Below are 56,847 nucleotides of genomic sequence, written 5' to 3'. Positions count from 1 at the left end.
CGTAGAAGTCGACGTAGCGCTTGCCGTCCGCGTCGTACACCACCGCGCCCGCGCCGCGGGTCAGCGCGACCTTCGGCGTGCCGTAGTTGTTCATCATCGCGGCGGACCACCGCTGCTGCAGGTCTTCGACGTTGTTCATTGTTTCGTTCCGTTCAGCGAGCCGTCGCCTGTCGGCGCGGGCGTCACCATCGTTCCGATTCCTTCTCCGGTGAACAGTTCCAGCAGGACCGCGTGCGGGACGCGGCCATCGATCACGTGTGCGGTCGGCACCCCCGACTGCACGGCGCGCAGGCATGCCTCCATCTTCGGCACCATGCCCGCGTCGAGGCGCGGCAACAGCTTTGCCAGCTCATCGGTGTCGATCCTGGTGGTCAGCGACGCGCGATCCGGCCAATTCGTGTACAGGCCTTCGACATCGGTGAGCACCACCAGTTTCTCCGCCCCGATGCCCTCGGCGAGCGCGGCCGCGGCGGTATCGGCGTTGATGTTGTGCACCACACCGTCCGCGTCAGGGGCGATGGTCGAGACCACCGGAATCCGGCCCGCGCCGATCAGATCGAGCACGGCTTCGGGCCGCACCTCGGTGACATCGCCGACCAGGCCGATATCGGTCGGTTCGCCGTCCACGTCGACGGTGCGGCGGGTGGCGGTGAACAGGTGCGCGTCCTCACCCGAGATGCCGACCGCGTACGGGCCGTGCGCGTTGATCAGCCCGACCAGCTCGCGCCCGACCTGACCGAACAGCACCATGCGCACCACGTCCATCACCTCGGGCGTGGTGACGCGGAAGCCGCCGCGGAATTCGCCTTCCAGGCCGAGCTTTTTCAGCATCGCGCTGATCTGCGGTCCACCGCCGTGCACGACCACCGGATGCACGCCGACGGTGCGCAGGAACGCCATATCGGCGGCGAAGGCGCGCTTGAGCCCCTCGTCGACCATCGCGTTGCCGCCGTACTTCACCACGACGATCTTGTCGCGGAACTTCTGCAGCCACGGCAGCGCGCCGGCGAGCACATGCGCCTTGTCCAGCGCCGAAAGGCCTTGGACCGCCTCGCTCGTCATGAGCTGTATGCCGAATTCTCTTCGACGTAGCCATGAGAGAGGTCGGTGGTGCGGATGGTCGCCGACGCGGCACCGACATTCAGCTCGATCAGCACGTCGATATCGCCGCCGGACAGGTCGACGTCACGGGCGCCCGGCGCACCGACGCTGTCCACGCAGACCGGATTTCCGTTGAACGACACCGAGATCCGGTTAGGGTCCAGGGTGACCGGCGCCATGCCGACCGCGGCGAGCACCCGGCCCCAGTTCGGGTCCGAACCGAACAGCGCGGTCTTGACCAGGCTGTCGCGGGCCACGCAGCGCGCCGCGGCGACCGCCTCCTCCTCGCTCACCGCGCCTGCCACGGTGACCCGCACCCGCTTGGTGACGCCCTCCGCGTCGGCCATCAGCTGCGCGGCCAGGTCGTCGCAGACCGCGAGCACGGCGGCGTCCAGTTCCTCCTGCGACGGGGTGACCTCGCTGGCGCCGTTGGCCAGCAGCAGCACCGTGTCGTTGGTGGAGCAGGAGCCGTCGACATCGAGCCGGTCGAAGGTCTTGCCGGTGGCGTTGCGCAGCGCCTGATCCAGCTGCTCGGCGGTGACCGCGGCGTCGGTGGTGAGCACGACGAGCATGGTGGCCAGCGAGGGGGCCATCATGCCCGCACCCTTGGCCATGCCGCCGACGTTCCACTTGTCGCGGTGATGGAAGGCCGCTTCCTTGGGCACGGTGTCGGTGGTCATGATCGCGTGCGCCGCGTCGAGCCCGCCGGACAGACCGCCGCCCATCTCGTGCACGATCTCGGTGACGGCGGGCAGCACCTTGTCCATCGGCAGCCGATCGCCGATGAGACCCGTTGAGCACACCGCGATTTCACCGGCGCCGGTCTCGGTACCCCAGTTGCTCAGCGCCTTCGCCAGTTCCTCGGCGGTGGCGTGGGTGTCCTGGAAGCCGAGCGGGCCGGTACAGGCGTTCGCGCCACCGGAATTGAGGATGACCGCGCGCAGGCGCTTGCCGGTCAGCACCTGCTGCGACCACAGCACCGGCGCGGCCTTCACCTTGTTGCTGGTGAACACGCCGGCCGCGGCGTACTCCGGGCCCTCGTTGAAAACCAGTGCGAGATCCGGCTTTCCGCTCTTCTTGATGCCCGCGGCGATACCCGCCGCGCGGAAGCCGAGCGGTGCGGTCACGCCCTGGGTCCGAACCAGCTTGCCGGCGGTCTCGATTGTCGTCACGGTGCCACTCCTACAGTGGAAAGTCCTGCGGTCTCGTCGAAGCCGACGGCCAGATTCATGGATTGCACCGCGGCGCCCGCGGTGCCCTTGGTCAAGTTGTCGATCGCGCCGATCACCACGAGCAGGCCCGCGGCGGCGTCCACCGCGACCTGCAGGGTGACGGCGTTGGAGCCGAGCACCGAACCGGTCTGCGGCAGTTGGCCTTCCGGCAGCAGGTGCACGAACGGCTCATCGGCATAGGCCTTTTCGTATACGGCGCGCGCCTGCGCGGCGTCCACCCGGACCGATGCGGTGCAGGTGGCCAGGATGCCGCGCGGCATCGGCGCGAGCACCGGAGTGAAGGACACGGCGACATCGACGCCGCCAGCGGCCTTCAGGTTCTGCGCGATCTCCGGGGTGTGCCGGTGCGCGCCCGCGATGTTGTAGGCGCGCGCCGAGCCCATCACCTCCGAGCCGAGCAGGCCGATATCGAGCTTGCGGCCCGCACCCGAAGTACCGCTCACCGCAACGACATTCACCGCGGGCTCGATGATGCCCGCGGCGATCGCGGGGGCGAGCGCGAGGCTGGCCACCGTCGGATAGCAGCCGGGCACCGCGATCCGCCGGGCACCGCGCAGTTCGTCGCGGCCGCCGGGTAGCTCGGGCAGGCCGTACGGCCAGCTGCCCGCGTGCTCGGTGCCGTAGTACTTCTGCCACGCCTGCGGATCGGTCAGCCGGAAGTCGGCGCCGCAGTCGATGATCACCGTCGACTCGGGCAGCGCGGTGGCGATGGCCGCGGACTGGCCGTGCGGCAGCCCGAGGAACACCACATCGTGCCCGGCGAGTTCCTCGACCGTGGTCGGCGCGAGCACTCGATCGGCCAGCGGCAGCAGATGCGGCTGGAGTTCACCGAGCGTGGTTCCGGCGTTCGACCCGGCGGTCAGCGCCCCGATGACGAGGCGCCCGGCTCGATACGCCGGATGGTTCAGCAACAGACGCAGCACCTCGCCGCCCGCGTACCCGCTCGCACCGGCCACCGCGACCCGTACGACGGGCCCGCCAGAGGAATCAACCATGTGATGATTATGCACGACCATGCAAGCTCATTCACTATCGGGCTACCGCGATCCGGCGGGAACGGAATTCACCTGCACATATAGCGCCACGGTCAGTGGTGTTACCCGGAACCTACCGAGTCATGCATGCCGCCGCAGACTCCGGCACGATCATCACACGGCCCCGCGTCCCGGCACGCACCGGTCATGAAGCCGGTTGCCCCAGCAAGACACCACGATCGCGGCCATTCGAGCGAACGAGTGCGCGTCACCCGGTGAGACACACCACTACAGGTGGCCCCCGCGACCAGCGCCGCCCCCGAACAAGTCCGGCACCAGCGCGAGTGCCGATCGCCCCGCACTGCCACGACGGAAGAAGACGCTGCACCTCGGCCGGTGACCGGTACCGCCCTGCATCGGCACGCCTCGAGCGATCGCTGACCTCGCCGCCCAACAGCCTGCCGATCGACGCGACAGGTGAATCTCCCGGGGCGGCAAGCCCGGCGGCCGCGCGACTGGTCGATCACCTGAGCGCGGCAGGTTCCATACCGAGCAGATCATGGAGGCCGGTCTCCCCTTGCGGAGTGACGCGCATGGCACGGCCGGTACCGACTCGGCGGATCCAGTCGAGGTCCTGGAGGCGGCGGCAGAGGTGGGCGCCCGCGGCGCCGCCGAGATGGGTGCGGCGTTCGGTCCAGTCGAGGCAGGGGCGGGCGATCGGGCGGCGGGTGGTGCGCAGGGCCGCCGGATCGATGCCGAGCGGGCCGGTGAGCCAGGACATGCCCGCCTCGGTGAGGGCGAAGCCGGTGTCCAGGTCGAGCAGGTCGCGGTCGGTCATGGCGTCGGTGATCGCGACGCCGAGGCGGCCCGCGAGATGGTCGTAGCAGGTGCGGCCGCGGGCCAGTGCGGCGGCGACGGTGGCCGAGCGCAGCGTCGACGCCCCGGTGCCCGGCGGGCCCACGTGGGTGACCATCGCCTCCAGCAGTTCGGCGACACGCGAATTCGCCAGCTGCACATAGCGATGCCTGCCCTGGCGGCGCTCCACCAGCAGGCCGCCGTCGAGCAGGCGGTTCAGGTGTTCGGTCGCGGTGGACGGCGCGACCCCGGTGTGGCGCGCCAATTCACCCGCCGTCCAGGCGCGGCCGTCGATCAGGGCCAGGCACATGTCGGCGCGGGTCCGGTCGGCCAGCAGCGCGGCCAGCCCGGCGAGGTCTGCCGCTCGGGGATGCACCACCCAAGCATCGCCCCGGATCATTTCGGCGGCCACCGAAACGTCCCGAGGCTACCGTCACCACATGGATCGGACGCTCCCCCTCGACCAGCCGGCACCGCACGATCAGTCGCTGCGGCTGATCACCAACCCCGACCGGGTCCGCGATGCGCTGTTGCACGCGGCGATGCCCGCGGTACCCGCGGCGGACCCGCCCGCCGGTATCGCGTGGTTGCGGGCGCAGGTGCCCCGGTTCTGCGACGGTGACGCGCACGAACGGCGGCGGGCGTTGGTGGTGGAGGAGTTGGCTCGGCTGTCTCCCGCCGCGTTGCGTGCGCGGGCGCGGGACGTCGACGGGCCGCTCGCACACGTTCAGGTGCTCGCGGAAGCCATTGGACTGCCGGATATTTCGCTGCCCGCCGTGGCGTTGGCCGCCGCTCACTATCAACCGTATGAACCGGACAACCCGGCGGCGGACGCGGCGGTCGCCGAATTGGTGGCGGCCTGCGGTGGGGTTGCCGATGAGCGGACGGCGGCGCGGATCTGCCTGCTCGTTCAATCCTGTACGGCGACAAGCGCGCTCGTCGCCAACGCGCGCGACATCACCGGCGCCACGACCGCCGGGGAGCGGGTCGCGCGCACCATGGACGAGAATCCGCCGCTGCGCGCGACCCGCCGGATCGTCGACGGTGAACTCGTCGAGCTCGATATGCGCCATCCAGGACTGGGTTTCGGTGCGGGTCCGCACGCGTGCCCCGGCCGGGAACATGCCATCGCCCTCGCCACCGGAATCATCGAAGGATCCTGATGACCAAGACGACGATCTTCCACGCGCTGCACCACGCCGAGCGGCCGCTGATCCTGCCCAATGCCTGGGATTTCGGCTCGGCCGCGCTGCTCGCCGCCGCCGGATTCCCCGCGATCGGGACCACCAGCCTCGGCGTCGCCGTCGCGGCCGGTCTGCCCGACGGCACCGGGGTGACGCGCGCGGAAACACGCACGGTGGCAACGCGACTCGCACGGCTCGAGGTACCGGTCACCGTCGATGTCGAGGGCGGATTCAGCGAGGATCCGGCCGAGGTCGCCGAATTCGTCGGGCAGCTGGCCGAATTGGGGATCGCCGGGGTGAATCTCGAAGACGGACGCGGCGACAGCACACTCGCCGAGCCGGGCCATCAGGCCGAACTCATCGCGGCGATCAAGGCGCGCGCACCCGAGGTCTTCGTCAATGCCCGCGTCGATACGTATTGGCTGAAGCGCGACCAGGATTCGACGCTGGCCAGGGCACAGCGCTACGCGGCGGCCGGGGCCGACGGCCTGTTCGTGCCGGGGATGACCGGCACGACCGAGATCGGAAAGTTCGTCGCCGCGGTGCCTGTGCCGGTCAACATGCTGTTCCAGGCGACCGGCCCCTCGATCGCGACGCTCGCCGACCTCGGTGTGCGCCGAGTCAGCACGGGCTCGCTGCTCTACCGGGCAGCGCTCGGCGCGGCCGTCGAGATCGCGGATGCGGTGCGCGAGGGCAGGCCGATCACCGCCGATATCGCGAACTACCGCCAGATTTCGGCCTTGACCGAGGCACCGGCGGAGCAGTGACCTCTGCTGAGCGGCCCGGCGAGAAGGCCCTCATCGTGGTGAGCCGGGTCGTCGCGGTGGCCTAAATCGACTGTGCGGCAGCGGCACTCACTGCGCCGGACACTATCGAGCTGCCGGATCAGAACCCCACCGGGCCATTCGCACCGATCCGCTGCGCCGGTTCGGGCGGACCGGCGAGGCCAACGGCGCGGCCATCGCGCGCACGGACAACGTCGCCGAACAACGCTTCCTCGCGCGGCGGTGGGCGCAGGCGCGTCCGTAGCGCAAACCAGGAACCGCGCGGTGTTTCCTCGCTACCATCGAAGATGGGCCCGCACGTCCGGATGGCAAAGGGGGTACCCGATGTTCGAAAGGTTCACCGATCGAGCCAGGCGCGTGATCGTGCGCTCCCAAGAAGAGGCGCGGCGACTCCGGCACGACTACATCGGCACCGAACATCTGCTGATCGCCGTCTTCCACGAAGCCGAAAACGACACCGAGTCGCCGACGGCGCTGTTGCTCGTGCAGCGCGGGATAGCGCCTGCGGAGGCGATCGCCCGCGTCGGCTTGACCCCGGGCCCCGAACAGCCTGCCGACGCGCACATTCCGTTCACCAAATCGGCGAAGTCCGCGCTGGAGGGCTCGCTGCGTGAGCTGATCGCGCTCGGCGGCACCGATATCACCCCCGCCCACCTGTTGCTCGGCATCATCCGCGCGGAAGCGGACACCCCGGAGTCCGTCACAGGCACCGCGCTCAACGCGCTCGGCATCCGAGCCGACAGCCTGCGCCTGCTCCTCGGCGCCCGCATCGGCATGTCGTCGGCGTTCCACAAGACCGTCAGCTATGCCAGCCTCGAGGCCCGCCGCCTCGACAGACCGTTGGTCGGCAACGAACACCTGCTCCTCGGCATCCTCGCCACCGACCCCGAACTGGCCGCCCAGATATTCGGCCCACTGGGAGTCACCGCCGACCAGATCACCGAGCGAGTACTCGCGGTCATCGCCGAACGCACCTGAACCCGCGGACATCCAGCGCGGCAAGCCCAGAGCGCAGGAGCTCCATGCGGCCGATGGCGATCATGCACGGGTCAGCAGGCCCGGATGTCGAGCGCAGTCGAATGGCCCTGCCCAACGGCGTGTCGCACGGCCATTCGACTGCGCTCGGTGAATTCGTGTTGCCGGGAGGTGGGGCGGGGGTCAGGAGAGTTGGGTGGCTATGGCGGTGGGGAGGGGGATGCCGCGGCGGTGGAGGTCGGCTTCGAAGCGTTGGAGCAGTGGGTCGTTCGGGGTGGTGGTGAGGCAGACGATGTCGCGGTGTCGGCGGGGGCGGAGGCTGCGGACGGCGCCCGGGAAGGTGGCGGGGAGGGCGGTGGTGGGGACCAGGGCGATGCCGAGGCCCGCGGCGGCCAGTTGGGCGGCGGTGGTGGCCTGGCGGGTGCGGGTCGCGGCGGTGAGGGTGACGCCGTGCGCGGCGGCGGTCTCGTCGAGCCAGGCCGCGAGGCCGTTGTCCGGGTGGTAGTGCACTATCGGGTGTTCGGCGATCTTTGCGAATGTCAGTGCGGCACTCGATGGTTCTGGTGCGGACGGCAGCACCGCGACGATTTCCTCCTGCCCGATCACGCTCGCGTATCCGGTCCAGCGCGACGGTCGCGGCCCGATCGCGAGGTCGACCTGACCGGAGGCGGTGAGCTCCGCGAGCGCGTCGGCACTGGACGATTCGGTGAGCGTCAGGTGCACACCGGCGTGTTTGCGATGCCAGGCGCGCAGTACCGGCGCGAGCAATCCGGCGGTCATGCTCTCCGCACAGCCGATGCGCAGTTGCCCCGCGCTGCCGCCCGCGACCGCGCGACCGGTCGTCACCACGCGCTCCGCGGCGGCAAGTGCGGCGCGCGCGTCCGCGACGATCGCCCGGCCCGCCGCCGTCGGCCGCACCCCGCGCGGCAGCCGTTCGAGCACCGGTGCGCCGATCTCCCGCTCCAATGCCGCGATCTGATGGGACAGCGCGGGCTGTGACAGATGCAGGCGGGCGGCCGCCTCGGTCACCGATCCACAATCCAGCACCGCGACAAGACATTCCAGCGCCCGCAGAGTTGCCATTAGGAGATTTTATCGGAACACCAGAAAACATTCATAGCGCGACGGGATGGGCGCCGGACGCAGGCGCGTTCGAACACGGTGCAAGACAGCGACAACCGAGGAGACACCCCATGACACACCCGTTGCACGGCAAGAAGCTCGTCATCGTCGGCGGCGCATCCGGCATTGCCCGCCGGCTCGCCGCCGACGCCATCGCGGCCGGAGCCACCGTCGTCCTGGCAGGCCGCGATCACCAAAAGCTGACCGCGGCAGCAGCAGCTACCAACGCAACCACGACTCCGGCCCTAGGCGCAGTTGCGGCTTCGGTCGCGACCACGACTGATGCCGCAACAATCGTGGGCCGAACGGGTGACGCCGCGACGATCGGCATCGCTCGGGTCGATCTCGGCGCCGAAGACTCCATTCGCGAACTGGCTGAACAAGTCGGCGAGTTCGACTACCTCGTGTCTCTGGCCGCCAACCACGCCAACGGGCCGGTTGCCGAGCTGGAGCGGGCAGCCATCACCCGTGCCTTCGATGCCAAGGTGGTCGGGCCGATCCTGCTCGCGAAGCACCTGGCGCCGAATCTGCGGGAGGGCGGGGCGATTCTGCTGTTCTCGGGGTTCGCGGCGTGGCGGCCCGCGCCCGGCCGCACCGTGATGGCGACGACCAACGGTGCGGTGAGCTTCCTCGCTCAGGCGCTCGCCGTGGAGCTCGCCCCGATCCGGGTGAATGCCCTCTCCCCCGGGATCGTCGATTCCGGCGTCTGGGATGGCATGGGCGACAACAAGTCCCGCTTCTTCGCCGATATCGCCGCCGCCAATCCGGCACGCCGGGTCGGCACCGCGGCCGATATCGCGGGCGCCGCGCTGCTCGCACTCACCAATCCGTTCCTGACCGGCACGACCCTGCATGTCGACGGCGGCGGGCGACTCGCGTCATGAGGCCGGGAAGTGCTGCCTCAGGAATTCGGCGAAGACGGTGCGTGACATCTGGGTGCCCCAGTCGCCCCAGGTGAAGTCGTAGGCGTGCTCGCCGAACGGGATCGACAGCAGCTGGTGTTCGACGCGGACGGCTTGGAGCCGGGCGGCCAGTTCGGTGGACTGGCCGATCGGGACGACGTGGTCGCGCGCACCGTGCAGCAGCAGCGTCGGCGGCAGGCCCTGGCGCACATAGGTGGTCGGCGAGGCGGCGGCGTAGCGGTCGGGTACTTCGTCCGGCGAGCCACCGAGGTAGTCCCGCATGGCTTTTCGGCCGTATTCGGGGGCGCCGGTGTCGCGCCAGGCACTGACCAGTTCGGTGGGCGGATAGAAGGCGGCGACCGCGCGCACCGAGGTATCGCCGACCGCGCAACTGGGCGGCACGCGATCGTCGGCGTAGGCGCCCATCAGCGCGAGGTTGCCGCCCGCCGAGCCGCCCGCGACCATGACCCGCTCCGGATCGACGCCGAACTGGCCCGCCTGCTGCTTCACCCACCCGATCGCGCATTTGATATCGGCGGGCGCCTGATTCCAGCGCGCGGGCGGCGCCAGCCGGTATTCGATCGAGAACACCGCATATCCCTTGTCGTTCAACCACCTGTGCCATTTCGGCCCCTCGCCGCGATCGCCCTCGCTCCACCCGCCGCCGTGCACCCAGACCACCGCGGGCCGCTTGGTATCCGACGGATGCGCGGGCAGTTTGGCATCGAGCAGCAGATCGGTGCCGTCGACCGTCGCGTACTTGATGCTCGTCGCCGTGACCGGTTTGCCGGTATTCGATCCGCCGATGACGTAGTCGAACACCGAAAGCCGCGCGTCATGCTCCCCGGCCGTGCGCCACGAGGCGACCAGCGGAACGCACGCCGCCACCATCGCGATCGCGCAGACGAACCCGACGAGCAGGCCGATCCTGCGCAGCACCACATTGATTCGCCGCTGCACGAGGATCAGCGCGATCCCCAACCCCAGCAAACCCACGGGCAACAGGTAGAGCCCGTAGTTGCTCACCGCCGCCGACAGCGGGATGAACGACTCGGGAATCCGTGCCGAGGCGATCACGAAGGTGATCGTCCCCAGCACGGCAGCCACCACCACACCGAGCAGGGCAACAACCCAGCGAATGACCATGGCGCCCATTAACCCACGCCGAACCGCCGGTCACCGCCCGGCACGCCGTCACCGATCCGTCAGTGCTTGTTGACGACGCGCTCGCCCTTACCCGGCTTCCAGATGGTGATGTTCAGGTGGTCGCCGTCCACCTCGACGGTGGACGCGCTGCTGAGATCCGCGACGTAGAAGTGGTCGAATTCCTGGCCGCGGATGTCGAACCCGTTTTCCTCGAACAGGTCCTGGGCGAACCGTGCGTGCACCTCGCGATCCGTCACATCGGTGACGGTGCCGAACAGCTTCGCGTCACCGTCGCCGACCTGGGTGTCGACGGTGGCGGTGTGCAGGCAGAACCGCGGATCGCGGCCGAGGTCCTTGAACTTTGTGGTGTTCGGCATGCCCGCGAGCACGAGCATGCCCTCGAAGATCCGCGGTTCGATCGGGCTGATCCGCGGCGCCCCGTCGGCGCGCAGGGTGGCGAGCATGCAGAGGTTTCCGGTGGCTTTGTGCCTGCGGGTGAAGACGGCGGAGATGTGCGGCGCTTCTTCGGTGAACTGGCTCCAAGTGGTCATGACACAGAAGATTACGACATAAACTTGACACCCTCTGTCAGGGTTTCTGGTTAGTCTGACACTCATGCGGGCGAGTCGATTGGTGCAGCTGTTGTTGCTACTGCAAACCCGCGGCCGATCGACGGCCACGCAGCTGGCCGGGGAGCTGGAAGTCTCGGTGCGCACCGTCTACCGCGATATCGAGGCGCTGTCCGAGGCGGGCGTGCCGATCTTCTGCGAGCAGGGCCGAGGGGGCGGCGTCCAGCTGGTCGACGGTTACCGCACCCGCCTGACCGGACTGACCACCGATGAGGCCGACGCCGTGCTGCTGGCCGGATTGCCGGGCGCCGCAGCCGATCTCGGGCTCGGCACGGTGCTGGCCACCGCGCAGCTGAAGGTGCTCGCCGCGCTACCGCCCGAATTGCGCGGGCGCGCCACCCGCATCGCGGACCGGGTGCACATCGACGCGCCGGGCTGGTTCCACCGCCCCGATGAAACCCCCACTCTCGCAACGATTGCCGATGCGCTCTGGCACGACCGCAGGCTGCGGGTGCGCTACGGCCGCAAGGACCACGAGGTGGTGCGCACACTGGACCCGCTCGGCCTGGTGCTCAAGGCGGGCACCTGGTACCTGGTCGCCCGGCATCGCGCCGATATCCGCTCCTACCGCGTCGGCCGCATCATCTCGGCCACGCAGACCGGCGAATCCTTCACCAGGACGGACGATTTCGATCTCGTCGCGCACTGGGCCGAGGCCGCGGAAGGCTTCGCGAAATCGATGCTGCGCGTGCGCGCCCGCTGCCGCGTCGAGGCCGCGCACCTGCGCTTCCTGCGGCTCGGCTTCGAACCCGCCGCCGTCACCGAGGCATTGGCGGGCGCCACCGCACCGGATGCCGGCGGCTGGGTCGAGCTGACCCTCGCGGCGGAGTCGTATCCCGTTCTCGCGCACGGCATCCTGCCGCTCGGCGCGCACGCCGAGGTACTCGGCCCGCCCGAGCTCCGCGCGGAGCTGGCCGAGACCGCCGCCGCGATGCACGCCCGCTACCACCCTTAGGAATGAACCTGTCCTAAGCAGGTGGCATGCTCGACAGCGTGTTGGAAACCTCGGCGCGACTGCTGAAGCTGCTCGCCCTGCTGCAGACCCACCGCGACTGGACGGGCACCGACCTCGCCGAACGCCTCGGCGTCACCGGCCGCACGATCCGCCGCGATGTGGAGCGGCTGCGCGAGCTCGGCTATCCGGTGCACGCCACCCAGGGCACCGCGGGCTACCGGCTCGGCGCGGGCGCGTCGCTGCCGCCGCTGCTGCTCGACGACGAGGAGGCGGTGGCGGTGGCCGTCGGACTGCGCAGCGCCTCGGACGGCACGGTGGCCGGTATCGAGGAGGCCTCGCTGCGCGCGCTCACCAAATTGGAGCAGGTGCTGCCGCCGCGGCTGCGGCATCGGGTTCGCACGCTGCGCGCGTCCACCGTTCGGGTCGGCACGCCGGGCGGCGCGGTGGCGCCCGACACCCTGATGGCCGTCGCCGAGGCGATCCAGCGTAAAGAACGCCTGCGCTTCGACTATCGCGCCCACGACGGCCGCACCGGCGGCCGCGCGGTGGAACCGCACCACCTCGTCCATTTCAGCCGCCGGTGGTACCTGGTCGGCTGGGATGTGGACCGCGGCGACTGGCGCACCTTCCGCGCCGACCGGATGACACCGAAGATCCCCACCGGCCCGCGGTTCACGCCACGGGAGGTCCCCGAAGGCGATGTGGCGAAATATCTTTCGCGCCAACTGTCCACCAACGCGTGGCCGTACCAGGCCACCGTCCTCCTGCACCGGTCCGCCGAATACGCCGCCGAGCGGATCTGGCCGGGCATGGGCGTCGTCGAAGCCGTCGACGAGCACACCTGCCACTTCCACGTCGGTAGCGAAACCCCCGAGGCGCTCGTCTGGATGATCACCTCGACCGACCTCGACTTCACCCTCCTCACCGGCCCGCCAGAACTCACCGCGGCCCTGCACGCCCAGTCGCTCCGCTGCGCCCGCGCCTTACAGCCGCACACCAATTGATTTCCCGCACACCGATTCGCCTGCGATTCGGTGTGCGGGAAATCAAACGGTGTGCGGTAGGTCAGGTGCGCGGCGATCAGATCCGTGCGGCCACCGGAGGGAGCGGCCGCACGAGAGGTGTGCTCAGCGAGTGGGCGGATGCCAATCCAATACCGGGGCAAGGGCATTCGCCTGCGCAGTGGACGGCGTCAAGCGCAGGACGGCGTTGCGCAGCGCCACCAAGGGGGCCGCCGAGAGCTGGGCGATGGCGCCGATGCGGCGCGAACGGGTGACGATCATCTGGGTACGCGGTCGGCGCTCGGCGTCGTAGCGGGTGAGATCGCCGTCCCTGGTGGCGACTTCGGCGAGAACGACCGCGTCTTCGATGGCCTGGCACGCACCCTGGCCGAGGTTGGGGGTCATGGCGTGCGCGGCGTCGCCGACGAGCGCGATGCGGCCCGCGACATAGGTTTTCAGCGCGGGGAGGTCGTAGAGGTCATGCTTGAGCAATGCGCCTTCGTCGGCGGCGGCGAGCAGCCCCGGGATCGGCGCGTGCCACGTCCCGAAGCGGCGGCGCAGTTCGGCCAGGCCGCCGCCAGCGGTGCCCGCGGGCATGTTCCCGGTGGCGAAGCAGTAGACCCGGCCGTCGGCGAGCGCGGCGTAGCCGAATCGCTCACCGCGGCCCCAGCTTTCGCCCAGATCGCCCATCGGCTCGGTCGGGGTGACCACCACCCGCCACGCGGTGTATCCGCTGTAGCGCGGCGCCACCTCGCCGCAGACCGCACGGCGCACCACGCTGCGGATACCGTCCGCGCCGACGACCACGTCACCGGTGGAGGTGCCCGCCGAATGCACGACGGTACCGTCAGTGCGCGCCTCGCTGACCGTAATGCCGGTGCGCAGTGCGGATTCCGGGATCGCCGCGCGCAGGATGTCGAACAGGTCGGCGCGGTGCATCATGATCGGCAGCCTGTACCTGGCGCGCAGCAGGTCGGTATCGGAGCGGGACAGCCAGGTGCCCTTGCTGTCCCGGATGCCCGCGGCGCCCTCCTCCGTGGCGCGCGCCCTGACCTCGGCGCCGACGCCGAGCGCGTCCAGTGCGCGAAGGGCGTTGGGCCACACCGAAAGACCCGCCCCGACCTCGGCGATCGTCGTGGCCCGCTCCAGTACCTCGACGTCCCATCCCTTGCGCAGGAACGCGATCGCGGTGGCCAGGCCGCCGATACCGCCGCCGACGATGATCGCTGTGGACATGACGAACTCCTCATCTCTCGACGCATCCACCCATCGGATGCGCGGCGCCTGCGGCCGAACTCCGGCGGCGCCTTCGAGAACAAAGTTACTACATCCGTAGTATCGAGCACTACCAATGTAGTGCACATCACTACCGATGTAGTATCACCGCATGCCCACGAAGCGCGAACAACTCCTCGATGCCGCCATCGACCTGCTCGGATCCCGCGGGCTGCGCGCACTCACCCATCGCGCGGTGGACGACAACGCGGGCATGCCCGCGGGATCGGCCTCCAACTACTTCCGCACCCGTGAGGCGCTGCTCGGCGGTATCTCGGACCGGCTGGAGCAGCGCGACTACGCCGACTGGGAGGCGCTGACCACGCGGCCGATGCCGAGCACGGTCGATCAGGTCATCGACGGCGCGACCGCGCTCATCGCACACTCGGTCACCGACGATCGCACTCGGACCCTGGCGAGATACGCGCTCTTCGTGGAGGCACAGCACATGCCCGCGCTGCAACAAACCGTGCAGCGCGGGCATGAGCGGTTGACCGCATGGGTCGCGGATATGGTGCGCCCCTTCGGGGCGGGGCCGGAGGTGGCGAAGATGCTCGTCGACTACTTCGACGGCATGATCCTGCACCAATTGACCAGCCCGGTACCGGATTTCGAGCCGCGCGCGGCGGTGGACCGGCTGGTCCGCGCGCTGCTCACCTGATCAGCTGACGATCGCGAACAACACCGCCGCCACCGCGAAACTCACCACGGACAGCACGGTTTCCAGCACCGTCCAGGTCTGCAGCGTCTGCTTGACGGTGAGGTTGAAGTACTTCGCGATGATCCAGAAGCCGCCGTCGTTGACGTGGCTCAGGATGATCGAGCCCGCCGCGACGGCCATGGCGATCAGCGCGATCGACATCTGCGAGTAGCCGTGCCCGGCGACCAGCGGCGCGACGATGCCGCCGGTGGTCACAATCGCGACGGTGGCCGAGCCCTGGGCGATGCGCAGGCCGCAGCTGATGATGTAGGCGAGCACGATCACCGGCAGGCCCGCCGCGGACATGGTGTTGGCCAGCGCCGTGCCGATTCCGGTGGCGGAGATGACCTTTCCGAAGAACGCGCCCGCGCCGACGACGAGCAGCAGCATGCCGACCGGCCGCAGCGATTCCGCGGTGAGCGCGCTGAGTTCCTGCACGCTGGAGCCGCGGCGGATGCCGAGCACGTAGAACGCGATGAGCACGGCAATGAGCAGCGCGACGGCCGGTGTGCCGAGGAAGGTCAGCACCTGCAGCAGTTTCGAGGATTTGTCGAGCAGCTGGGTGCCGAAGGTGGCGCCGAGAATCAGCACCAGCGGGATGGCGATGATCGCGCCGATCAGGCCGACCGAGGGCGGTGCCTTCGCGATGGTGCGGGTCGCGCCGGGATCGGTCGCGGTACCGGGACCTTCGCCCTCGGCATCCTTGCGCACCAGGAATTCCTCGGGCACCTCGACGATGACCCGCTTACCGATGTAGGTGCCCCACACCAGACCGGCGGCGATGAATCCCGGGATACCGCAGACGAATCCCATCAGGATCAGCCAGCCGAGACTGACCTCCAGCAGGCCGCCGAGCGCCACCGGACCTGGATGCGGCGGCAGGAACGCGTGCGTCATCGACAGACCGGCGAGCATGGGCATGGCGTAGAGCACCAGCGAACGGCCGCCGCGCTTGGCCGCCACATAGATCAGCGGCGCGAGCACGAAGATGCCGATGTCGAAGAACACCGGAATGCCGAAGATGAGCCCGAGCAGGCCCATCGCGATCGGAGCGCCCTTCTGCCCGAACACATTCAGCAGCTTGCTGGTCAGCACATCGGCGCCGCCGGAACGTTCGAGGATCGCGCCGAGCACGGTGCCGAGGCCGATGATCACGGCGATATGGCCGAGGATCCCGCCGAAGCCGGTCTCCAGCAAGGAGTCTCCGGCCTTGATCGCGGTACCGACGATCTTGTTCACCGGCAGGCCCGCCGCGAGCGCGAGCCCGAGACCGGTCAGCAGCAGCGCGATGAACGGCTCCAGCTTGACCTTGATGATGGCGACCAGCAGCACGGCAATCGACAGACCGCAGAGCAGCAGCAGCCCAGGGGTACTGGTGCGCAACCAGTCGACCGCGGCGCTCATGCGCGTGCCTCGCCAGCGCTCGGCACGAGCATGCGCGACAGCGCACTGTGTTGACTTGTTCGCTCGCTACGCTCGCTCACGGGGATACCTCTCACTTCATGGAACTAACAAAAGCTGCCGCGCGGGCGGCGATTTCGGGCCAGCGGCCCGCGGCCACATCGCCGGGTGCGACGACATCGGTCCCCGCGGTGACCGCGACGGCGCCCGCGGCGAGGAATTCGGCGGCATTGCCCGCGTTGACCCCGCCCGAGGGGATGAGCGCCACGTCGGGGAACGGTCCGCGCAGATCTTTCAGATAGCCGGGGCCGAGCGCGCGGGCGGGGAAGATCTTCACCGCGGCCGCGCCGAGATCGAGCGCTTGCAGCACCTCGCTGGGCGTGAAGGCACCCATGATCACCGGAATGCCCTGTGCCGCAGCGACATCGGCCACATCGGTGCGAATGCCGGGAGTGACGAGGAAGCGGGCGCCGTGGTCGATCGCCGCCGCGGCCTGCTCACCGGTGAGCACGGTGCCGACACCGAGCACCGCCCCCTCGGCGGCCGTGGCCTCGGCCAGGTAGCCGAGCACGCCCGGCGTGGTGAAGGTGAGCTCGAGCGCCCGGATGCCGGACTGCGCCAAGGCTTGTGCCAGCGCCACCGGATCCGGAATCTCGGGCGCGCGTACCACGCTGAGCACGCGGTCGGCGCGGATGATGTCCAGCGCCGTGGTGGCTCTGTCTGATTCGCGGCGCTCCCGGGGCCCTTCGTGGTGACGCTGCGCTGCCACCTCCGGGCCCGGCGCTCGCTCCGCAGGGGCGTTCAATAGGTCTCCTTCCGCGAGGCGTCCATGCGCAGCGCGCGACCGGCGAGTGTGCCGGTGGGCGCGCCGTTTTCGATGGCGAACTCGCCGTTGACGAGCACATGCGCGATACCGCGCGCCTGCTGTTTGGGGTTGTCGAATGTCGCGGTGTCTGTGATGGTCGCCGGATCGAAAAGCACCAGATCGGCGGCATATCCGGCGCGAACCAGTCCGCGTTCATGGAGCCGCAGCCGCGCGGCGGGCCTGCCGGTGAGGTGATGCACGCACTCCTCCAGGCCGAGCAGGCCGAGCTCACGCACGTAGTGGCCGAGATAGCGCGGGAAGGTGCCCCAGGCCCGCGGATGCGGGCGCGCCGGCGCGAGCAGCGCGTCGCTGCCGCCCATGTGCCCGGCGTGCACCATGATCGCGCGCACGTTCTCCTCGTGCCCGACGTGCTGCAAAATGCTGGTGGCCAACTGATCTCGGCGCAGCAGGTCGAAGAACACCTCGACCGGTTCGGCGCCGCGCTCGGCGGCCAGCTGTTCGACGGTCTTGCCGACGGCGTCGCTCAGCTCCGGATTGCCGACGCCGCTGATCTGGATGGTCTCCCATTCGACGGTCACGCCGTGGCAGCCGTCCGAGCCATGGACGTTGACGTCGGCGGTGATTCGCGCCCGCTCGGCCGGATCGTCGAGCCGGGCCAGCGCGGCATCGGGACCGCCGGACATCGCCCAGCTCGGCAGCAGCGCCGACAGCGTCGTCGAGCCGGGCAGATACGGGTAGGTATCCAGGGTGATATCGCTGCCGTCGGCGCGTGCCGCGTCGACGAGCGCGAGGAATTCCGGTGCGCGGCCGCGGTTCACGCCGAAGTTCATGGTGGCGTGGGTCAGGTGCAGCGCGCAGCCGGTGCGGCGGGCCAGCTCGATCATCTCGGCGTATGCCTCGAGCGCGCCCTTGCCGTAGGAGCGGGTGTGCGGGGCGTAGAAGCCGCCGTATTCGGCGACCACCTCGCACAGTGCCGCCAATTCGCCCGTGTCGGCGTACATTCCGGGCGTATAGGTCAGCCCGCTGGACATGCCGACCGCGCCTTCGGCGAGCCCCGTCGCGAGCAGCTCCTTCATCCGGGCGATCTCGTCCTTCGTCGCCGGGCGTTTGTCCGCGCCGACGACCAGCAGGCGCAGCGTGCCCTGCGGCACGAGGTAGGCGGCGTTCGGCGTGATACCGCGATCCAGCCGGTCCAGGTATTCCGCGACGCTGCGCCAGGAGAAGTCGAGATCGGCGGGATTGCCGTTCCACCCGGCGATCTGGCGGCGCACCACCGCGAGGGTGGCGTCGTCGATGGGCGCGTAGGACAGCCCGTCCTGCCCGAGCACCTCGGTGGTGATGCCCTGGCTGATCTTCGGGAAGTGCCCCGGCTCGGTGAGCAGGTGCAGATCCGAATGGGCGTGCATATCGATGAAGCCGGGCGCGAGTACCGTGCCCGGGTTCGTGTCGACGACCCGCGCGCCGGAAAGCGTACCGGGATCACCGATTTCGGCGATCCGGCCGCGGTCGACGCGGACATCGCCGCGGAAACGCGGTGCGCCGGTGCCGTCGACGATGTCGATATCGCGAATGAGTAAGTCGTTCATCACGGTCCGGCTCAGAAGAAGGTGTGCAGGAAGTCGACGACGCGCGGGGCGTCGGTGTGGGCGTCGTCGACGACCGGGACCAGGCGCCACTTGTCGAAGGCGGTGCACGGATGCGAAAGGCCCAGGCGCACTACCGAACCGATCGGCACCTCCGCCGCGGTGCTGCCCGGCAACCGCAGGAAGGTGTGCTGGTCGTTGAGCGCGCTCACCGTGGCGTCCGGGTTCAGCGCGATAACTTCCGGTCCCGCAACGCATTGCGGGACCGGAAGCCCCTCATCGAAGGGAAAGTCACGCTTGCCCGCGTCGAGCAGCGCGAGTTCGGGTTCGGGCCGGGACACGGTGCGGGCCCAGCCGTGCATGGCCGAGCGCAGCGGGCGTTCGCTGCGCGGCGCGGCCAGCGGCGAGATGCCCGCGTAGAAGCCGTCGTCGTGAATGATGTAGGCGCCCGAACGCAGGACGACGGTGGTCGGCACCCCGCGCGCGCCCTCCTCGTCGGCGAGCCCGGCCAGGCGTTCGACGACCAGGTCCGGATAGGCGCTGCCGCCCGCGGTGACGATCGCGGTATCGCGGTAGCGGCCCTCGACTTCGAGTTCGCGGTGCAGCCTTGCCAATTCGTCGAGGTAGTGGCGCACCGTGTCGATGGCGCTCGGTGCGCGGTCGTGCGCGAGCGCGCCCTCGTATCCGCCGACACCGGCCAGTTCGAGCCGCGCGGAATCGTCGACCGCCTTCGCGATGGCCAGCGCGTCCTCGACCCGGCGCGCGCCGGTACGGCCGTGCGGCCCACCGAGTTCCACTAGTACCCGCAACGGCCGGTCACCCGGCACCGCGCGCAGATGCTCGTCCATCCACGTGACCGTCTCGACGCTGTCCACCCAGCTCAGGAATTCGAATTTCGGGTCGCGCGTCAATTCGTCGGCGACCCAGCGCAATCCGATCGGCTCGACGAGCGCGTTGGCCAGCAGGATCCGCCGCACGCCGAACGAGCGCGCGACCTGCACCTGCCACGGCGTGGCGAGCGTGATGCCCCAGGCGCCCGCCGCCAGCTGCTGTGCCCACAGTTGCGGCGCCATGGTGGTCTTCCCGTGCGGGGCGAGGCGGACGCCCGCGGTGGCCGCCCAGTCCGCGAGCACCGCGACATTGGCCGCGACGGCCGCGCGGTCGATGGTCAGCAGCGGCGTCTCGAGGTGCGCCAACTCCGGTCCGGTAGCGAGGTATTCGCGCACCGTCAGGCCCCAGGACACGGGCGGCAGCCCCTTGTGCTGCGGCCCGAGCGTCCGGTCGCCCAGCGCTGCGACGGCATCCTCATTGATCGCCACGACGTTCCTCCCCGGGATTTCACACCCTTCGAGCAATAGCTTCTCGTGCAGAGTAATAGCTTTTCTGCATTGCATATTCTGCAATCACTGTTGCATACTGTGTTTGGTGTGGTTATTCTGCACGTGATGTCCGCATACCGCAAGCGAATGAAGGAGATACGTGTGACGCGGCCAACGTCGCCCCGTCCGCGGGCGGTCACCGTCGGCGAGGGCCTCGCCGTCCTGGTGGCCCATCCCGGACCGCTGGAGGAATCGGAGACCTTCGAACGCACCGCGGGCGGTGCGGAAGCGAATGTCGCGACCGTACTCGCCCAGCTCGGCGTCGACACCGCCTGGATCTCCCGGGTCGGCGACGACGGCTTCGGCCGCTACCTGGTCGGCCACCTCGCCGACCACGGTGTCGACGTCTCCGCGGTGGTCACCGATCCGACCAGGTCCACCGCCGTGTACGTCAAGGAACGCGGCAGTGGCTCCGGCCGGGCGACCGACCTCGCGGAGCGGGCGAGCCGAATGCTGTACTACCGCACCGGTTCCGCGGCCAGCGCGCTCTCCGCCGCCGATCTCAGCGCCGAGGTCGCCGCGGGATTGCTCGACCGGTGCGCGCTGGTGCACTTCAGCGGAATCACCACCGCGCTCTCGGAATCCGCCACCCAGCTGACCGAGGCGCTGGTCGCGCTGCCCCGCCGCGGCAGGCTGGTGAGCTTCGACCTGAACTTCCGGCCCGCGCTGTGGGCCCGGCGCATCGACGAAGCGGCACAGGTGCTCGCGCGCCACGTGCGCGGCTGCGACGTGGTGTTCCTCGGCGCCGACGAGGCGGGCGAGGTATTCGGCACCGCCGATCCGGACCGGTTGCGCGCGATGTTCCCCGAACCCGCGCACCTGATCGTCAAGGACGACGCGCACTCGGTGATCGGATTCTCCGGTGCCGAACGGGTTTCGGTGCCCGCGCTCGGGCTGGAGGTCACCGAGCGGATCGGCGCGGGCGACGCCTTCGCGGGCGGCTACCTCGCGGCGCTGCTGCAGGGCCGGGAACTGGCGCAGCGCTTGCGCTTCGGGCACCTGTGCGCCGCCGCCGCGCTCACCGGAACCGCCGACGTCGCGACACTCCCGCCGCTCGCCGTGCTGGAGAGTTTGGCAACAGTGGATGAAATCCAATGGGGGCGTATCGATTACGCGGCAGTGGTAGCGGAGGATGTGGCGTCATGAGGACTACTGAGCCGAGCGCCAGCGAGGCGGCGTCATGAGTGAGCGCAGCGAGCGAATCGACGACACAGCGTCCGTGACTATGACGCGGCCGAGCGCCAGCGAGGCGGCGTCATGAGTGAGCGCAGCGAGCGAATCGACAACACAGCGTCCGTGACTATGACGCGGCCGAGCGCCAGCGAGGCGGCGTCATGAGTCAGAGTTTGCTGCGGGCGTTGACCATTCTCGTCTCGCTCGGACAGGACACACAGTCGCTCGATCAACTGGCCGCCCAGCTGGGCGTGCACAAGTCGACGGTGCTGCGGCTGCTGCAGACCATGGAGTCCGAGCGGTTCGTCACCCACGACAGCCAGCACCGCTACGCGCTCGGCTCCCGGCTTTTCGAGCTGGCCAACCAGTCGCTGGAACACCGCGACGTGCGCGCACTGGCCCGCCCGCACCTGGCCGCGCTGAATGCCGAGACCAGGCAGACCATCCACCTGGCCACCTACGAATCCGGCGATGTCATCTACATCGATAAGCTCGACGCCATCCACAGCGTGCGCATGTACTCCCGGATCGGGCGGCCCGCGCCCCTGCACTGCACCGCGGTCGGGAAGGTGCTCGTCGCCGCCCAGCCGCGCACCGAATGGCGCGCGATCGCCGAGCGGATCGAATACCACCCGTTCACCGAGCGCACCATCCGCACGCCGGAGGGCTATCTCGCGGAGCTGGAAAGAGTTGCCGCGCAAGGGTACGCGGAGGATCACGAGGAGCACGAGACGTTCGTCAACTGCATCGGCGTCCCGGTGCGCAACGGCACCGGCGCCGTGGTCGCCGCGCTGTCGATGTCGGTGCCGGACATGCTCCTCGATCACGAACAGGTACTGGCCGCGCTGCCCCAGGTGCGCGCGGCCGCCGACGCCATCTCCACCGAACTCGGCTGGACGCCCAGCCGGATCTCCACCGCAACGAAAGGGCAGTAGTAATGAGTGAGAAGATCGCCGTCCGTACGCCGCACGCACCGGCGCCCGCGCACACGTTCTCCCAGGGCGTGCGCAAGGGCCCGTTCGTTCAGGTGTCCGGTCAGGGTCCGGTGGATCCCGACACCAACGAGTACCTGTTCCCCGGCGATGTCGCGGCCCAGACCATCCGGACGCTACAGAACGTGAAGGCGATCATCGACGCCAGCGGCGCCACCTTCGACGATGTGGTCATGCTGCGCGTCTACCTCACCACCCGCGACGATTTCGCCGCCATGAACGACGCCTACGGCGAATTCGTCTCCGCCCACACCACCGGCGACGTACTCCCAAGCCGCACCACGGTTTTCACCGGCCTGCCGCGCGCGGAAATGCTCGTCGAGATCGACGCCATCGCGATCGTCGCCTAGTAGTTCATTGCCGCAGCGCCATTGCGCCGGCGCTCCCCTGCCCCGGTCTCGCCGGGTGCAAGGGAGCGCGTTCGCGTGTGCCTATCCCGAGTTGCGCAGCGCGGTGGCCAGACCGTTCATGGTGAGCAGGATTCCGCGCTTGACCAGTTCCGAGTCGTCGCCCGCCCGCAACCGCCGCAGCAGTTCCACCTGCATCTGATTCAGCGGTTCCAGATACGGGAAGCGGTTGTGGATGGATTCGGCCAGTGACGGGTTGTCCGCGAGCAGGTGATCGTTGCCGGTGATCGCGGCGTGCATCCGGATGGTGCGCGCGTGCTCGTCACGGATCATGCCGAAGATCTGCTCCCGCAACGCCGTATCCTCGACGAGCTCGGCGTAGTGCGCGGCGATGTCCAGATCGGATTTGGCCATCACCTGCGCCAGGTTCGACAGCACGGTGCGGAAGAACGGCCAGCGGCGGTACAGATCGGACAGGGTGGCCAGGCGCTGCGGATCGCCGTTCACCCACTGCTCCAACGCCGTTCCGGTGCCGTACCAGCCGGGCAGCATCACCCGCGCCTGGCTCCACGACATCACCCACGGGATGGCCCGCAGGTCCGAGACCGAATTGGTCGGCTTGCGCGAGGCGGGCCTGCTGCCGATGTTCAGGTCGCCGACCTCGGCGACCGGCGTGGACTGGCGGAAATATTCGACGAAACCCGGTGTTTCGTGCACCAGGCGCGCGTAGGCGGCGCGGGCGCGGGCGGCCAGATCGTCCATCAGCTCGTAGGACGGTTCGGCATCGGGGCCGAGCCCCTCGACATCGAGCAGGGTCGATTCCAGCGTTCCCGCGATCAGCGACTCCAGATTGCGGTGTGCCGCACCGGGTTCGGCATATTTGGCTGCGATCACCTCGCCCTGTTCGGTGAGCCGGAGCGCACCGTGCACCGCGCCTGCGGGCTGGGCGAGGATGGCGTCGTAGCTGCGCCCGCCACCGCGACCGACCGTGCCGCCGCGACCGTGGAACAGCCGCAGGCGAATTCCGGTTTTGCGCGCCACCTCGACCAGGTCCAGCTCCGCCCGGTACAGCGCCCAGTTCGCGGCGAGATATCCGCCGTCCTTGTTCGAGTCGGAGTACCCGAGCATCACCTCCTGGCGCATCCCCTTGGCCGCCACCAGTTCTCGGTAGACCGGCACGTCGAGCGCGGCGGCGAGCGTCGCCGCGCCCGCGCCGAGATCCTCGATCGTCTCGAACAGCGGCACGATGCCCGCCGAGCAGCTCGGCGGCGCGTCCGGGGCGCCGGGATCGAGCAGCCCGCCCTCCTTCAACAGCAGTGCGGCCTCCAGCATGTCGCTGACCGAGGTGCACATGCTGATGATGTAGTTCGGCACCGCCTCGGCGCCGAAGGTGTCGACCACCTCCTTGGCGGCGCGGACGATGCCGAGTTCCTTCGCGGCCAGCTCGCTCAGCCGCGCGTGCGGTCCGAGCAGCGGCCGCCTGGTCCCCAGCTCGGCCGAGAGCAGTTGTACCCGTTGCGCTTCCGGCAGGCTCGCGTAGTCGGCGTGCACACCCGCCCAGGCCAGCAGTTCGGCGACGACCTGCTCGTGCACCTCCGAGTTCTGCCGCATGTCGAGGCCCTGCAGATGGAAACCGAAGGTCTCCACGGCATGCCGGAGCGCGGCGAGCCGGTCGTCGGCGAGCAGTCCGTCGCCGCTGGCGCGCAGCGAGGCATCGACCGCGTCCAGATCGTCGAGCACCGCCTGCGGAGAGTCGTACGGCCGCACCTCGACCGTGCCCGTCACTCCCTGCTCGGCGCCGGCCAGGCCAGCGACGGTTTCGGCGCCGAGGGCGCGCAGCGCGGTGGCGGTGAGCCGCGCCCGAATGGCGTGCAGCGCACGGCGATACGGCTCGTCGGCGTGTACCGCCTTGTCCCGGTACCCCGTATCGGCGAGCGCGGCGACCGCCGGGGTGACCGCGACGAGGCGCTCGGACAGCGCCAGCGCCTTTTCCAGCTCGACCAGATCGTTCAGGTAGCGGCCGAAGGCGACCGACGCCGCCTGGTGCGCCGCGTGCCGCACCACCTCCGCGGTGACGAAGGGGTTGCCGTCGCGGTCGCCGCCGATCCACGAGCCGGGCCGCAGCATCGGGCGCGGCAGCAGCCCGGCCTCGGGCCAGCGGGCACGCAGCGCGGCGCGCACCTCGGCGTTGATCGCCGGGATCACGTCGAAGAGCGTCAGTTCGTAGTAGCGCAGGCCGACCGCGATCTCGTCCTGAATCCGCAAGCGCGCCAACCGGATCAGCGCGGTGCGCCACAGCGCGAGCACCTGGCGGCGGATCCGCTGATCGAGTTCGGCGCGCTCGGCCTCGGGATAGCGCTGCCGCAGCCGCATCAGCTCGGTGATCCTGGTCTGCGCGTCGAAGACCGTACGCCTGCGCGTCTCGGTCGGATGCGCGGTGATCACCGGTGAGACGAGCGCGTCCGTGAGCAGGTCGGCCACCCGCTGACCATCCAGCGCCGCCACAGCGTTCAATTGGCGGCGCTCCCCGGGCCCTGCGTGGTCGCGCTGCGCTGCCGCCTCCGGGCCCTGAGCTCGCGCCGCGTCCAGCTTGCGGTAGGTGGCGGCCAGCGACGAATCCTGCGGCGGCTCTCCCGCCGCCACGTGCGCGCTGCGGCGCCGATCGCGCTGAATGTCCTCGGCCAGGTTGGCGAGCAGTACGAAGTAGCTGAAGGCGCGGATCAGCGGGAGCGCGGTCTGGATGTCCACGTCCTGCAGCATCTCGGCGACCGCGCTGCGCCCGACCTCCTCGCGGCGGATGCGGAACGCCTCGACCCGCACCCGCTCGATCAGGTCGAACACCTCGGGACCCTCGTGATCGCGAATGGTGTCGCCGAGCACGCCACCCAGATATCGGATGTCGTCCCGCAGCGGCCTGATCGCGTCCTGTTCCGTCTCGATTCGCGCATCACCCATGGGACGACAGTATTGCGGGCGGCCCGGCCGCCGGTATGCGACGCCGCCCACATCCGGCTGTCCGCCCGGCGGACAGCCGGATGTGGGGGTGCGCTCAGCCCAGCGGCTGGGAGAAGCGAATGTGGTTGCCCCACGGGTCGGCGAAGCCGCAGTCGCGCACACCGTACGGCTGGTCGACGAGTTCCTGCTCGACCTCGGCGCCCGCATCACGCAGCCGGGCGAAGGTGGCGTCGGCGGATTCGGTGGTGAAGATCAGCGTGCCCTGGGCGCCGCTGGCCAGCCGGGCCTCGGCGGCCGCACGCGCCTCGTCGTTCGGGTTCATTCCGGGGTTCTCCAGGATGAATTCGATCCCGGGCTGCCCGACCGGGCCGACGGTCAGCCAGCGGCCGCCGGGGAACGGCATGTCCTGGCGGACTTCCAGGCCGATCACATCGCGGTAGAACGCCAGCGCCTGATCCTGATCGCCGACCAGAATGGCGACGTGGGACAGTGCGAGGTCTTTGCCGTTGCTCATGGTGCATCTCCTTGTTCGAGGGGCTCACCATTCTGACGACGCGCCGTCCGGGAATTCATCGCTGCGGCGAGGAGTTCCTCGCGGCGCGGCCTCCGGTCAGCGCCTCGGCCAGTACCAGGCCCACCGCGTTCGGCGAGCAGCGTCGCGGGGCACAGCACCGTGGCAGTCGAGAACTATCGGTCGTTGCGGCGATTGGTGGTGCCGCTGCGGCCGCTGACCGTGGTGACCGGGTCCAACGGCAGTGGCAAGTCCAGCATGTATCGAGCGTGGTGAGCATGAACCCGGGCTGATGACTGGCTATGACACGGTAGCGTGGTCGACGGTTCGCGCGGCTATCACTTGCCCGAAGCGCCTCGGTTACAACTCGCGGAGGACGCGAGCAGGGTTGCCTGCGGCGAACACCCGCGCGGGCAGATCACGGGTGACCACGCTGCCCGCGCCGACCACCGTGTCGTCGCCGATGGTGACCCCCGGGCACACGATGACGCCCCCGCCGAACCACACATTGTTCCCGATGCTGATCGGTGCGGCGGATTCCCAACGCTGCCTGCGCATTTCGTGATCCGCCAGCGGATGCAGCGCGGTGAGCAGCTGGCAGCGCGGCCCGATGGACACGTCGTCGCCGATGCGGATCGGCGCACAGTCCATCAGGATCGCGTCGTAGTTCAGGAAGCTGTTGGCGCCGATTTCGATGAGATGCCCGTAATCGCACTGGAATCGCGGCATGATCCACGATCCCTCGCCCACTTTTCCGAGCAGCTGCCGCAGCACCGCATCCCGCTGCGCGGTGTCCTCCGGTCCGGTCCGGTTGAATTCGTCGCAGAGCCGTTGTGCCCGAACGCGTTCGGCGACCAATTCGGGATCGCTGTCTCGATACCACTCCCCGCGGAGCATCCGCTCCTTCTGCTCACCCACCCGCACAACGCTACCGGCGGGCACACCGGCTCAGCGCGCCGCCGCCACGGCCGCGGCGCGGGTCAGCGTGCTGTCGATGAAGGCCTGCGCCGCCGCGGTGAGGTGGCCGTTGCGATGTAAGAGCCACTGCGGCAGGCGTTCCGGCGGGGAGAATCGATACACCTCGGCCCCGGCCCTGGTGGCCAGGTCGTACCACCCGTCGGGCATCAGTCCGGCGCCGATGCCGCGCAACACCATCGGCAGCACCACGCTGCGATCACCGACCTCGGCCGCGATGTGCAGATCACCGACCGCCGCGGCGAGCCGGTCGAAGCGCGCGCGGACCGCGGTGGCAGGCTGCGGAATCACGAAACTCATGCCGCGCAGATCTTCCGGCGTCACCGTGCCACCGGAACCGACCCTGGTACCCGGCGGCGCGACGAGCAGGAATTGCTCATCGCGCAGGTGGTGCGCGACCAGTCCCTGGCCCGCGGGCCGCTCCGCGCTGCCGCATACTCCGGCCTCGCAGCGACCGCGCAGCACCATCGCGATCACCTCCGCCGCCGAGGCTGCCGACCAGGTGCCGACCGTGACGCCGGGATGTCGCTCGCGCAGATCGGCGATGGTGCCGATCACCGGCTCCAGCGTCGAGGACGGCGTCGCGGCGACATCGACCCGGCCCGCGACGCCTGCCCCGATGGCCTGCGCGGCGTCGCGCAGCGCGTCCAGATCGCGCAGCACCTGACGGGCGCGGCCCGCCATGAACTCCCCCGCGTTGCTGAGTACGGCGTTGCGCCCGACCCGATGGAACAGGTCGACCCCCAATTCCTTCTCGAGCTTCGCGATCGACCTGGACAGCGATGGCTGAGCTACCCGCAGCACACGCGCCGCATGGGTGAACCCGCCGTGCTCCACGATCGCGACGAAGTACTCGAGCTGCCTGCGTTCCATAACCAGAGGCTATCGGTTTGGTGTCGTAGATGTCTTGGACGTACGAACCCGCCCGGGGCGATACTCGGCTGGTGTTCACCACGCGGCCTACCTTGCAGGGCACCTTCGGGATGGTGTCGTCCACTCACTGGCTCGCCTCGGCCACCGCGATGGCGGTGCTCGAAGACGACGGCAACGCGTTCGACGCGGCGGTCGCCGCCGCGTTCGTGCTGCATGTGGTCGAGCCGCATCTGAACGGCCCCGGTGGTGAGGTGCCGATGATCCTGGCCCCCGTCGGCCTGCCGCCGCGCGTGCTGTGCGGCCAGGGCGGCGCTCCCGCGGGTGCGACCATCGATCACTACACCGGACTCGGCCTGGACCTGGTGCCCGGCACCGGCCCGCTGGCCGCCGCCGTACCAGGCGCCTTCGATGCCTGGATGCTGCTGCTGCGCGATCACGGCACCAAGCGCCTGGCCGAAATGCTTTCCTACGCAATCGGATACGCCGAGCGCGGGCACCCGGCGGTGGAACGGGTCGGCGAGACCGTCGACACGGTCGCCGAGCTGTTCCGCACCGAGTGGACCACCTCGGCGGAGATCTACCTGCCCGGCGGCAGGGCGCCCAAGCCGGGCGAGCTGCTGCGCAATCCCGCGCTGGCCGCCACCTGGCGGCGGCTGATCGCCGAAGCCGAGGCCGCGAGCCCGGATCGCGAGGCCCAGATCGAGGCGGCGCGGCGCGTCTGGCGCGAGGGGTTCATCGGCGAGGCGCTGGTCGCCGCCGCGAACCGGCCGACCATGGACACCTCGGGCGAGCGCCACGTCGGCACGCTGACCGGCGACGACCTGGTGAACTACGCCGCGACCTACGAGACGCCCGCGACCTACGACTGGCAGGGCTGGACCATCGCCAAGCCCGGTCTGTGGAGCCAGGGCCCGGTATTCCTGCAGCAGCTCGCGCTGCTGCCGGATCGGCTCGAGTACGGCACCGCGCAGTACTACCACTGGCTCATCGAGACCTCGAAGCTCGCGATGGCCGATCGCGAGGCCTGGTACGGCGACAGCACCCAGGTCTCCCTCGAGACGCTGCTGTCCCCCTGGTACAACGCCCAGCGCAGCGCGATGATCGGCTGTTGCGCCTCGCACGAGCTGCGGCCGGGCCACCCGGACGGCCAGCAGCCGCGGCTCAGCTCCTATGTCGAGGCCAATTCCGCTACGGCCGTTGATGTTCCGCTCGGCGCGGGCGAACCGACGGTGGCCGCCAGCGGCGCCACCCGCGGCGACACCTGTCAGCTCGATATCGTCGACCGCTGGGGCAATATGATCGCGGCGACGCCGAGCGGCGGCTGGCTGCAATCCAATCCGGTTGTCCCCGAACTCGGTTTCCAGCTCGGCACCAGGTTGCAGATGGCGTGGCTCGAGCCGGATCTGCCGAATTCGCTTGTGCCCGGCCGCCGGCCGCGCACAACGCTCAGCCCGTCGCTGGCGCTGCGCGACGGCGAAGCCGTGATGGCCTTCGGCACGCCGGGCGGCGATCAACAAGATCAGTGGAGTCTGCACTTCTTCCTCGCCGTCGCACTGCGCGAAAAGGTACGTGACGGACTCGATTTGCAAGGTGCCATCGACGCACCGAACTGGCATCAGGAGAGTTTCCCCGGTTCCTTCTATCCGCGATCGATGAGCCCCGGCTCGGTGATCGTGGAATCGCGGATCGGCGACGATATCATCGCCGATCTCGAGCGCAGGGGTCATCAGGTGACGGTCGGCGGGCCATGGTCGGAGGGCCGCCTGTGCGCAGTGGCGCGGGACAGGCGAACCGGTGTACTTTCAGCCGGTGCGAATCCCCGTGGCATGCAGGGCTACGCCGCGGGGCGATAAGTTCACACAGCATCGAAGATAGCGGTCCGGATTTCGCCGGATCGCTATTTTTCGTGCCATTGCGCCGACCGCTCCCAATTTAGTTCCCGTGCACCCGGGAAAACAATTTACAAATAAGAATCTCGGGAGAGAAAAGTGCAAGGGCTTGAAGTATCTTGTAGCCCATGCTCGTTCGCCGCACCCGGATGATGGTGCTCAGTGTTGCCGCCGTCGCGCTCGCAGCGTGCGCCCCGGTCCAGCATCCCACTGGAACCGCAACGCATACAGATGATTTCGGTACTCCCGTTGGGACACAATCGGTCCGGGCTGGCGGTGAGCTGGTCATGGGCCTATCGAACGAGCCGGACAAGCTCGACCCGACCACGTCCAGCTCGCTCTATACGCGTTATGTCATGAACTCGATCTGCGAAAAGCTCTACGACAACGACGCATCCGGAAAACTGGTCCCCCAGCTGGCGACCGCGCTGCCCACCGTCTCCGAAGACGGCCTGACCGTGACCATTCCGGTCCGCAGCGGGATAAAGTTCGCCGACGACACCCCCTTCGACGCCGCCGCGGTGCAGACCAGCCTGCAGCGTCACCTCACCTCCAAGACCTCGCAGCGCACCAGCGAGATGGGCCCGATCGCCGCCATCGAGACGGCCGACCCGACCCACGTGGTGATCAAGTACAAGAAGCCGTTCGCGCCGATCACCGCCGCGCTCGCCGACCGCGCGGGCATGATCATGTCGCCCGCCGCGCTGGCCAAGGACGACAAGAACTTCGCCGATCACCCGGTGTGCGTCGGCGCCTTCAAGTTCGTCAAGCGGGTACCGCAGACCTCCATCACGGTGGAGCGCGACCCGCTGTACTACGACGCGGCGAAGGTCCGCCTGGACCGGATCACCTACCGGATCATGGCCGACGCCAACATCCGCGCGGCGAATCTGCGCTCCGGTGACATCCAGGTCGCCGACACCATCTCGCCCCAGGACGTGGACGCGCTGGCCAAGGATCCCGACCTGCGGCTGCTGCAGTCGCAGGCGCTCGGCTTCCGCGGCATCTATCTCAACATCGGCAATGTCGACGGCGTCGGCAAGCCCGCGAAGCCGATCGACACGCCACTGGCCAAGGAGGCCAAGGTCCGTCAGGCGCTCTCGCTGAGCGTCGACCGCCGGACGCTGGTCGACACCGTCTTCAACAACTGGTACGAACCGGCGTGCACGGCGATCGTGCCGAACAGCACCTTCGCCACCCCCGCCGGAATCGCCTGCCCCACTTACGATCCAGAGAAGTCTAAGCAGCTGCTTGCCGAGGCGGGCGTCTCACTGCCCTACCGGGTGACACTGCAGGTGCAGAACAGCCAGGATCAGCTCCGGTACGCGCAGGCCCTGCAGGCCAGCGTCCAGGCGGGCGGCTTCGAGCTGAAGATCGTGCCGGTCGAATACTCGACCCTGCTCGACGTGCAGAAGCGCGGCACCTACGAGGCGCTGCAGCTCGGCTGGTCGGGCCGGATCGACCCGGATGCCAACACCTCTCGATTCCTCACCACCGGATCCGGCAGCAACTACGGCGGATACAGCAACAAGGAGCTCGACGATCTGCTCGGGCGGGCCGCCCGCACCACCGACACCGCGCAGCGCGCGGATCTGTACGGCCAAGCGGTGCAACTCATTCAGAAGGACAACCCCTACATCTACACCTACCGGGAGCGGCTGCTCACCGTGCATTCCACGCAGGTGACCGGCGTCGAGATGTACCCGGATGGTGTGGTGCGGCTCGGCAAGGCCGCGTTCGTCACGGATCGGCAGGGCTGACCCACATGTTCGTTCGTTTCCTCCGGCTGGCGATCGCCTGCCTGGTCGCGGTGCTGCTCGCGTCCTGCTCCCAGGCTCAGGCGCCGGTCGAGATCACCACGCACACCGATGATTACGGCACTCCGCTCGGCAACCAGCCGGTCCGCGAGGGTGGCGACCTCATGATGGGCCTGTCCAACGACCCGGACAAGCTCGATCCGTCCACCTCCACCTCGCTCTACATGCGCTACGTCATGAGCACGGTCTGCGAGAAGCTCTACGACAACGACTCGTCCGGAAATCTGGTGCCGCAGTTGGCGACCGCCATGCCGACGGTCTCCCCCGACGGCCTGTCGGTGACCATTCCGATTCGCACCGGCATCCAATTCGCCGACGGCACACCGTTCACCGCGACCGCGGTGCAGACCAGCCTGCAGCGGCACTGGACGCTGGAGGGCTCGCAGCGCACCGGTGAGATGGGGCCGATCAGCGGCATCGAGGTCGACGACCCGACCCACGTCGTGATCAAGTACCACGAGCCGTTCGCGCCGATCACCGCCGCGCTGGCCGACCGCGCGGGCATGATCATGTCGCCGGTCGCGCTCAAGGAGGCGGGTAAGAACTTCGGTGACAACCCGGTGTGCGTCGGACCGTTCAAGTTCGTCAAGCGGGTGCCGCAGACCTCGATCACCGTCGCCCGCGACCCGCTGTACTACGACGCGCAGAACGTGCACTTCGACACCATCACCTACCGGATCATGGCCGATCCCAAGGCACGCGCGGCGGCGCTGCGCTCGGGGGAAATCCAGGTCGCGGACACCATGTCACCGCGCGATATCGACACGCTGACCAAGGTGCCACAGCTGCGGGTGCTCCAATCGGGATCGTTCGGCTTCCAGGGCCTCTACCTCAACATCGGCAATGTCGACGGTGCGGGTAAGCCGGTCAAGCAGATCAACACCGCCATCGCGCGCGATGCCCGTGTCCGGCTGGCGTTTTCGCTGAGCGTCGACCGGAAGAAGTTGGTGAAGGACGTCTTCCAGGACTGGTACGAACCCGCGTGCACGCCGATCGCGCCGCGCACCTCGTACGCCACCAGGTCGAGCACCGCATGCCCGCTGTTCGATCCGGCGCGCTCGCGCCAGCTGCTGACCGACGCGGGCGTGCAGACCCCGTATCCGGTGACGATGCAGGTGATGAACGTGCAGGATCAGCTGCAGTACGCACAGGCATTGCAGGCCAGCGTCGCCGAGGGCGGCTTCGACCTGAAGATCGTGCCCGCCGAATACTCGGCGATGCTCGACGCCCAGAAGAAGGGCACCTACGAGGCGCTGCTGCTCGGCTGGTCCGGGCGGCTCGACCCGGACGCCAATATCGCCCGCTTCCTCGTCACCGGCTCGAACGGTAACTACAGCGGCTACAACTCGCCCGCACTGGACGAGGTGCTCGGCTGGGCCGCGCACAGCAACAGCGCCGCCCAGCGCGGCGCGCTGTACGAGCAAGCGGTGCGGTTCATTTCACGAGAGAACCCATACATCTACACCTACCGGCTGCGTAACCTCACCGTCCACTCGACCTGGGTGGCGGGCATCGAGGTGTACGCCGACGGTGCGGTGCGACTCGGCAAGGCCGCATTCGTCGCGGATCGGAAGGGCTGAAAACCCATGCTTCAGTATGTATTCCACCGCTTATGGCAGTCGGCGGTCACGCTGGTGCTCGCCTCGATGGTGGTCTTCGTCGGCGTCCGCGCCCTGCCGGGCGATCCGGCGACGGTGATGGCGGGCGAACAGGCCGACGAGGCGGCCATCAAGGCGGTGCGCGCCGAACTCGGGCTGGACAGCTCGCTGCTGGTGCAGTACCTCAAGTTCGTCAAGAACGCGCTCACCGGCGATTTCGGCCGATCCATCCGCACCGGCTCGCCGGTGAGCGACATGATCGGCACCACGCTCCCGGTGACCGTGCAGCTCGCGCTGTACGCCATGGCCATCGCGGTGCTCGCCGGCGTGATCGGCGGCGTGATCGCCGCGGTGTACCGCGGCCGCTGGCCCGAGTGGGCCGCCAACGGGTTCTCCCTCGCGGCGCTTTCGGTGCCGACCTTCTGGCTCGGCATCCTCGCGGTGCTGTATCTGTCGGTGCAGCTGCGCTGGTTCCCGGCCTCGGGATACGTTTCGCCCCTTGACCATCCGCTGAAGGGCATCTACTTCCTCACCCTGCCCGCGCTGATCCTCGGGCTCACCCACGCCGCGGTGGTGCAGCGGCAGACGCGCTCATCGATGGTGGAGACGCTGACCGCCGACTTCGTGCGCACCGCGCGGGCCAAGGGCCTCGGCCGTGGCGCGATCATCCTGCGCTTCGGGCTGCGCAACAGCCTCATCGTGGTGACCACGATCGTCGGCCTCCAGCTCGGCGCGCTCATCGCGGGCGCGGTGGTCACCGAACGCATCTTCAGCCTGCCCGGTATGGGCAAGCTGACCCTCGATTCGCTGTTCACCCGCGACTACCCGGTGATCCAGGCCGTCGTGCTGGTGATCACCACCTCATACATCGTCATCAACCTGCTGGTCGACGTGCTGTACACGGTGATCGACCCACGCGTGCGAGTGTCCGGGAGAGCCAAGTGACCGTCATCGAAGCGACCAAACCCGTTGAGACACCGTCACTTACCGCCGTCGCGGTGCGCGGGCGGGTGCTGCGCCAGCTGCGGCGCAATCCACTCGGCCTGATCGGCGCGGCGCTGCTGCTGATCGTGGTGTTCATCGGCGTCTTCGCGCCGCTGCTCGCGCCGTACGCACCCGCCGAGGTGCACTTCGCCACCCCGTTCCAGCGGCCGGGTACCGAGGGATTCCTGTTGGGCACAGACGATCTGGGCCGCGACATCTTCTCCCGGGTGCTCTACGGCACCCGTGCCTCGCTCGAGGTCGGCGCGCTGTCGGTGCTCTGCGCGGTGGTCATCGGTGTGCCGCTCGGCCTGCTGTCCGGGTACTGGCGGGTGCTGGACATGGTGCTGTCGCGGCTGTCGGATGTGCTGCTCGCCTTCCCGTTCCTCATCCTCGCGGTCGGGCTGACCGCGATCAACGGCGGCGGGCTCGTCGACGCGGCGATCGCGCTCGGCGTCGCGCAGGTGCCGATCATGATGCGGGTGGTGCGCGCGGAAACGTTGCGGCTCAAGGAAACCGACTTCGTGCTCGCCGCCACCACCATGCACGTGCCGTCCTGGCGCATCCTCGGCGAGCACATACTGCCCAACGCGCTCGCGCCGATCATCGTGCAGGCCACGGTGATCATGCCGACCGCGGTGATCGGCGAGGCGATCCTGTCGTTCCTCGGCCTCGGTATCAAACCGCCCGCGCCGAGCCTCGGCATCATGCTGTCCGACGCACAGCAGTATCTGCTGCGCACGCCGTGGCCCGGCATCTTCCCCGGTGTGGCGCTGGCGATCATCTGCTTGGGATTCAACCTCTTCGGCGACGCCCTGCGGGATGCGCTCGACCCGAAGACAAGTCGCTGAAGGAACCCTTCTCATGACCAAACCACTGTTGAAGATCCGCGATCTGCGGGTCCGCTTCGGCGATGTGCAGGCCGTGCAAGGTGCGGACCTCACCATCCAGGCCGGTGAGCGGGTCGCGATCGTCGGCGCCTCCGGATCCGGGAAATCGACACTGGCCCATGCGATCGTCGGGCTGCTGCCCGGCGCCGGGCAGGTCAGCGGCGGCGCCATTCACTGGCGCGGCGAGGAGATCACGCACGCCGACGAGAAGCGGCTGCGCCAGCTGCGCGGACGTGAGATCGGGCTGGTGCCGCAGGATCCGATGTCCAACCTGAACCCGGTCGCCCGCGTCGGGCGACAGGTCTCGGAAACGCTGCTCGCACACAAGGTCTGCTCGCGCCGCGAGGCCAAGGAGAAGGCCGTCGAGCTGCTCGCCCAGGCCGGGCTGCCCGAGCCTGCGCGGCGCGCGCGGCAGTACCCACATGAATTCTCCGGCGGTATGCGCCAGCGCGCGCTGATCGCGATCGGGCTGGCCTGCCGCCCCGATCTGCTCATCGCCGACGAGCCGACCTCGGCCCTCGATGTCACCGTGCAGCGCCAGATCCTGGACCACCTGGAAAAGCTCACCCAGGAACTCGGCACCGCCCTGCTCCTGGTCACCCACGACCTCGGCCTGGCCGCCGAGCGCGCCGACCGCGTCATCGTCATGTCCGACGGCAAGATCGTCGAATCCGGCCCGGCCCGCCAGGTGCTCACCAACCCCAAGCAGGACTACACCCAGCGCCTCGTCGCGGCCGCCCCCGGCCTCGTCCTCGCGCCGCTGCTCACCGAGGAAACCGAAGGTAAGCCCAACGCGGGCAAAGCAACCCAGCGCAAGACCGCCAAGGCCAAGACCAACGGCGCGAAAGCCAACGGCGCCAAGGCCGCGGAGCTGAAGACCGCCGACACCACGGCGGCCGACACCAGCGCCCCCGCGAAGGCCCCTGCCGCCCAACCTGCCGAGCCCAAACCCCTCAAGGGCCGAGCGGCCAAGGCCGCCCGCCGCAAAGCCGCCAAGGCCCAAGCGGACGCCGAAACCACGGCAACCACCGAAACCACGGCCAACGGCGAAAAGGCCGCGACCAACGGCAAAGCAACCACCGCCACCGCGAGCGAATCCGCCACTGCCACCGAGGCCACCGACCGGAACGCCGACGCGGCCGAGGACACCGCCGACACCGACACGACCAAGGCTGCCACCGACGCACCCGAGGCCGTCACCGAGAACGGCGCCGACGACACAGCGGGCAATGGGGCGACCGCGAAAGACGAGGCCGCCGGGGACGTTTCGGGCGACGACAAGGCTGCTCAGTCCGACGCAGTCGAGGATGAGCCTGCCGCCGACGAAGCCTCAGAGGTTGCTGCCGCCGCTGCGGACGACACCGACACGACCAAGGCTGCCACCGACCGCGAAAGCGCGGCCGCCGAGGAGGTTTCCGGCGACGACAAGGCCGGTGAGTCCGCAGCGGATCGGGACAAGCCAGCCGCGGATGTGGCCGCCGAGGGCCAAGCAGCCGAGAACGCCACTGCCGAAGGCGAAACCGCGGACAGCACGGTAGACGACGATAGCGCCGCAGCGGACGCAGCCGCGGTAGTCGAAGCCGCCGAAGATAAAGCGGGCACGGGCAACGTCAGCGGCAGCGCCTCGACCGACGCGAGCACCGCCGAGGACAAGGCCGCTGCGAACCCAGCTGCCAACGGGAAGGCCGAGGCCGACAAGGCTGTTGAGCCCACCGTCGGCAAGGCTGCTGCGGCCGTCACCTCGGAAGACCGTCCCACCGACGCGGCCGCGAAGGCCGAGCTCAGCAAGGAAACTCCGATACTCGAGGTGGCGCATCTCAGCAAGGAGTACAAGATCCGTGGGCGCGGCGGGGTGTTGAAAGCGGTCGATGACGTTTCCTTCAGCATCGGCAAGGGACGGACGACCGCGATCGTCGGTGAATCCGGTTCCGGGAAGACGACTACCGCGCGGATGGTGCTCGGGCTGGTGCCCGCCACGTCCGGCACGGTGAAGTTGGACGGCGAGAACATCGTCGGGTTGCGCGGGGCGCGGTTGCGGGCGGCGCGGCAGGCGATGCAGCCGGTGTTCCAGGATCCGTACGCGTCGCTGGATCCGATGTGGACGGTGGAGCGGATCATCGCGGAACCGTTGCGCGCCTTCGGGATCGGTGACAAGGGCAGCCGCCGCGCGCGGGTGGCCGAACTGCTCGATCAGGTGGCGCTGCCCGCCGCGGTGGCGCACCGGTATCCGAACGAGCTGTCCGGTGGTCAGCGGCAGCGCGTCGCCATCGCTCGCGCGCTCGCCGTCGGTTCCCGGCTCGTCGTCTGCGACGAGGCCGTGTCGGCGCTGGATGTCCTTGTGCAGGACCAGATTCTGACGCTGCTGAAGTCGCTGCAGGACGAGCTCGGCCTGAGCTACCTGTTCATCTCGCACGATCTGGCGGTCGTCCGCGCGCTGGCGCACGAGGTGCTCGTCATGCGCGACGGCCGGGTGGTGGAACAGGGTCCGGTGGACAAGGTGCTCACCGCGCCGGCCGATTCCTACACCCGCCAGCTGCTCGACGCCATTCCCGGCGCGGGCGTACTCGCCGGGGTCTGACGACAGCTCGGGACACAGAAAGGGGCACCGCGGCGAAAGCCGCAGTGCCCCTTTTCCGTTGAGCGAAGTCGAGGAAAGCGGCCCTTCAGGCAGGCAGCCCCTGCGGCGAGAGCCGGTGGAACAGGACCTGTTCCAGCAGCGCGACGAGCACATCCTTGACCGATTCCCGGTCGCGCGCATCGCATTCCAGCAGCGGAATCCACTCTTCGAGCTCGAGTGCCTCGCGCACCTCGGTGAGATCGAACCGCTGTCCGTTGTCGAAGCGGTTGACCACGACCACGAACGGCGTGCCCTTCTCCTCGAAGTAGTCGAGCACCGGGTAGCAGTCGTCGACCCGGCTGGTGTCCACCACGATCACCGCGCCGAGCGCACCGTCGACCAGGTCGTCCCACAGGAAGACGAAGCGGTCCTGTCCCGGCGTGCCGAACAGGTAGAGAATCAGCGAGCGGTCCAACGTGATGCGGCCGAAATCGAGCGCGACCGTGGTCTGGGTCTTGTCCGCACGCCTGCCAGGATCGTCGACGCCGATCGCGACCTCGGTCATCGCCGCCTCGGTGACCAGCGGCTCGATCTCGGAGATCGCGCCGATGAACGTGGTCTTGCCGACCCCGAAGCCACCGCTGATCACGATCTTCACCGAGGACGGCATGGTCGGAGCTGGCGGTGGGGGGCTCATGTCAGAGTGCCCGTACAAGGTCCCTGATCCTCTCGATGGCAGCGGTGGACAGTTGATCGGACTCGCGCACGGTGACGTATCCGCCCGCGGCGAGGTCACTCACGATGACCTTCGCGACGCCGACCGGAACGTGCAGTGCGGTACCGATTTCGGCGATGGAGTGCGGCCGCTGGCACAGCTGCACCACGGTGCGCTGTTCGAATTGCAGCGGTGCCGAAAGTGCCGAAGGCGGCGCCTGCACCAGTGTTTCGATGCGCAGACCGTCCATCAACGGCATCGTGCGCCCCGAGGTGATGACGAAGGGGCGCACGAACTGTTCATCGCTGCCGACGAGCTCTTCGGCAGGTGGCGCTTGCCCTGGCCGGTCCTCGAACCAGCCGGGGGTGTGATTCTTCGGGATCATCCGTTGGTCCGGCAACCACGGCCGATCGGGATCTCTCATCTTCGCAATGTCTCTCGCAGTTCGGAAATCAGCGCGGGATCGAGCAGTGAGCCCGCACGTTCGGCCAGCAGGGCCATCTCGTAGCCGACGAGGCCTACGTCGCAGCTGCCGTCGGCGATGACGCCGAGGCAGCTACCGTCTCCCATGGCCGAGACGAGCAGGAAGCCCCGCTTCATCTCGATCATGATCAGTTTGAGCCCGTCGAACGAGTAACTGCGCGAGGCACTCTTGGCGAGGCTGGCCAAACCGGACACCATGGCGGCGAGCCGGTCGGCGGAGGTGCGGTCGAGACCGTCGGACATCGCGATGAGCAGTCCGTCCGAGGAGACGGCGACCGTATCGCGCACGCCGTCGGTGTCTCGCACGAAGTTGGCGAGCAGCCAGTTGAACGTGTGCGGGTCGGCGCTCGGTAAGTGGGTGGTCACCGGTTCTCCTCTGCGATGGCTGACTGTGCGGGCGGCGCCGGCTCACCGGCGCGGGAATCGTGTTCGCGTGGACCGACATACGGCCGCGAAGACGACGGAGCGGGCGGGGCGCCGCGCTCGTGTCCGGCCCGGAACGACGACAGCATGCTCCGCGTCTCCTCCGGTGAACGCTCGGTCACCGGCGCACGCTCCGGCCGCACCGTTGCGCCGTTCGTCTCGCGCCGCGTCTCACCGGCGGGCGCATTGCCCGCGCTGCGGGACTTCTTGTTGCGCCGCACGAGTCCGTTGCGCGTGGTGCGTGGCCCGGACGGCACTGAGGATATATCGAATTCTCCTGTGCCGCTGCGCGTTTCGGGAACACGCCAGGTACCGGTGTCGGTCATCGGCGGCGTGCCTTCGGAATCACCGGGGGTGGAAATGAAGTGTGAGTATGCGGACACCTGCCACGATCCCGTCGTAGTGGCGTCGCCGGGCTCGACGGCCTCGTGCCGCGGCCGTGCGTCGCGCGGCTTGTCTGGCCCTGGCGCCGATCGCGCATCGTCGACGCCGGGACCGAAACCGTTGCGCTCGGCGCCGTACGCCGCCCACGCGGGTTCCGGACCACGATGGCTCGGCACGCTCGGTTCCGGCGTGATCGGTTCCGGTGCAATGGGCTCCGGCGCCATGGTGGCCGGGACGCCCCTGGCCGCCTGTTCGGCCGTCACCGCGGGAATGCCGACCTCGGTATCGGCGCCCCATGACCGCTCGACGCCGCCACCGGACACCTTGGCGCCCACCGCGGGAGCCTGGTGCTGCCCCTCCTGCACGATCAACTCGTTGGGCAGCGTGAGCCGCGCGACGATACCGCTCACCGGCGACATGTTCAGCTCGACATCGATGCCGAGCCGCTCCGCCAGCCGGCCGACCACGTAGTGGCCGAGGTAACGCGAGGGCGCGACGATGAAGTCCTGTTCACCGCGCAGCCTGGCATTGGACTGGGCCAGCGCGTCGGCGGGCATGCCGACACCGTGGTCGACCACGGCGAGCAGGTACCCGTGCGGCGCACGGCGCCCGTAGATCTCGACCTCGAGATCCGGTGGGGAGAAGGCGAGCCCGTTCTCGATCAGCTCGGCGAGCATGTGCGCGAGTTCGGAGACCACCGCGCCCTGGATGAGGACGTCGTCGACCCGGCGCAGCACCACCCGGCGGTAGTCGTCGACCTCGGACAGGCCGGCGCGGATCACGTCGCTCAGCGAGATGGCCTGGGCCCACCGGCGCGGGCTCGCCTCGCCGACGAGCACGAGCAGGCTCTCGGCGTTGCGGCGCATGCGGGTGGCGAGGTGGTCGAGCTCGAACAGGTTGGCCAGGCCCTTGGGCTCGAGCTCCGCGCGTTCGAACTCGCTGATCAGGCCGAGCTGGCGGCGGACAAGGTTCTGGTTGCGCCTGGCCAGGTTGGCCATCGACTCGGTGGTGTTGCGGCGAACGAGCGCCTGCTGGGAGGCCAGTTCGAACGCGGTGCTCTGCACGCGGTCGAGCGCGCCTGCCACGGCGGCGATTTCGGTACTCGCGCCCGCGGGGGTGCGCACCGGAGCGGGCGCATCCGGGCGGCTGTCGTCGGCGTGCGTCCACTCCTCGATGACCTTCGGCAGTCGCCGGGAGGCCACGTCGTCGGCCTCGCCCGCCAGTGCGGCGAGCGGGCGCACGATGGCGCGCACCGAGATGACCACCAGGGTGACCATGGCGGCGATGGCGATCAACGCGCCGACGATGAAGCCGATCAGCTTGATGGTCGCGGCGGCGCGCAGATCGTCGGCGCGTGCCTGCACGTCGTTGCCGACCACCTGCTGCACGCTGCGCTGCGCATCGATGATGCTCGACATCTGCGTCCACCACGACATCGGATCGACCTCACGGACCAGTCCGCCGTCGCTGGAGGCGATGGCGATGCTCTCCGCCTGTTCCGCCCTGGTCGCGGCGTCGCTGAGCATCGCGGCGTCGAGCTTGGCCTGCTGCGCGCTGGTGGCGTAGCGGGAGAACGCGGCGAGGCTGGACAGCTTCGTCGCGCGAATCTCCATGAACTGCACGTACTCTCCGCCGTTGAAGCGGCCGGAGGTGAAGACGCCGTTGAGGAAGCCGCGCTCCTTGTCGACCTCTTCCTTGGCCTCACCGAGCGCGTACAGCGCGCGCAGCCCGCGCTGGATCTGCGGATCGCGCGCCTGGTCGAGGCCGAGCTGCAGGCGGTTCAGCGCGCTGACGGCGTCGGTGTAGAACTGGAAGACGACCTGCCTGCTGACGCGGCGGGTGTCGATCTGGGTGCGGGTGTTCGCGAGCAGGTTCAGCTGCCCCAGTGCCGCGCGAACCTGATCCGCGCCCGGCGCATCGCCCGCGGCATCGGACTTCAGCGTGGCGAACGCGGCGTCGACCTTGGCGCGCTGTTCGATCAGCGGCTGCGCCAGCCGGTTGTCACCACCGAGCAGGCCGTTGCTCAGGCCGAGTTCGCGCTGGATCTGGTTGGTCAGATCCTGCACGCTCAGCGTGAGCGAGACCGCGCGCACGGTATCGCTGGACTCGCGGTAGTCCGAAACCTCGCGGTAGACGGTGACACCGAGCAGCGCGATCACCAGAATCAGCGCGAGCGCGAGGATTCGGGTGAGCTGACCGCCGATGGTGCGCGGCCGTAGGATGCTGCTTCCCATTCCGCTGCCGGACAGCGGATGTTCACCCGGGGATACCGCAGGTTCGAGTTTCGCTGTGTCCCCGGACTTTTTTGGCCGTAGACCTAGACGCACCAACCTGCTACTCCTCCGAAAAGCGGGCCGTGACAACTCCACGACGAGCGCACGGAAAGTCTCCGAGCAAAATCCCATATGCCCGGTCCGGCGTCAACTCGAGAGGTCGTCGCGGAGAACTTTGTTCATTTTTTTCGGCCGGCCTGTGAACTACTACCAGGACCGGCCGAGCGACCGACGTGGACGAAAGGTTAACCCGCGAGGATCGCGAGCACCGCATCCGAGGTGTAGAACGGCTCGAGCCGCTCGCGAATCATCTTGGCCAGCAAGCCGTTTCGCTTCGCGCCCGCGATGACCGCGGGACCGTAGCGCAGGATCTCGGCGGCGATGTCGTCGCCGGACAAACCGAGCTCGGGCAGCATGGCGGCGAGGGTGTAATCGCCGTACTTGTGAAAGAACACGTCGACGCACTCGTCGACGAGCAGCCCGAAGTACTCCTTGTCCTTGGTGGTGACCGCGATTTCGTAGCAGATCAGCACCAGCTCGTTGAGGTCCTTCTGCGTCAGGTAGTCGCGCAGGCCGCTGACGGGTTCGTCGGCGTGCAGATCCCAGAACTCCATCGCCGCGTCGTGTACCGGTGCGTCACGCAGCATTTCGCGTATCGCGTTGTTGGTCCGTTTGAGCGCGAACATGGCGCCCTTGCCCGCGAGGTCGCCGACGAAGGTGCCGTCGGCGACCTTCTTGGCCCGGTTGGCGGCGGACTGGCCGAGCGACATCAGCGAGGAGACGCCCGGAATCTTCTCCGCGCGTTCCCGATTGGCCTGCATGAAGTCGTTGATCAGCTTGTCGACGAACTTCGAGGCGACGGTGGCGACCAGCGGGCTCTCGGTGAGCCGGTCCAGAATGCGCTCCTGCGCCTGGTGCATGCCGAAGATCTTCTCCAGCAGCGCCTCCACCGGCGCACGGTCGACCACCTGACCCAGGGTGTATTCGTGGTTGGCGGCGATGTTGTCGTAGATGGAATCGGCGAAGACGCCGACCATATCGGCGATGACGGGGCTGCCGCCGATCAGCTCGATGAGGGTGGCGACCGTCTGTTTGGCCTGGTCGACCTCGACGATCTCCCGGAAGATCAGCGTATCGGCGGCGGCGAGCACCGAGTCGACGTCGCGGGCGACCACCTCGGTGAATCGGTCGCCGGTCAGCTCCGCGAGCAGGAAATCCACCTGCGCGTCCAGTAGTCGTTCGGCGATTTCCCGCGGCTCGGCCATAGCGTTCCACCCATCACGTTCGTAGTACGGTGCGCCCGGCCGGATTACGGATCAGCTGTTGTCGGTATCGTTGCCGTGCAAAGATTTCCGAATCCGATCCAGACGCTCACGCGCGGCCTTCTCGCGCGCCTCCCATTGCTCGTCGGCGCTGCGGCCCGCCGGGGTCTGCCGGTCGAGTTCGCCCATTCCCTGCGCGGTGCCGAAGCGCTGCTCGACCTTATCGCGAACTGACTCGAAAGTAGGGACACCGGCGGACGAATATCCGCCGATCCCGGGCCGCCCAGGCATACCGGTCGGTTGCCCCGGTACCACGGGTACCGTGAAACCGCTCCCGACCTGGCCGGATACGCCACCGGCGCCGGGCGAATCATGCGTCGGCGACGGCGCAGTGGCCGGACTCACATCGTCGACCAGCTCGGCATGGTGCACGGCCGCCATCTCGCCGAGCGCCGAGTTCACCGCCCAGAACGCGGTGCGACCTGCGGTGGCGGCATGCAGCACGGCCACGAGTTCGTCGTCGGACAGTGCCGCTAGCTTCGCGGCGATCTCGCTGAGCTCACTCATATCTCCACGCTACGCACCACCGCGCGCCGCTCAGCCGATGCCGTGTGTCCCGGCCCACTCGGTGATGGTGCGCGTCCACTCGCCGCCGATGAAGGCGATGACATCGTTGTGCCCGGCGCCGGGCACCACGACCAGCCGCTTCGGCTCGGGCGCCGCGGCGTACAGCCGCCTGGCGTGGCGCACCGGCAGCAGTTCGTCCTGATCGCCGTGCATGATCAGCAGCGGCGCGCGCAACCGCGCGATGCGCCGCAGGCTCGGATACGCGTCGGGCACCAACGGCGACGGCAGGTACGGGTACACAGAGCGCGCCGCGTCCCTGATGCCGGTGAAGGTGGACATGAGGATCAGTCCGGCGGGCGGATGCGCGACCGCCAGCTCGACAAGCACTCCCCCGCCGAGCGACTTGCCCAGGTACAACACCTTTTTCGGGTCGACGCCCGGCTGCTCGAGCAGAACGCGCAGTGCCGCACGGGAATCCAGATAGGTGCCGTGTTCGGTGGGGCGGCCGGTGCTGCGGCCGAATCCGCGATAGTCGAAGGCGAGCACATCGAAACCGGCCGCGGTGAGCAGCGCGAAGATCGCGACCCGGTCCCCGATATTGCCCGCGTTGCCGTGCGCGAACAGCACGTGCCCGATCGAGTTCCGCGCGGGCAGCCACCAGGCGTGCACCGTCTCGCCGTCGTCGGTGGCGATCGACAGGTCGGTGTAGTCCATCCCGAGCAGGGAGGGATCCTGCCCGATGCGCCGCTCGGGCAGGTACGTCAGCGCGTTGAGGATCGGGCTCGCGGGGTGTCGCATGCTGTCGTTCTTACCCCGTGGCCGTTTCCGCCACGCGCCGACTCCCCATTCGCGCTAGCCGACGTCGACCCCGCGCCAGAACGCCACGCGATCGCGGACCATCTCGGCCTCCGGCTTCGGCTCGGGGTAGTACCAGGCGGCATCTTCGTTCTTCGTGCCGTCGACGACCACCGTGTAGTAGGACGCGGTGCCCTTCCACGAACAGACGGTGTGAGTTTCGCTGGACTCGAAGTACTGCTTGTTGACGGAGTTCGCCGGGAAATAGTGATTGCCCTCGACGACCACCGTGTCATCGCTCTCGGCCAGCACTACGCCATTCCATACGGCTCGCACGCTCATCGGACCTCCAGATCACATGGCCGACGCGGTCGCACCGACCCCGCCACTACAACGCCCTGCGATGATTGTTTGATTCCCGCGCTCTGGCAGACCCATCGGCCTCCGCCCGCCCGAACCGCTCGTCACCCGGCGCACACACCGCGGCCGACAACCCCTGGGCGCCTGCGTCCCGCCGTTGCCACGACGGCGAGGGGCCGGATTATCAAGCGACGCAATCGATCAGGAACGCACCACCACACGAGATCCGGCCCTAGCCATGCCGCGAAAGACCGGATCGCCAAGCGACACAACCGATCAGGAACGCACCACCACACGAGATCCGGCCCTAGCCATGCCGCGAAAGACCGGATCGCCAAGCGACACAACCGATCAGGAACGCAGCACCGCGCCGACCGATGCCGCCGCAGCCGCGACCGCGGCATCGCGGGCCGCGCTGGCCTCGTCCTCGGTGAGCGTGCGGTCCGTCGCACGGAAGCGCAACGCGTAGGTGAGCGACTTGCGCCCCTCGCCCGCCTGCGCACCCTCGTACACGTCGAACAGTGCGATGTCCTCCAGCAGTTCGCCGCCGCCGGAGCGCAGCGCGGTCTCCACCGAGGCCGCCGGGATGGTCTTCTCGACACTCACCGACACGTCCTGCAGCACCGCGGGGAACGGCGAAACCACTGGCACGGGCCGGGATTCACGCAGCGGCAGCGCGTCGAGATCGAGTTCGACGGCGCAGGTGCGCGGCGGCAGGCCCGCGCGCTCCAGCACCGCGGGATGCAGCTCGCCCGCGTACCCGACGACGACGCCGTCGACCACGAGCTGTGCGCAGCGGCCGGGGTGCCACGGCAGGTAGGCGGCGGCCCTGCGCTCGATCGTCACGCCCGCCGCGTCGGCGACCGCGTCGACGAGCGCGAACGCGTCGGCGGCCTCGGCCTGACGGCCAGGACCCCACGGTCCGCGCGGGTCGCGGCGACCGGTGAGCACCACGCCGACGTGCACCGGCTGGTGCGGCAGCGAGTCGAGCAGCTCGGCGATCTGCGCGTCGGTCGGCCTGCGATCGACCGGAAGCGCCTCGACCGCACGGACATTCGGGCCGGGGAGGACGACCTGCGCGATGCTGTAGACCGTGATATCGCGGGCGCCGCGCGAGATATTGCGCGCGGCCACCTCGAACAGGCCGGGCAGCAGCGTGGTCGCCAGCTCAGGACGCTCGGCGTCCAACGGGTTCAGCACCCGGGTGGTGCCCCGGCGCGGATCGTCGGCGTCCAGGCCCCAGGTGTCGAAGACGCCCGCGGGCAGGAACAGCGGCGAGGGCACCTCGACACAGCCCTCGAACGCCAGCGCCCGGCTCACCGCGCGGCGGCGGCGCTGAGTGGCGGTCAGGCCGCGCCCGGCCGGTGCGGTCGGGATGATCGACGGGATCTGCTCCAGGCCTTCCAGCCGCAGCACCTCCTCGACCAGGTCGGCGGGCTGCGCCAGGTCGGGCCGCCAGCTCGGCGGGGTGACAACCAGCTGACCGTGACCGGTCGCGCTGACGTCCACCTCCACGTGGCAGCCGATCTGCGCGAGGCGCCGGGCCGAGGTGCCCGTCGGGTAGGACACACCGGCCACCCGATCGGCCAGGTCGATATCGATGCGGATCGGCGCGGCGGGTTCGATCGGCACGCGGATGTCGGTGACCGCGGATTCCACGGTGCCCCCGGCGATTTCGGCGAGCAGGGTGGCCGCGCGATCGAGCGCGGCGAGGTTGATCTCGGGATCGACGACGCGCTCGTAGCGCTTGCCCGCCTCGGAGACCAGCTTGTGCCTGCGCGCGGTCCGGTAGACGAGCAGCGGATTCCAGATGGCCGCTTCCAGCACGATATCGGTGGAGTCCGGGCCGACCTCGGTGCTCGCGCCGCCCATCACACCGGCCAGCGAGATCACGCCGGACTCGTCGGCGATCACCACATCCTCGGCGTCCAGCGTCCGCTCGACCTCGTCGAGGGTGCGCAGCGTTTCGCCCTTGTTGGCGGTGCGCACCACCAGCGCGCCGGTCAGCTTGCTCGCGTCGAAGGCGTGCAGCGGCTGGCCGAGTTCGAGCATCACGTAGTTGGTGACGTCGACCGCGGGCGAGATCGGGCGCACACCCGAGAGCAGCAGCCTGCGCTGCAGCCACCAGGGGCTCACGGCCTTCGGATCGATACCGGTGACCCGTCGCGCACCGAACCGGGTGCACTTCGAGGACGGCTCGACGCGGATCTGCCACGCGTCGGCCTCGGCATCGGGCAGCGTACGCACCGCGGGATCGGCGTACTCGAGGTCGAAGCCGCAGGCCAGCTCGCGCGCCAGGCCGCGCACCGAGAAGCAGTAGCCGCGGTCCGGGGTGATGTTCAGCTCGATCACGGTGTCGTCGAGGCCGAGCAGTTCGTTCGCGTCGGCGCCGGGTTCCGCCGTGCCCGGTTCGAGCACCAGGATGCCCGAATGATCCTTGCCGATACCGAGTTCGGCGACCGAGCAGATCATGCCGTTGGAGGTGTGCCCGTAGGTCTTGCGCGAGGCGATCTCGAAACCACCGGGCAGCACACCGCCCGGCAGCACGACGACGACCAGGTCACCGACGGCGAAATTGCGTGCGCCGCAGACGATCTCCTGCAGCTCCGGATTACCGACGTCGACCTTGCAGAACCGGATCGGCTTCTTGAACTCGGTCAGCTCGGTGATCTCGGCGACCCGCCCGACCACCAGCGGCTCGGGGATCGAACCGGTGACGCGTTGGAGCTTGTCGACCTCTTCGACCTCCAGCCCGACCCGAACGAACCCGGCGTCGAGTTCCTCCGGCGTCACCGACCACTCGGGGGTGGTGCGCCGGATGATGTCGGTCAGCCAGGACTGGGCTACTCGCACTTGACGTTTCGCTCTCTCGATCGAAGGGTTCTGGAATGGCCCGAGCTCAGGACCGGACGCCGAACGGCAGGGTGAAGCGCACGTCGCCCTCCACGATGTCGCGCATATCCGGGATGCCGTTGCGGAACTGGAGGGTGCGTTCCAGGCCCATGCCGAACGCGAACCCGCTGTACACCTCGGGATCGATCCCGCTGGCGATCAGCACTTTCGGGTTCACCATGCCGCAGCCGCCCCACTCGACCCAGCCCGCGCCGCCCTTCTTGTCCGGGAACCACACGTCGACCTCGGCGGATGGCTCGGTGAACGGAAAGTAGTTGGGGCGCATCCGCGTCCGGGTATCCGGCCCGAACAGCGCGCGGGCGAACGCGTCCAGCGTGCCGCGCAGGTGCGCCATGGTCAGGCCCTTGTCCACCGCGAGGCCCTCGACCTGGGAGAAGACCGGGGTGTGCGTGGCGTCGAGCTCATCGGTGCGGAAGGTGCGGCCGGGGCACACCACATAGATCGGCACCTCGCGCTCGAGCATCGAGCGCACCTGCACCGGGGAGGTGTGCGTGCGCAGCACCTGCCGCGAACCCTCCGGGGCGATGTGGAAGGTGTCCTGCATGGTGCGGGCCGGGTGGTCGGGCAGGAAGTTCAGCGCGTCGAAGTTGAAGTGCTCGGTCTCGACCTCGGGACCCTCGGCGACCTCCCAGCCCATCGCGACGAATACGTCGGCGATCTGCTCGGAGATGACGGTGATGGGGTGGCGCGCGCCGACCGCGGTGCGCCGGGCGGGCAGCGTCACATCGATGGTCTCGGCGACGAGTACCGCGGCATCGCGCTCGGCGAGCAGCACGGCGCGCCGCGATTCGAACGCCTCGGACACCCTGGCCCGCGCGACGTTGACCCGCTTGCCCGCGTCGGCCTTCTCCTCCTTGGGCAGCGTGCCGAGCGCGCGCTGCGCGAGCGCCAGCGCCGCCTTGCCACCGAGGTGCTCGGTCTTGGCGACCGCGAGCGCGTCCAGATCCGCGGCCGCGGCGAACGCCTTCTCGGCCTCCGCCGCCGCGGCGGCCAGCGCCGATTCGGTCAGCGAGGCGCCGGGTTCGGCGGCATCGTTGAGAACGCTCTCGTTGTCGGCCACGATGGTTCGTCTCTCCCCTGGGGATCGGTTCGCGGGCACGGCGGCAGCACCGGCCCACATTGCTGCTGGTGGAATCCTATGGGATGCGCTGACGGCTATTCACTCGGATTACCGCTGTGGCGCCCTTCGGCGGTGTGCTAGCGCCGGATCGCCCTTCCGGCCCAGGCCAGCGGTTCGCCCGCGGTCAGAACCGGAACGGCCCCAGCCAGCGACGCGCGGAACGCGTGCACAGCAGGGCGACAACGGCGCCGGAGACGCCGCCGACAACAGCCACTTGACGCCAGTCGGTGTCATCGGTGAACAGGCCGCTCGCCGCCGTGAGGAGCAGCGGCAGCTGCACCACGATCGCCACCCCGCGCCACAGCCCCCAGTGCTGTCCCGCGAACAGCCCGGCGCCCGCGACGAATACCGCGAGGCCGAAGAGCGCGGCCCAGGCGACCTCGAAGCCGATCCGCGAGGTGATGCCGACCTGGATCGCGGCAAGCGTCACCAGCGCCGCGCCCTCGAAGGCGACCAACCCGCCTGCGACCCGCAGCGTGACAGGGACACGTCCACGTATCTCGTCCTCGCCGTCGGCAGTCACGAGCCGAGTCTACGTAAGGGCCAACTACCCGCATCATCGCAGGTCGCAGCCGTGCCCCATGACCAAAGGCCGCGCACCCCCGAGTACAGCCCGCACCAAGTCTCGGCGGAGCACCCGGAAGATGTGTGGCCCGGAGTCGAGCGCGACACCGTGGGGCAGATGCACGGCATCGGCTTCAGCGCCGAACCCCGGCGAGCGGCGCACGCCGAGGTATGCGCGCGTTTCGCGGTGTCAGTTTTCCGCGATGATCGAGCGCGGCAGCCACAGCGAGAGCACCGCGCCGACCGCCACGATCGCGGCTCCGACCCGGATCGCGGGGACCAGGCCGTCGACGAAGCTCTGCGGGCCGGCGTAGGAGCCGTGCGAGGCGAAGATCGACGCCAGCACCGTGACACCCATCGCAACACCGACCTCGCGGATGGTGCTGTTGGTGCCCGAGGCCATCGCCCGATCCTGGTCGGTGGCGCTGGCCATCACGACGGTGGCGCCCGGCGCGAAGGTCAGCCCCATGCCGATGCCGCCGAGCACGAACGGGCCGAGATAGGCGAAGAAGCCCGCGTCGACCGTGGTGACCGCCGCCATCCAGGCCAGTGCGACCGCGAGCAGCGCCTGTCCGGCGGTGAGCAGCGTGCGAGCGCCGACGCGGTCGATGACCAGGCCGGCGAGCGGCGCGACCACCATCGGCGCCAGCGTCCACGGCAACGTGCGCAGACTCGACGCCAGCGCCGAATAACCCTGCACCACTTGGAAATACTGGGCGAGCAGGAAGATCGAACCGAAGACGCCGACCGCGAAGGTGAAGCCGGTCGCATTGCTCACCCGGAAGGCCCGCGAACGGAACAGGCGCAGCGGCAGCATCGGATCCGGTGTGCGCAGCTCCCAGACGATCAGCGCGGCGAGCAGCGCCGCACCACCGATCAGCGCGCTCACCACGCCCACCGAGGTCCAGCCGTCGTCGGCGCCGTGGATGACACCCCACACCACCGCGAGCACACCGCCCGCCGCGAGCACCAGCCCGAGCGGATCCAATCGCCTACTGGCGCTGCGTGATTCGGTCAGCACCCGGGCCGCGAACGGCAGTACCGCCAGCCCGATCGGCACGTTCAGCCAGAAGATCCACTGCCAGCTCAGCCCGTTCACCACGGCGCCGCCGACCACGGGCCCCACCGCGACGCCGAGGCCGGTGATCCCGCCCCAGATGCCGATCGCGGCGCTGCGCATCCTTTCCGGCACCGCGGCCGAGAGCAGCGTCAGCGCCAGCGGCATCACCGCGGCCGCGCCGAATCCCTGAATCGCCCTGGCGGCGATCAACATCCACGGTGCGGTGGCCAGTGCGCAGGCCGCCGAGGCGAGGGTGAACAGCGCGATACCGGCCAGGAATATCCGCCGCCTGCCGAGCCGGTCGCCGAGGGCGGCCGCGGTGAGCAGGAGCGAGGCGAACGCGAGCGTATAGGCGTTGACGAACCACTGCAGATCCTGCAGCGAGGCGCCGAGTTCGGCGCGGATGTTCGGCAGCGCGAAGGTCACCACGAGGTTGTCGAGCGTGACCATGAAGGTCGGGATGCCGACGGCGGCGAGCACAGCGGCGAACAGTCGGGCAGGACGGGGCGAGGTTTCGTGAGCGACCGTCGAGGACGCGTCGAGGGTGTCGGTCATGTCAACCTTAGTTGTAATCGACTGATAACTAGTGTCCCAAACAGTATGCATCGACTGATAACATGTCAAGATGGCCAGCTCGACCCGAACCAGGATGACCGCCACCGAGCGCAGCGAGGAGGTGCTCCGCGCGGCCGTCGACGCCTTCGCCGAATCCGGTTACGCCGCGACGAAAACCGATGAGATCGCACGCCGCGCGGGAGTATCGCAGCCCTACGTGATCCGGCTGTTCGGCAGCAAACAGCAGCTGTTCATCGCCGCCATGCACCAGGTCTGCGACCGGATCGAGCAGATCTTCCGCGCGGCCGCCACCGCGATCGCCCCCGGCACGGCGCCCTCGGACGCGCTACGCGTCATCGGCGGCGGCTTCAACCAATTCCTCGCCGAACGAGAACTCCTGCTCGTCTTCATGCACGGCATGGCCGCCGCGAGCGCCGAACCGGTCATCGGCGACGACGTCCGCGCCCGCTTCGGCGCCCTCTACGCCCTCGTCGACGAATTGACCGGCGCCCCAACCGAAGAACGCCGCCGCTTCTTCGCCTCCGGCATGCTCCTCATGATCATGACCGCCATGCGAGTCGCGGGCCCGGACGCCATCCCTACCCCCTGGGCAACGGAAATGCTCGAAGACCTAACCGCACACGGCGATTGATCGGGACGCCATCGAGTCCGGCCCATTCGCCGAGCACAGTCAAATGGCCCTGCGACACACTACAATTCGGGGCCATTCGACTGCGCTCGACCGATCCCGACGACCTCTCGGGGGTGGTGCCCGCAGCAGGATCGGCGGCGCTGCTTCCCTGAAGGCTCGGCTACACCAGCAGCCGCCCGCCGTCGACGGTGATGATTTCTCCGGTGACCCAGGAGCTCGCGGGCTCGGCCAGCCTGGTGATCCAGGAAGTGATGTCGGCGACGCCGCCGATCCGGCCCGCCGGCACGGTCGCCGCGTAGCCCTCGCGCCATTCGCTGATCCGGTCCGGCGTGACACCGCCGACGCCGAGGATGTCGGTCTCCACGTTGCCCGGCGCGACGCCGTTGACGCGAATCCCCTTCGGCGCCAATTCCACCGCCCAGCTGCGGATCAGGCTATCCACGGCGGCCTTGCTCGCCGCGTACACAGAATGCCCGGGCGCCGCGAGCCGCGACGAAATACTGGACACCACAACGACGCTCGCGCCGGGCGAGGTGAACAGCGGCAACAGCCGCCCGGTCAGCAGCACCGGCCCGACCACATTGATCTCCAACTGACGCCGCACCTCGTCGGCGTTCAGGTCGTCGAGCGGGATCTCGGCGAAGACTCCGGCGTTGTGCACCAGCACATCCAGCTGTCCGCCCCGCTCGGCCACCGCCGCCGCGACAGCCTCCGCACCTTCGGGCCGCGTCACATCGGCCACCACCGGCACCAGCGCCGGATGCTCGGCAGCCGCCTGCGCCAACGGTTCCGCTCGCCTGCCGGTAATGATCACACTCGCCGCGCCCTGTTCGGCGAACGCCAGCGCCGCCGCCCGCCCGATCCCCGTCCCGCCCCCGGTGACAACCACAACCTGATCTGCGAAAACCTTGCTGGACAACGTTTCTTCTCCGATCCGCGGCCGCGCCCATCGCAGCTGACCTCGAGAACCAACAGCCAGGACCCCCCGCCAATTCCACCGCGCGCCGAGATTTCGGTGTAGCCACGTCACGGCGGAGGCGAGCGAGCGCGACGTCCTACCTCGACCCCGACGGCCGGTTGAGCACCCACACAGACCGCCAGCGCATGCGCGGCATCACCCTGGGCCACGAACGCTCCGGCGGAATGTCGCCGATCAAGGCGAAATCACCCCGCAACTAGGCGCACTACTCGACCCCTGCATCGCGAAACTGGGCCGCCCCGGCATGAACAACCCCGACGATCCCCAAAGCCCACGCGGGGAGGGCGAACACATCGACCCCGATATCTTGGCCGCCGCCGCCAAGCGTGACACCCGTTCAGCGGCCCAACGCACCCACGACGCACTGCTGGCACTACTGGCCCCCGGTGTGTCCCCGGAAAACCTTGGAACCCACCGCGGTTTACCCGTCTCGGCGATCATCACCATGGGCATCGACCAGCTCGAAAACGCCGCCGGAGTCGCCACCACCGCCACCGGCGGGACGGTCCCCATCGAAGACGCCATCGCCGCGACCGCGAAACCGTACCTGGCGATCATCGACCGACAAGGTATGCCACTACATTTCGCGCAAGGCAAACGGCTGGCCTCACCCGCACAACGGCTGGCGTTGTTCGCCGCCCTACGCGGCTGCACCCGGCCACAACGAATCCAGACACGGCCTGATATGCCGAGCAATAGCGCAACTACGCGCCCGGCATCCCAGGCTGACCGGAATCCCGGAAGATGCCAGTCGGAATCAAGCAGCACCGGGTAGCTCACCGAGCGACGACGACTCTCAACGGTAGCTCCTGGCTGCCGGATCGCAGATCGTGCTCGATCCCTTCAGGATTGGTGAGCCAACCGTCCGGGTCATAGATCAGCGCAAGTACTGCACGACAATCCGGGTGCCGACGGTAACGCGCCATATCGATGATCAGCTCATCGCCGATCTCCTTGTCCCGCAACCCCCGGCGGGTCATCTTCGTCTCGACCATGATGCCGTGCGCCCGGAGATAGAAGTCCACCCTACTGTTCGCCCCGCCATAACTCGGCACGTACTCTTCCGACCGGACATCGCCGTAATGCAGCCGGAGCACCGCTTCGACCAATGGTTGCAGGTCAAATTCGGTTTCGACCGATACCTGGATGTTCGAGCGCTTGCTCATCTGCATCGTCCGCACAAACTGCGCGAAGTTCTGGAGCATCGCTTCCAACTCGTCGAACACCACGACCGCCGGATTCATGGTCGCGAAGTCGAGGGCTACGAGTACCTCCCGTTGTGTCGCGACGCGTCGCCGATAGCAGTGCTCATAGCTGAACTGCCACTTGAAGAGCACATTGCGGCGCAGCGGCTCCGCGAGGAAGCTGCGCACGCCAGGGAAGAGGGTTGTTCCCTCGTACGCGCCGACGAACTTCGCGCGGGTACCATCACCAGGCAGTATGCGCAGACAGCTCTTGTACCAGGTGCGGTACGAATCCCGTAGCGCCTCAACCTCTTGCGCCGCCGATGGATCGTCAACCAAGGACTGCCAGCCTGCGGGCACACCTTCGAGAGCACGCGATTGCTCGATGAGTCCTTCGATGGTCACGGTGGATCCCGATGACATCTCGTCGCCTTCTCATCCGTTCCGGTTTCCCCGAATGCTAGGCAACGTGTCCGACAGCAACCTCGGCTTCCGACCGATCGAAGGGGCGATCCGCCATCGAATCTCGCTCCTTGGCGCCGGAATCGTCCGGTCAACTCGGCATCGAACAACCTGTGCAGTGCTCAGCCGGGGAGTTTGCCGAGGAGCCAGCTGCCGGGGCCGTCGGGGTTCTCGTCGAAGTAGTAGTCGTGGATGGCGTGGAGGAGGTCTTGGGTGGTGATGTAGCCGTCGTTGTCGGTGTCGAGGCGGTGGTGGATGTCGCGGGCGTCGGTGGCGGGCAGGTGCATGAGGGCGCCGGTCCAGCGGACGTGGTCGTCGGCGGTCAGTTTGCCGTCGTGGTCGGTGTCGGCGATGGCCGTGATCGCTTCCAGGAACGGGCGATAGCCCTGCTCGAACGTCGCCTCGGTGACCAGGAGGCCCTCGGCGAAGGCGTCCTTGTATTCGGCCAGGTCGATCGCGTGGTCGACATTGACGTCGGCCGCGGACGCCAAGCGGGCCCAGAGGCGGTTGCTCAGTTCCAGAAGCTGTTGCGCGGCAGGCGAATCCGGATCGTGGCCGAACTCGGCGGCGAGGGCTCGCGCCGAGCCGTCGAAATCGCCGCGCTGGATCCGGCCGTCGCCGTCGAAATCGAATGTCTCGAACCGCCGCTCGAGTTTGCGCGCCAAGAAGTCACTGATTTCCATGACCGAATTGTCTGCCGGTCCGGAATCCGCCGCGCCGAGAATCCTCACTCGGCCCGGCAAATGCTCTTGCCCGCCTTCGCGCGCACGGTACGGCCTGCACGTGCCCGATCGAGCCCGCGAAGATGACAAACCGCGCGAAACGAACCAGCGCAACCGGATCCCGGTCAGGAAGACGTGCGCGCGTAGCGGATGCGGGAGTTGGCGTAGAGGCAGATGGCCGCGGCGGTGGCCAGGTTGAGACTTTCCGCGCGACCGCGGATGGGGATGCGGATGCGGTGATCCGCGCGGGCGGCGACGGCGGGGGCAAGGCCGTGTGCCTCGTTACCGAACAGCCAGGCTACCGGCCCGGTGAACAGGTCATCGGCGTCGTCCAGCTCGATTTCGCCGTCGGCGGCGGTGGCGAGCAGGGTAATGCCCGCTGCCGCAATCGAATCCAGGGTCTCGCCGACATCGCGGCCGCGCACGACGGGCACATGGAACAGGCTGCCCGCGCTTGCCCGGACACATTTGCCGTTGTGCGGGTCGACGGTCTCCCCCGCCAGCACCACGCCGTCGGCGCCGACCGAATCCGCGACGCGAATCAGCGTGCCCGCGTTACCCGGCTCGGCGATTTCGACCGGCACGGCCAGCATCCGCGGGCGGGCGTCGAGCACCGAATCCAGCGGCACATCGAGCAGGTCGCAGACCGCGACGAGCCCTGGCGCGGTGACGGTTTCGCCGAGCTGCTGCGCGGCACGGTCGCTCACCAGCGTGGTGCGCACCCCGGCGCCGACGGCGCTCGCGACCAGTTCATGCGCACGCACCGCACCCTCGGCGGAATAGAACAGCTCACGCACACGGCCGGTATCCAGCGCGGCGGCCACCGAATTCGCGCCCTCGGCGAGGAACTGGCCGGTTTTGCGGCGCTGCGCGCCGCGATGGAGCTTGACAGCGGAAACGACCCGCGGATTGCGCTCGCTGAGCGCTTCCGCGGGTCGTTCCGAATGCTGTGTCGTCACGCAGTCTCGGGCTCAGGCGGCCGGAGCGTTGACGTCCTGCGGCAGAGCGGCCTTGGCCACCGCGACCAGGCCGGCGAACGCCTCGGCGTCGGAGACGGCGAGCTCGGCGAGGATCTTGCGGTCCACCTCGACACCGGCGGCCTTCAGGCCCTGGATGAAGCGGTTGTAGGTGATGTCGTTGATGCGCGCCGCGGCGTTGATGCGGGCGATCCACAGCTTGCGGAAGTCACCCTTGCGCGCCCGGCGGTCCCGGTAGGCGTAGGTGAGCGAGTGCAGCTGCTGTTCCTTGGCCTTGCGGTACAGCCGCGAGCGCTGGCCGCGGTAGCCCTTGGAGGCCTCGAGGATGGAACGGCGCTTCTTCTGAGCGTTGACAGCCCTTTTGACGCGTGCCACTGGTCAGTCCTTGTCGTAATGGGGGCGCGAGCGGCGCCCGGGTTGGTCGGTTATCGGCGTCCGAAATTCGGATCGCGGTGCTGCGAGAAAAGGTCTCTCAGAGACCCAGCAGCCTCTTGACGCGAGGGACGTCGACGGCCGCGACCGCCTCCGTGCCGTCCAGACGACGAGTCCGGCGGGTGGACTTGTGCTCGAGCAGGTGGCGACGGTTCGCCTGCTGACGCAGCAGCTTGCCGCGGCCCGACACCTTGAATCGCTTCGAGGCGCCGCTGTGGCTCTTCATCTTCGGCATGGATTCCTCTATCTGTCTCGTACCGGTGGCTCTCGCGAACCACCGGTGTCTGTCGGTATTACTGCGGGTCGGCCGGAGCCGTCTCCGCGGCGGGGGTGGCCGGCTCCGCGGCGGCAGGCGCGGCGGGCTGCTCGGGAGCAGACTGCT

General features: G+C 68.8%; 55 protein-coding genes and 1 pseudogene (2 of these 56 only partly in view). 20 read left to right on the top strand and 36 right to left on the bottom strand.

Translation table 11 applies throughout. The features are described from left to right. From ACIG5A_RS41980 to ACIG5A_RS41960, 5 genes are all read right to left on the bottom strand, one after another. Window positions 1-139: the beginning of an acetylornithine transaminase gene (locus ACIG5A_RS41980; RefSeq protein WP_397250863.1), read on the bottom strand. Its footprint begins 1,076 nt before the window's first position; 139 of the gene's 1,215 nt are visible here — the first part of the coding sequence; the start codon lies at window positions 137-139; its stop codon lies beyond the left edge, outside the window. After that, the gene (argB, locus tag ACIG5A_RS41975) at window positions 136-1,062 is read right to left on the bottom strand and encodes an acetylglutamate kinase (RefSeq protein ID WP_397250861.1); all 927 of its coding nucleotides are present in this window, start codon (window positions 1,060-1,062) and stop codon (window positions 136-138) included. The genes ACIG5A_RS41980 and argB overlap by 4 nt, the downstream gene beginning before the upstream one ends. After that, window positions 1,059-2,273 (bottom strand): bifunctional glutamate N-acetyltransferase/amino-acid acetyltransferase ArgJ, encoded by a 1,215-nt coding sequence (argJ, locus tag ACIG5A_RS41970; RefSeq protein WP_397250859.1) that lies wholly within the window; start codon window positions 2,271-2,273, stop codon window positions 1,059-1,061. The genes argB and argJ overlap by 4 nt, the downstream gene beginning before the upstream one ends. Then, window positions 2,270-3,328, bottom strand: a complete 1,059-nt coding sequence (gene argC / locus ACIG5A_RS41965; protein ID WP_397250857.1) for an N-acetyl-gamma-glutamyl-phosphate reductase — start codon at window positions 3,326-3,328, stop codon at window positions 2,270-2,272. The genes argJ and argC overlap by 4 nt, the downstream gene beginning before the upstream one ends. A 502-nt stretch (window positions 3,329-3,830) precedes the next feature. Then, window positions 3,831-4,538, bottom strand: a complete 708-nt coding sequence (locus ACIG5A_RS41960) for a winged helix-turn-helix domain-containing protein (protein WP_397250855.1) — start codon at window positions 4,536-4,538, stop codon at window positions 3,831-3,833. A 64-nt stretch (window positions 4,539-4,602) separates the two neighbouring features. On the opposite strand from ACIG5A_RS41960, the gene ACIG5A_RS41955 reads away from it, so the two are divergent. From ACIG5A_RS41955 to ACIG5A_RS41945, 3 genes are all read left to right on the top strand, one after another. Further along, complete coding sequence (locus ACIG5A_RS41955; protein WP_397250853.1) at window positions 4,603-5,325, top strand: hypothetical protein; 723 nt, start codon at window positions 4,603-4,605, stop codon at window positions 5,323-5,325. Further along, window positions 5,325-6,113, top strand: a complete 789-nt coding sequence (locus tag ACIG5A_RS41950; RefSeq protein ID WP_397250851.1) for an isocitrate lyase/phosphoenolpyruvate mutase family protein — start codon at window positions 5,325-5,327, stop codon at window positions 6,111-6,113. Before ACIG5A_RS41955 ends, ACIG5A_RS41950 begins: the two co-directional genes overlap by 1 nt. A 342-nt stretch (window positions 6,114-6,455) precedes the next feature. After that, entirely contained in the window at window positions 6,456-7,109 is a 654-nt protein-coding gene (locus ACIG5A_RS41945) for a Clp protease N-terminal domain-containing protein (RefSeq protein WP_397250849.1), read from the top strand. Between the two features lie 180 nt (window positions 7,110-7,289). On the opposite strand, the gene ACIG5A_RS41940 is transcribed toward ACIG5A_RS41945, so the two are convergent. Next, window positions 7,290-8,189, bottom strand: coding sequence for a LysR substrate-binding domain-containing protein (locus tag ACIG5A_RS41940; RefSeq protein WP_397250847.1), 900 nt, complete (start codon window positions 8,187-8,189; stop codon window positions 7,290-7,292). Between the two features lie 110 nt (window positions 8,190-8,299). Between ACIG5A_RS41940 and ACIG5A_RS41935 the strand changes: the two genes are divergently transcribed. Further along, a complete protein-coding gene (locus tag ACIG5A_RS41935) occupies window positions 8,300-9,112 on the top strand; it encodes an SDR family oxidoreductase (RefSeq protein WP_397250845.1) in 813 nt (270 codons plus the stop codon). Here ACIG5A_RS41935 and ACIG5A_RS41930 read toward each other — a convergent pair. Both ACIG5A_RS41930 and ACIG5A_RS41925 read right to left on the bottom strand, forming a co-directional pair. After that, window positions 9,107-10,276 (bottom strand): alpha/beta hydrolase fold domain-containing protein, encoded by a 1,170-nt coding sequence (locus ACIG5A_RS41930; RefSeq protein WP_397250843.1) that lies wholly within the window; start codon window positions 10,274-10,276, stop codon window positions 9,107-9,109. The two genes, ACIG5A_RS41935 and ACIG5A_RS41930, sit on opposite strands and share 6 nt — an antisense overlap. 59 nt (window positions 10,277-10,335) lie before the next feature. Beyond that, window positions 10,336-10,827, bottom strand: a complete 492-nt coding sequence (locus tag ACIG5A_RS41925) for a pyridoxamine 5'-phosphate oxidase family protein (protein ID WP_397250841.1) — start codon at window positions 10,825-10,827, stop codon at window positions 10,336-10,338. 64 nt (window positions 10,828-10,891) lie between these two features. Between ACIG5A_RS41925 and ACIG5A_RS41920 the strand changes: the two genes are divergently transcribed. Both ACIG5A_RS41920 and ACIG5A_RS41915 read left to right on the top strand, forming a co-directional pair. Beyond that, window positions 10,892-11,860, top strand: coding sequence for a helix-turn-helix transcriptional regulator (locus ACIG5A_RS41920; RefSeq protein WP_397250839.1), 969 nt, complete (start codon window positions 10,892-10,894; stop codon window positions 11,858-11,860). 38 nt (window positions 11,861-11,898) lie between these two features. Next, window positions 11,899-12,864 (top strand): helix-turn-helix transcriptional regulator, encoded by a 966-nt coding sequence (locus ACIG5A_RS41915; RefSeq protein WP_397251000.1) that lies wholly within the window; start codon window positions 11,899-11,901, stop codon window positions 12,862-12,864. A 123-nt stretch (window positions 12,865-12,987) separates the two neighbouring features. Here the strand turns inward: ACIG5A_RS41915 and ACIG5A_RS41910 are convergent, their stop codons facing one another. Continuing rightward, window positions 12,988-14,097, bottom strand: coding sequence for an FAD-dependent monooxygenase (locus ACIG5A_RS41910; protein WP_397250836.1), 1,110 nt, complete (start codon window positions 14,095-14,097; stop codon window positions 12,988-12,990). 151 nt (window positions 14,098-14,248) lie between these two features. Here ACIG5A_RS41910 and ACIG5A_RS41905 point away from each other — a divergent pair, with 151 nt between their 5' ends. Further along, window positions 14,249-14,797, top strand: a complete 549-nt coding sequence (locus tag ACIG5A_RS41905; protein ID WP_397250833.1) for a TetR/AcrR family transcriptional regulator — start codon at window positions 14,249-14,251, stop codon at window positions 14,795-14,797. Here ACIG5A_RS41905 and ACIG5A_RS41900 read toward each other — a convergent pair whose 3' ends face one another. The 4 genes from ACIG5A_RS41900 to ACIG5A_RS41885 all read right to left on the bottom strand — a co-directional run bounded on the left by ACIG5A_RS41900 (window position 14,798) and on the right by ACIG5A_RS41885 (window position 19,965). Further along, window positions 14,798-16,240, bottom strand: a complete 1,443-nt coding sequence (locus tag ACIG5A_RS41900) for a GntP family permease (RefSeq protein ID WP_397250831.1) — start codon at window positions 16,238-16,240, stop codon at window positions 14,798-14,800. Window positions 16,241-16,331: 91 nt separating this feature from the next. Beyond that, window positions 16,332-16,940: a bifunctional 4-hydroxy-2-oxoglutarate aldolase/2-dehydro-3-deoxy-phosphogluconate aldolase gene (locus ACIG5A_RS41895; protein ID WP_397250998.1), complete on the bottom strand. Its 609-nt coding sequence runs from the start codon at window positions 16,938-16,940 to the stop codon at window positions 16,332-16,334. Window positions 16,941-17,038: 98 nt separating this feature from the next. Further along, complete coding sequence (locus tag ACIG5A_RS41890) at window positions 17,039-18,649, bottom strand: amidohydrolase family protein (RefSeq protein WP_397250829.1); 1,611 nt, start codon at window positions 18,647-18,649, stop codon at window positions 17,039-17,041. Window positions 18,650-18,660: 11 nt separating this feature from the next. After that, window positions 18,661-19,965 carry an amino acid deaminase gene (locus tag ACIG5A_RS41885; RefSeq protein ID WP_397250827.1) on the bottom strand — a complete coding sequence of 435 codons (1,305 nt, stop codon included), beginning with the start codon at window positions 19,963-19,965 and terminating at the stop codon, window positions 18,661-18,663. Between the two features lie 162 nt (window positions 19,966-20,127). Between ACIG5A_RS41885 and ACIG5A_RS41880 the strand changes: the two genes are divergently transcribed. The 3 genes from ACIG5A_RS41880 (at window position 20,128) to ACIG5A_RS41870 (ending at window position 22,540) form a co-directional block, all read left to right on the top strand. Beyond that, window positions 20,128-21,171 carry a sugar kinase gene (locus tag ACIG5A_RS41880; RefSeq protein ID WP_397250825.1) on the top strand — a complete coding sequence of 348 codons (1,044 nt, stop codon included), beginning with the start codon at window positions 20,128-20,130 and terminating at the stop codon, window positions 21,169-21,171. 188 nt (window positions 21,172-21,359) lie between these two features. Next, window positions 21,360-22,133: an IclR family transcriptional regulator gene (locus tag ACIG5A_RS41875; protein ID WP_397250823.1), complete on the top strand. Its 774-nt coding sequence runs from the start codon at window positions 21,360-21,362 to the stop codon at window positions 22,131-22,133. Between the two features lie 2 nt (window positions 22,134-22,135). Beyond that, on the top strand, window positions 22,136-22,540 hold the full coding sequence (locus ACIG5A_RS41870) for a RidA family protein (RefSeq protein ID WP_397250821.1): 405 nt from the start codon (window positions 22,136-22,138) through the stop codon (window positions 22,538-22,540). 81 nt (window positions 22,541-22,621) lie between these two features. Here the strand turns inward: ACIG5A_RS41870 and ppc are convergent, their stop codons facing one another. Together ppc and ACIG5A_RS41860 are read right to left on the bottom strand one after the other, a co-directional pair. Next, window positions 22,622-25,492, bottom strand: coding sequence for a phosphoenolpyruvate carboxylase (gene ppc / locus ACIG5A_RS41865; protein ID WP_397250819.1), 2,871 nt, complete (start codon window positions 25,490-25,492; stop codon window positions 22,622-22,624). 94 nt (window positions 25,493-25,586) lie between these two features. Next, window positions 25,587-26,006 (bottom strand): VOC family protein, encoded by a 420-nt coding sequence (locus ACIG5A_RS41860; RefSeq protein WP_397250817.1) that lies wholly within the window; start codon window positions 26,004-26,006, stop codon window positions 25,587-25,589. A gap of 159 nt (window positions 26,007-26,165) precedes the next feature. On the opposite strand from ACIG5A_RS41860, the gene ACIG5A_RS41855 reads away from it, so the two are divergent. Then, a complete protein-coding gene (locus ACIG5A_RS41855) occupies window positions 26,166-26,279 on the top strand; it encodes an AAA family ATPase (RefSeq protein WP_397250815.1) in 114 nt (37 codons plus the stop codon). Between the two features lie 84 nt (window positions 26,280-26,363). Here ACIG5A_RS41855 and ACIG5A_RS41850 read toward each other — a convergent pair whose 3' ends face one another. Beyond that, a complete protein-coding gene (locus ACIG5A_RS41850) occupies window positions 26,364-26,921 on the bottom strand; it encodes a sugar O-acetyltransferase (protein ID WP_397250813.1) in 558 nt (185 codons plus the stop codon). Window positions 26,922-26,951: 30 nt separating this feature from the next. Beyond that, a complete protein-coding gene (locus tag ACIG5A_RS41845; RefSeq protein WP_397250811.1) occupies window positions 26,952-27,851 on the bottom strand; it encodes a LysR family transcriptional regulator in 900 nt (299 codons plus the stop codon). A 29-nt stretch (window positions 27,852-27,880) separates the two neighbouring features. Between ACIG5A_RS41845 and ACIG5A_RS41840 the strand changes: the two genes are divergently transcribed. From ACIG5A_RS41840 to ACIG5A_RS41810, 7 genes and pseudogenes are all read left to right on the top strand, one after another. Next, on the top strand, window positions 27,881-29,704 hold the full coding sequence (locus tag ACIG5A_RS41840) for a gamma-glutamyltransferase family protein (RefSeq protein ID WP_397250809.1): 1,824 nt from the start codon (window positions 27,881-27,883) through the stop codon (window positions 29,702-29,704). 323 nt (window positions 29,705-30,027) lie between these two features. Beyond that, the gene (locus ACIG5A_RS41835) at window positions 30,028-31,500 is read left to right on the top strand and encodes an ABC transporter substrate-binding protein (protein WP_397250807.1); all 1,473 of its coding nucleotides are present in this window, start codon (window positions 30,028-30,030) and stop codon (window positions 31,498-31,500) included. 5 nt (window positions 31,501-31,505) lie between these two features. Continuing rightward, complete coding sequence (locus ACIG5A_RS41830) at window positions 31,506-33,137, top strand: ABC transporter substrate-binding protein (RefSeq protein ID WP_397250805.1); 1,632 nt, start codon at window positions 31,506-31,508, stop codon at window positions 33,135-33,137. A gap of 6 nt (window positions 33,138-33,143) precedes the next feature. Beyond that, window positions 33,144-34,100: an ABC transporter permease gene (locus ACIG5A_RS41825; RefSeq protein ID WP_397250803.1), complete on the top strand. Its 957-nt coding sequence runs from the start codon at window positions 33,144-33,146 to the stop codon at window positions 34,098-34,100. Further along, window positions 34,097-34,987, top strand: a complete 891-nt coding sequence (locus tag ACIG5A_RS41820) for an ABC transporter permease (RefSeq protein ID WP_397250801.1) — start codon at window positions 34,097-34,099, stop codon at window positions 34,985-34,987. The genes ACIG5A_RS41825 and ACIG5A_RS41820 overlap by 4 nt, the downstream gene beginning before the upstream one ends. 13 nt (window positions 34,988-35,000) lie before the next feature. Next, a pseudogene (locus ACIG5A_RS41815) lies at window positions 35,001-35,822 on the top strand (ABC transporter ATP-binding protein); the annotation flags it as partial. A 675-nt stretch (window positions 35,823-36,497) separates the two neighbouring features. Next, complete coding sequence (locus tag ACIG5A_RS41810; RefSeq protein WP_397250996.1) at window positions 36,498-37,604, top strand: ABC transporter ATP-binding protein; 1,107 nt, start codon at window positions 36,498-36,500, stop codon at window positions 37,602-37,604. 85 nt (window positions 37,605-37,689) lie between these two features. Here ACIG5A_RS41810 and ACIG5A_RS41805 read toward each other — a convergent pair whose 3' ends face one another. From ACIG5A_RS41805 to ACIG5A_RS41750, 12 genes are all read right to left on the bottom strand, one after another. Next, the gene (locus tag ACIG5A_RS41805; RefSeq protein ID WP_397250994.1) at window positions 37,690-38,232 is read right to left on the bottom strand and encodes a GTP-binding protein; all 543 of its coding nucleotides are present in this window, start codon (window positions 38,230-38,232) and stop codon (window positions 37,690-37,692) included. A gap of 49 nt (window positions 38,233-38,281) precedes the next feature. Continuing rightward, complete coding sequence (locus ACIG5A_RS41800; RefSeq protein ID WP_397250799.1) at window positions 38,282-38,722, bottom strand: DUF742 domain-containing protein; 441 nt, start codon at window positions 38,720-38,722, stop codon at window positions 38,282-38,284. Then, window positions 38,719-39,147 (bottom strand): roadblock/LC7 domain-containing protein, encoded by a 429-nt coding sequence (locus ACIG5A_RS41795; protein ID WP_397250797.1) that lies wholly within the window; start codon window positions 39,145-39,147, stop codon window positions 38,719-38,721. The genes ACIG5A_RS41800 and ACIG5A_RS41795 overlap by 4 nt, the downstream gene beginning before the upstream one ends. Beyond that, entirely contained in the window at window positions 39,144-41,822 is a 2,679-nt protein-coding gene (locus tag ACIG5A_RS41790; protein WP_397250795.1) for a nitrate- and nitrite sensing domain-containing protein, read from the bottom strand. The genes ACIG5A_RS41795 and ACIG5A_RS41790 overlap by 4 nt, the downstream gene beginning before the upstream one ends. 284 nt (window positions 41,823-42,106) lie before the next feature. Further along, on the bottom strand, window positions 42,107-43,126 hold the full coding sequence (locus tag ACIG5A_RS41785) for a hypothetical protein (protein ID WP_397250793.1): 1,020 nt from the start codon (window positions 43,124-43,126) through the stop codon (window positions 42,107-42,109). 51 nt (window positions 43,127-43,177) lie between these two features. Then, window positions 43,178-43,690, bottom strand: coding sequence for a hypothetical protein (locus ACIG5A_RS41780; RefSeq protein ID WP_397250791.1), 513 nt, complete (start codon window positions 43,688-43,690; stop codon window positions 43,178-43,180). A gap of 30 nt (window positions 43,691-43,720) precedes the next feature. After that, window positions 43,721-44,488: an alpha/beta hydrolase gene (locus ACIG5A_RS41775; RefSeq protein WP_397250789.1), complete on the bottom strand. Its 768-nt coding sequence runs from the start codon at window positions 44,486-44,488 to the stop codon at window positions 43,721-43,723. 54 nt (window positions 44,489-44,542) lie between these two features. Then, a complete protein-coding gene (locus tag ACIG5A_RS41770; protein ID WP_397250787.1) occupies window positions 44,543-44,827 on the bottom strand; it encodes a DUF427 domain-containing protein in 285 nt (94 codons plus the stop codon). Window positions 44,828-45,196: 369 nt separating this feature from the next. Beyond that, window positions 45,197-47,698, bottom strand: a complete 2,502-nt coding sequence (gene pheT / locus ACIG5A_RS41765) for a phenylalanine--tRNA ligase subunit beta (RefSeq protein WP_397250785.1) — start codon at window positions 47,696-47,698, stop codon at window positions 45,197-45,199. Window positions 47,699-47,744: 46 nt separating this feature from the next. Beyond that, on the bottom strand, window positions 47,745-48,818 hold the full coding sequence (gene pheS, locus ACIG5A_RS41760) for a phenylalanine--tRNA ligase subunit alpha (RefSeq protein ID WP_397250783.1): 1,074 nt from the start codon (window positions 48,816-48,818) through the stop codon (window positions 47,745-47,747). A 184-nt stretch (window positions 48,819-49,002) separates the two neighbouring features. Beyond that, entirely contained in the window at window positions 49,003-49,401 is a 399-nt protein-coding gene (locus tag ACIG5A_RS41755) for a hypothetical protein (RefSeq protein ID WP_397250781.1), read from the bottom strand. 231 nt (window positions 49,402-49,632) lie between these two features. After that, entirely contained in the window at window positions 49,633-51,057 is a 1,425-nt protein-coding gene (locus ACIG5A_RS41750; protein ID WP_397250779.1) for a DHA2 family efflux MFS transporter permease subunit, read from the bottom strand. Between the two features lie 70 nt (window positions 51,058-51,127). On the opposite strand from ACIG5A_RS41750, the gene ACIG5A_RS41745 reads away from it, so the two are divergent. Continuing rightward, entirely contained in the window at window positions 51,128-51,709 is a 582-nt protein-coding gene (locus ACIG5A_RS41745; protein ID WP_397250777.1) for a TetR/AcrR family transcriptional regulator, read from the top strand. 160 nt (window positions 51,710-51,869) lie between these two features. Here ACIG5A_RS41745 and ACIG5A_RS41740 read toward each other — a convergent pair whose 3' ends face one another. Further along, a complete protein-coding gene (locus tag ACIG5A_RS41740; protein WP_397250775.1) occupies window positions 51,870-52,628 on the bottom strand; it encodes an SDR family NAD(P)-dependent oxidoreductase in 759 nt (252 codons plus the stop codon). 244 nt (window positions 52,629-52,872) lie between these two features. Between ACIG5A_RS41740 and ACIG5A_RS41735 the strand changes: the two genes are divergently transcribed. Next, the gene (locus ACIG5A_RS41735) at window positions 52,873-53,463 is read left to right on the top strand and encodes a DUF222 domain-containing protein (RefSeq protein WP_397250992.1); all 591 of its coding nucleotides are present in this window, start codon (window positions 52,873-52,875) and stop codon (window positions 53,461-53,463) included. A 1-nt stretch (window position 53,464) separates the two neighbouring features. Here the strand turns inward: ACIG5A_RS41735 and ACIG5A_RS41730 are convergent, their stop codons facing one another. From ACIG5A_RS41730 to infC, 6 genes are all read right to left on the bottom strand, one after another. Beyond that, window positions 53,465-54,277, bottom strand: coding sequence for a hypothetical protein (locus ACIG5A_RS41730; protein WP_397250773.1), 813 nt, complete (start codon window positions 54,275-54,277; stop codon window positions 53,465-53,467). A 179-nt stretch (window positions 54,278-54,456) separates the two neighbouring features. After that, complete coding sequence (locus ACIG5A_RS41725; protein WP_397250771.1) at window positions 54,457-55,017, bottom strand: EF-hand domain-containing protein; 561 nt, start codon at window positions 55,015-55,017, stop codon at window positions 54,457-54,459. 164 nt (window positions 55,018-55,181) lie between these two features. Then, entirely contained in the window at window positions 55,182-56,015 is an 834-nt protein-coding gene (locus ACIG5A_RS41720) for a TrmH family RNA methyltransferase (protein ID WP_397250769.1), read from the bottom strand. 12 nt (window positions 56,016-56,027) lie between these two features. Continuing rightward, window positions 56,028-56,408 carry a 50S ribosomal protein L20 gene (gene rplT, locus ACIG5A_RS41715; protein WP_039797323.1) on the bottom strand — a complete coding sequence of 127 codons (381 nt, stop codon included), beginning with the start codon at window positions 56,406-56,408 and terminating at the stop codon, window positions 56,028-56,030. A gap of 97 nt (window positions 56,409-56,505) precedes the next feature. Next, window positions 56,506-56,700, bottom strand: coding sequence for a 50S ribosomal protein L35 (gene rpmI / locus ACIG5A_RS41710; RefSeq protein WP_397250767.1), 195 nt, complete (start codon window positions 56,698-56,700; stop codon window positions 56,506-56,508). Window positions 56,701-56,758: 58 nt separating this feature from the next. Beyond that, a protein-coding gene (gene infC / locus ACIG5A_RS41705; RefSeq protein WP_397250990.1) for a translation initiation factor IF-3 crosses the window boundary here: on the bottom strand, window positions 56,759-56,847 show its 3' end. Its footprint extends 556 nt past the window's final position; 89 of the gene's 645 nt are visible here — the last part of the coding sequence; the start codon falls outside the window, past its right edge; it ends in the stop codon at window positions 56,759-56,761.

The organism is Nocardia sp. NPDC052566, assembly GCF_044547285.1.
Classification (GTDB): domain Bacteria; phylum Actinomycetota; class Actinomycetes; order Mycobacteriales; family Mycobacteriaceae; genus Nocardia.
The sequence above is the reverse complement of the archived record's forward strand: the minus strand, read 5'-3'. Positions and strand labels throughout refer to the sequence as shown.

Excerpts from the sequence above, each read along its gene's own strand:
- ACIG5A_RS41725 (WP_397250771.1), bottom strand. The coding sequence starts at position 55,017 with ATGGAAATCAGTGACTTCTTGGCGCGCAAACTCGAGCGGCGGTTCGAG.
- ACIG5A_RS41870 (WP_397250821.1), top strand. The coding sequence starts at position 22,136 with ATGAGTGAGAAGATCGCCGTCCGTACGCCGCACGCACCGGCGCCCGCG.
- ACIG5A_RS41800 (WP_397250799.1), bottom strand. The coding sequence starts at position 38,722 with ATGAGAGATCCCGATCGGCCGTGGTTGCCGGACCAACGGATGATCCCG.
- argC (WP_397250857.1), bottom strand. The coding sequence starts at position 3,328 with ATGGTTGATTCCTCTGGCGGGCCCGTCGTACGGGTCGCGGTGGCCGGT.
- ACIG5A_RS41745 (WP_397250777.1), top strand. The coding sequence starts at position 51,128 with ATGGCCAGCTCGACCCGAACCAGGATGACCGCCACCGAGCGCAGCGAG.
- ACIG5A_RS41835 (WP_397250807.1), top strand. The coding sequence starts at position 30,028 with ATGGGCCTATCGAACGAGCCGGACAAGCTCGACCCGACCACGTCCAGC.
- argB (WP_397250861.1), bottom strand. The coding sequence starts at position 1,062 with ATGACGAGCGAGGCGGTCCAAGGCCTTTCGGCGCTGGACAAGGCGCAT.
- ACIG5A_RS41955 (WP_397250853.1), top strand. The coding sequence starts at position 4,603 with ATGGATCGGACGCTCCCCCTCGACCAGCCGGCACCGCACGATCAGTCG.
- ACIG5A_RS41790 (WP_397250795.1), bottom strand. The coding sequence starts at position 41,822 with ATGGGAAGCAGCATCCTACGGCCGCGCACCATCGGCGGTCAGCTCACC.
- ACIG5A_RS41930 (WP_397250843.1), bottom strand. The coding sequence starts at position 10,276 with ATGGTCATTCGCTGGGTTGTTGCCCTGCTCGGTGTGGTGGTGGCTGCC.
- ACIG5A_RS41905 (WP_397250833.1), top strand. The coding sequence starts at position 14,249 with ATGCCCACGAAGCGCGAACAACTCCTCGATGCCGCCATCGACCTGCTC.
- ACIG5A_RS41945 (WP_397250849.1), top strand. The coding sequence starts at position 6,456 with ATGTTCGAAAGGTTCACCGATCGAGCCAGGCGCGTGATCGTGCGCTCC.
- ACIG5A_RS41825 (WP_397250803.1), top strand. The coding sequence starts at position 33,144 with ATGCTTCAGTATGTATTCCACCGCTTATGGCAGTCGGCGGTCACGCTG.
- ppc (WP_397250819.1), bottom strand. The coding sequence starts at position 25,492 with ATGGGTGATGCGCGAATCGAGACGGAACAGGACGCGATCAGGCCGCTG.
- ACIG5A_RS41780 (WP_397250791.1), bottom strand. The coding sequence starts at position 43,690 with ATGAGTGAGCTCAGCGAGATCGCCGCGAAGCTAGCGGCACTGTCCGAC.
- ACIG5A_RS41900 (WP_397250831.1), bottom strand. The coding sequence starts at position 16,240 with ATGAGCGCCGCGGTCGACTGGTTGCGCACCAGTACCCCTGGGCTGCTG.
- ACIG5A_RS41925 (WP_397250841.1), bottom strand. The coding sequence starts at position 10,827 with ATGACCACTTGGAGCCAGTTCACCGAAGAAGCGCCGCACATCTCCGCC.
- ACIG5A_RS41770 (WP_397250787.1), bottom strand. The coding sequence starts at position 44,827 with ATGAGCGTGCGAGCCGTATGGAATGGCGTAGTGCTGGCCGAGAGCGAT.
- ACIG5A_RS41785 (WP_397250793.1), bottom strand. The coding sequence starts at position 43,126 with ATGGCCGAGCCGCGGGAAATCGCCGAACGACTACTGGACGCGCAGGTG.
- ACIG5A_RS41920 (WP_397250839.1), top strand. The coding sequence starts at position 10,892 with ATGCGGGCGAGTCGATTGGTGCAGCTGTTGTTGCTACTGCAAACCCGC.
- ACIG5A_RS41910 (WP_397250836.1), bottom strand. The coding sequence starts at position 14,097 with ATGTCCACAGCGATCATCGTCGGCGGCGGTATCGGCGGCCTGGCCACC.
- ACIG5A_RS41750 (WP_397250779.1), bottom strand. The coding sequence starts at position 51,057 with ATGACCGACACCCTCGACGCGTCCTCGACGGTCGCTCACGAAACCTCG.
- ACIG5A_RS41890 (WP_397250829.1), bottom strand. The coding sequence starts at position 18,649 with ATGAACGACTTACTCATTCGCGATATCGACATCGTCGACGGCACCGGC.
- ACIG5A_RS41935 (WP_397250845.1), top strand. The coding sequence starts at position 8,300 with ATGACACACCCGTTGCACGGCAAGAAGCTCGTCATCGTCGGCGGCGCA.
- ACIG5A_RS41845 (WP_397250811.1), bottom strand. The coding sequence starts at position 27,851 with ATGGAACGCAGGCAGCTCGAGTACTTCGTCGCGATCGTGGAGCACGGC.
- ACIG5A_RS41860 (WP_397250817.1), bottom strand. The coding sequence starts at position 26,006 with ATGAGCAACGGCAAAGACCTCGCACTGTCCCACGTCGCCATTCTGGTC.
- ACIG5A_RS41875 (WP_397250823.1), top strand. The coding sequence starts at position 21,360 with ATGAGTCAGAGTTTGCTGCGGGCGTTGACCATTCTCGTCTCGCTCGGA.
- ACIG5A_RS41950 (WP_397250851.1), top strand. The coding sequence starts at position 5,325 with ATGACCAAGACGACGATCTTCCACGCGCTGCACCACGCCGAGCGGCCG.
- rpmI (WP_397250767.1), bottom strand. The coding sequence starts at position 56,700 with ATGCCGAAGATGAAGAGCCACAGCGGCGCCTCGAAGCGATTCAAGGTG.
- ACIG5A_RS41840 (WP_397250809.1), top strand. The coding sequence starts at position 27,881 with ATGTCTTGGACGTACGAACCCGCCCGGGGCGATACTCGGCTGGTGTTC.
- ACIG5A_RS41940 (WP_397250847.1), bottom strand. The coding sequence starts at position 8,189 with ATGGCAACTCTGCGGGCGCTGGAATGTCTTGTCGCGGTGCTGGATTGT.
- ACIG5A_RS41775 (WP_397250789.1), bottom strand. The coding sequence starts at position 44,488 with ATGCGACACCCCGCGAGCCCGATCCTCAACGCGCTGACGTACCTGCCC.
- ACIG5A_RS41830 (WP_397250805.1), top strand. The coding sequence starts at position 31,506 with ATGTTCGTTCGTTTCCTCCGGCTGGCGATCGCCTGCCTGGTCGCGGTG.